We start from the raw sequence: 55,970 nt of genomic DNA, 5'->3' as shown, positions 1-55,970 counted from the left end.
AGGTAGGCGTTTCCGGCTTGGCAGGCTCCACCTGCGCCGGTGCAGCAGGCGCGGCCTGGGCGCTCTTGCCGGCACCGCCGTAAGCCGTGCCCCACCCGAATAGCTCCGCGCCCTTCCCGCGCTTCATTACCCGGTTACGCAGAATGTCGGAAATCACATCGCCGTCGCCGCCGAGCAGCGCCTTGGTCGAGCACATCTCCGCGCACAGCGGCAACTTGCCTTCGGCCAGGCGATTGCGGCCGTACTTCTCGAACTCTTCCTCGCTGCCGTTCTTCTCCGGGCCGCCCGAGCAGAACGTGCATTTGTCCATCTTGCCGCGCACGCCAAAGGTGCCCTGGCTCGGGAACTGCGGCGCGCCGAACGGGCAGGCATACGAGCAGTAGCCGCAGCCGATGCAGACGTCCTTGTCGTGCAGCACCACGCCGTCTTCGGTACGGTAGAAGCAATCGACCGGGCAAACCGCCATGCACGGCGCGTCGGAGCAATGCATGCACGCCACGGAGATGGATTTTTCCGCGCCGATCATGCCGTCGTTGATGGTGACCACGCGGCGCCGGTTCACGCCCCAAGGCACCTCGTTCTCGTTCTTGCAGGCCGTGGCGCAGGCGTTGCATTCGATGCAGCGCTCGCTGTCACAGATGAATTTCATGCGTGCCATGATCGCTCCCCGTTATGCGAAACGCTCGATCTGGCAGACCGTCGTTTTGGTTTCTTGCATCATCGTCACCGCGTCGTAGCCGTAGGTGGTGGCCGTGTTGACGGCCTCGCCGCGTACGATCGGGTGGGCACCTTCCGGGTAGTAGTCGAGCAGGTCCTTGCCCTGCCACCAGCCCGAGAAGTGGAACGGGATGAAGGCGTGATCCACACCCACGCGTTCCGTCACCAGCGCGCGCACCTTGATCTGGGCGCCGGTCGGCGTCTTGACCCAGACGAAGTCGTTATGACGAATGCCCCGGTCAGCCGCGGCCTTCGGGTTGATCTCGACAAAATTCTCCTGCTGCAGCTCGGCCAGCCACGGGTTCGAGCGCGTTTCCTCACCACCGCCCTCGTACTCCACCAGGCGGCCGGAGGTGAGGATGATCGGGAATTTCTCGTAGACCTTGTTCTCGATATTGCGCTGCTGCACCGTCTTGTACAGCGTGGGCAGGCGCCAGAAGGCCTTCTTGTCGTCGTGCGTCGGGTACTTGGCGACCATGTCGGGCCGCGTGGAATACAGCGGCTCGCGGTGCTGCGGAATGCCGTCGGGGAAGTTCCATACGATGGCGCGCGCCTTGGCGTTGCCGAACGGATGGCAGCCGTGCTTCATCGCCACGCGCTGGATGCCGCCGGACAGATCGGTCTTCCAGTTCTTGCCTTCGGCGGCCTTCTTCTCCGCGTCGGTCAGGTCGTCCCACCAGCCGAGTTTCTTGAGGAAGACGTGATCGAACTCAGGGTAGCCGGTGGTCAGGTCAGAGCCCAGCGAGAACGAGCCATCCTCAGCCAGCAGGTTGACGCCGTCGCGCTCCACGCCAAAGTTGGCGCGGAAGTTGCCACCGCCGTCCATCACGTGCTTGCTGGTGTCGTACAGGTTGGGTGAGCCGGGGTGCTTCAACTCCGGCGTGCCATAGCACGGCCACGGCAGGCCGAAGTAATCGCCGGTGAGGTCGTAGCCGGTTTCCGGATCCTTGCCGCCCTTGCAACGCAGCGTGCGCACATCAAACAGATGCATGTTGCGCATGTGGGCTTTCAGGCGTTCCGGCGATTGGCCGGTGTAGCCGATGGTCCAGTTGCCGCGGTTGATCTCACGCAGGATCGATTCGATCTCCGGCTCGCGCCAAGTCATGCCCGCGCGCTTGTATTCGGTGATCTTGCAACCCTTCGACAACTCCTTGCCGAAGCCGAGCCGATCGGCAAAGGCCTGCATGATGACGTGGTCTGGCTGCGATTCGAACAGCGGCTCGATCACCTTCTCGCGCCATTGCAGCGAGCGGTTGGACGCCGTGCACGAGCCTGACGTTTCGAACTGCGTGGCTGCCGGGAGCAGGTAGACGGCCCGGTTCGGATTCGGCGGTGAGCCATCGGCGGCGGGCATGTTGGCCATCGCGGCCGTGGCGGATGGATATGGGTCCACCACCACCAGCAAATCGATCTTGTCGAGCGCGCGCTTGATGTCCATCCCGCGCGTCTGCGAGTTGGGCGCGTGCCCCCAGTAGAAGACGGCGCGGACGTTGTTGTCCTGGTCGATCAGGTCATTCTTCTCCAGCACCGCATCGGCCCAGCGCGACACCGTGGTGCCGGATTTTTCCATCATCGCCTGCGAGGCGAAGCGGCCCTTGATCCAGTCGTAGTCGACATCCCACACCTTGGCGAAGTGCTTCCACGCACCGGCTGCCAAACCGTAGTAGCCCGGCAGTGAATCGGGGGTCGGGCCGACGTCGGTCGCGCCCTGCACGTTGTCGTGGCCGCGGAAGATGTTGGCACCACCACCCGACTTGCCGATGTTGCCCAGCGCCAGTTGCACGATGCACGACGCACGCACGATGGCGTTGCCGATGGTGTGCTGCGTCTGGCCCATACACCACACCAGCGTGCTCGGGCGGTTCATCGCCATCATCTCGGCCACCTTGTGCACCTGTGCCTCGGGCACGCCGCACACCTCTTCCACCTTGTCCGGTGTCCACTTGGCGAGCACTTCCTCGCGCACCTTGTCCATGCCGTAGACGCGGTCGTGGATGTACTGCTTGTCTTCCCAGCCGTTCTTGAAGATGTGATACAGCACGCCAAACAGGAACGCGATGTCGGTGCCCGAGCGGATCCGCACGTACTCATCGGACTTGGCCGCCGTGCGCGTGTAGCGCGGGTCCACCACGATGACCTTGCAGCCGGTTTCCTTGGCATGCAGCAGATGCAGCATCGATACCGGGTGCGCTTCGGCCGCGTTCGAGCCGATGTACAACGCGCACTTGGCGTTCTGCATGTCGTTGTACGAGTTGGTCATCGCGCCGTAGCCCCACGTGTTGGCCACGCCGGCCACGGTGGTGCTATGACAGATGCGCGCCTGGTGGTCGCAGTTGTTGGTGCCGAAGAACGACACCCACTTGCGCAGCAGGTACGCCTGCTCGTTGCTGTGCTTGGACGAACCCACGAAGAAGAACGAGTCCGGCCCAGTTTCCTGGCGGATCGTCTTCATCTTCTCGACGATCTCGTTGAGCGCCTGCTCCCAGCTGATGCGCTGGTAGCGGCCGTCGACGAGCTTCATTGGCGTCTTCAGGCGGTATTCACCGTGGCCGTGCTCGCGCAGGGCGGCACCCTTCGCGCAGTGCGCACCCAGATTGATCGGCGAGTCGAACACCGGTTCCTGGCGCACCCACACGCCGTTCTGTACCACGGCATCCACCGAGCAACCGACCGAGCAATGCGAGCACACCGTGCGGCGCACGACGATGTCGCCCTTGCCGTCGGCGGCCTGGGCCTCGCCCACCACCGATTTCTTCACCAGCGAGAGCTGCATGGCCGCCAGCCCCGCGCCCACGCCAATGCCGGAGCGCTTGAGGAAGGTGCGGCGGTCCATGGTCGGCAGTGCGCCGGCCAGGCTGCGCGCCAGGCTACCGGTGAGCGACGCGGCGCCCTGACGGCGTGCCGAGGCGGCTTTGGTGTCCTGTACCGCCGGTTTGCGGGTCAGAAGCATAGGGGTCACCTGAGGATGTTGGATGCGTGGAATGACTAAGAGGGCTGCGTGTGCGGCCGTCTCAGATCCACGTCGTCTTGTAGTACTTGCGGATGTGCTCGCTCAGGCGATAGCCCGTCGCGCCGTCGTCAGCGGGTTCGGCCTGCGGCGTGGCGGAGGCGATTGGCGTTTGCGCCAGATGGTTTGCCGTCGCGGCGGTGCCGGCGGCTGCAGCGGCCACGGCAGCACCCATCAGGAAGCGGCGGCGTGTCGGCGCGTTGTCAGTGGATTCTGTGGAATCCGCCTGCAGGCGGGCGTGAGGGGCAGTGTTCGGACCTGGCATATCGATGCTCCCCGGCTTTGTTAAACCGATGATCGAATCTAATAGGAATTATCCGACATATTTTAGAAGCAACTGCCGGGGAAAACCATGCCTGATACCCCTCACCGGCTGAGTTTTCTGACGATTTGTCGATGATTTTTCGCAATCAGCACAAATTGACCCACCCCGCCATGACGCGGGCGGGGCCTCGCTCTTGGCGGCGTGCTGATTTCTTAGGCAAGTATCTGGTGTGCAGTCACGCCAATTCGAGCGCGAGCCGTTCGACTTCAAAAAAGGCTTTGGCCAAACCCGCTGCGTCGGCATAAAAGCCGGCGCGCGGATGCTGCAACACAGCATCGCAAGCGGTGTCGACCCACGACGCCAGATGACGTTGGAAGAAGGCACGTTGCTCTTCCACGTGCGCGATGGCCGCGTCGTCGCCGGCAATCAGGTAGCGCATGACCTCGCACAGGGTGGCGAGGTGGTCTTCGGTTTCGGTGATGCCTTCCGCGCGTTCCAGACCGTAGCGGCGAAGGTCATCACGCAGCACCACCAGCGGCTTCTCGTTGAGGAAACCGGCCTGGTAGTACGAGCCATACAGGAACACCTCCGGCTTACCGACGCCAATGAACAGCTCGGTGTATTCGTCGTCGGCCTGCGTGGCGGTGGTCTGGCCCGCGCGTGCGACCAGGCGGCGCCAAGCCTGCGTGAGCGCGCTGCTGGCGGCGGCTTCCGCATCGGCCGGGGCCGTATCGCTCTCGCCAGGTGGCTCCAGCGGCGCCGCCGCAATGCGTTGCAGCAAGTCGGCGTCCGGCGCGTGGAAGAACAGCGTCGCGAGCAGGCCGTAGAGATCCGCGCGGGCGAGATCCTCGGCACTGTCGGCGGGCGTGGCGGCGCGTTGGAATTGCAGGGGCTGGGCGTCAGTCATGGGGAAACAGGGTCGTCCTTCAGTGGGTGGCGCCCGGGCGTTCGCCGCGCTCCATCATGTCGATCACACGACAGTCACTACACATCTTCAGGCGCTCGGCGGCGGCGCCCGAGAACGCCGGATGCGCGCCGAGCTTGGCCAGCATCGTGGTGACCATCTGCGCGGTGCCGAACGGCTTGCCGCAGCGGACACAGTGGAACGGCTGCGTCTCGTTGAGCGTGACGGGCTGGCGCGCCTCGGCGGACAGGTTCAGGCGCGGGACAAGCGCGATGGCCTCTTCGGGGCACGTGGTTTCGCACAGGCCGCACTGGACGCAGTTACGTTCGATCATGGACAACACAGGCCGCTCGGCCTGATCGCGCAACGCCTGCGAGGGGCACGCGCCCACACAGGCCATGCACAGCGTGCAGCGCTCGCGGTCCACGGTGATGGCGCCAAACGGTGCGCCAGCGGGCAGCGGAATGACCGCCTCAGTGGCCTTGGCGTGACGCGCGAGATGGTCGAGCGCGAAATCGAGCGTCTCGCGCTTGGCGGCAGCCACGGCGAAGGTCGCGGCAGGCATGTCGCGGCGGAAACCTCGCTGCGGACCCGATACGTCGACGGCGTTCAGGCGTGCGTCCAGCACGGCGACATCAGCCGCATCGACGAGCACGACGCCCGGTATATCCGCCGGTTCACCCAGTCCCTGCAGCACCGCTTGCGCCACGCTCACCTGCTCGGCAAGCATCGCGCGGTACTGCGGCGCATCGTCTTCGGTGAGCAGGAGGGCGACGCGCGCAGCACCATAGGCTAGCGCCGCGAGCCACAAATCCAACCCCGCCGATGCTGCGTGAAACACCTCCACCGGCAGTACGTTCACCGGCACGCCCTGCGCCTTGCTCGTGCGCGCAGCACGGCCCAGTTGTTCGATCAGCGTGCGGCCCCGCTCGCCGTTGTGCAGCAGGACCACCGCATCACGCCCACCCGCCGATGCATACGTGCTCAGCAACGTCTTGAGCTTGCGCCCTTGATACGGCGCACTCGGGTAGGCATAGGTGATGGCGCCGGTTGGGCACGCCGTCGTACACGCACCACAGCCCACACACAGGTTCGGTGTGACATGCACGCTGCCGCGCCCGTCCTTCCATTGCGACGAAATAGCAGATGCAGAGCACACCTGCACACACGCATCGCAACCCACCTGGCCGTTGCGCCCGTGCGCGCAGATCGATTCCTTGTATTGGAAAAACTTGGGCTTTTCGAACTCGCCCACCATTTGCAGCAGCGCGAGTGAGGCGGTTAGTTGACGCCCCGCATCGGCACCGGCGTGGAAGTAGCCTTGCGGCGGCTGGTGCTGGGTAAAGGCCGGCGTATCGTTCAGGTCGAAGATCAGATCGAATTGGCCAGACAGTGTTTGCGGCGCATCCACTCGGGCAAAGTCGATTGCCATTGCCTCACCGCAGGCCTTCACGCAATCACGATGGTCACGGCAGAGATCGAGGTCGATCTGGTAAAGCGAGTCGATGGCGTTTTCCGGACACACGTCGATGCAAGCGTTGCAATGCGTGCAGCGGTCTAAGTCGATCGGATTACGGTTGCGCCACTGCACCTCGAAGGCGCCGAGCCACCCCTTTACCTCCCCCAGTTCGCCGGCATGGACGGGCCAGCGGCGCTCCATCGGCGGCGAGAGCGGACCCGCGGATCGATCGCGCCCCGTGGCCAGTACCGTCACGCTCAGTTGATCGGCCAATCGCTCGGCCCACGGCATGACCCGCTCGGCAGGACCGACAATCAGCAAGTTGCCTTCGGACTGGTAGTCGACCACCGGCACCGGGTCTGGCGCAGGCAAGCCAGCCACCGCCAGCAGCGCGGCCGTCTTCGCGTGGAAGCCGCGCGCATCGCGCTTGGCGCCGGTCGACCATCCGCCTGTCTCGCGCACATTCACGAAATGGATCGGCGCGATCACGCCCTCGTGCTGCGCAGCCACCTCGGCAAACAGCGCCTTCTCCTGCGTGCAGGCGACGATCACGTCTTCGGTACCGTCCAGCGCCTGCGTGAAGGCGCCGATCTCGCGGCGGCACAGCAGATGGTGCGTCTTGCCAGGCGCATCGATGGCGGCATCGGATGCGCGCAGGGCGTCGCTCACCGCATCGGCGTCGAGCGGCATGGTGTGATTGCAACTGCAAACCAGCGTCGGCATGGAATTGTGCGTATGCGCCCGTGTCTGGCGCACGGGCTATGGGGACATGGCCGCCCGGCTCGTAGCCGCGCGGTCCTCTTTTTTTATTCTACGGATGGTGGCTTAGCGCCGCCATGCGGAGTTGCCTGGGCGGGGTCGTCTACGACCAGCGGCTCGGCATCGGCAGGCTCGGGTGGCGTCTCGCCTGTCACGGTGGGTGCAGCCTCGGCGTCGGGTGGTTCGAAACCCACCGTTTTCGCCACATCCTCGTCCAACGGCTCGAACAACCGCAGCTCCGCCGTGTGGCGCAGCTCGCGCAACATCTCTGGCGGAATCGGGTCGGGCTGCGAATAGTCGTCGATGTACGTGTCGAGCCCGTCCATCACATTGAAGTGCGGATCGGCGAACAGCTTTTTGAGCGCCGCACGCTTGACGGCCTCGTCCACGCCGCGCGCGACGAAGGGGGCGAAATCATCGGCAGGCGTGAGCTTGGCGGCGTCTTCGAGCGTCAGCGGTGGTGGTGCGTCAGGCGCGGGCTCAGCTAGCACCGGTTCTTGCACGGCCGCCGGCGCAGGCACCACCTCAGCAGGCGGCGCGGCTTCCAGCTCCGGCTCGGGCTCACCGCGCCGTTCGGCCGTCTTGCGGCGCGACCAGCGCGAGAGGAAGGATTCGTCGCTCACGGCAGCCTCGCTCAGAACTTCGCGCGGTCTTCCGGCGACAGGAACGACTCGGGCCGGCGCCGCTTCTTCGGCTCTGGCCGATAGTTCTCGGCCACGTATGCCTGCAGCCACTCCAGCGCGGCGGCGTCCAGCGGTACGTTCTCCACGGTCTCGCCGCCGTCGAGCCAGCGGCCGGCCTCGTTGTAGCTGAGCGAGACCGTATGCGGAATCGCCCTGCCCTCGTCGGCGGTGCCCGCCTCGCCCAGACGCCACAGCACAAACCAACATGGCGCAGCGGAGGTCACGTTCAGGTAGTAGCCCTCAGCCTCGTCGCGGAACAGCGTGACGTTGAAGCCGGGCGTGAGCCAGCGTTCTTCCGTGTCTGAGCGATCGAGACAGCGCGGCACGCTGCCGTATTCGCCCAGATCGGGCACCACCGCCTCCAGCCGCCACTGGAACGGCTGCCAGCGGTTGGCCGTCGGGCGGCGGCACAGCACCACCGCCATCCTGACGGATGGACGCTCGGCCTCTCTCTGATTGGGCTGCGGCTCGGCGGTGTCCATGGTGCTCAACTCACGTGTTCTGCACGACGATCGACGGGAACTTGCTCGTCATGTCCTTGGCCTTCTCGGCCACGGCAATGGCAACGCGGCGCGCAATCTGCTTGTAGACGCCGGCAATGGCGCCGTCCGGGTCAGCCACCACGGTCGGGCGGCCCGAATCGGCCTGCTCGCGGATGGACAGGTTCAGCGGCAGGCTGCCCAGGAACGGCACGCCGTACTGCGCACACATCTTCTCGCCGCCGCCCGCGCCGAAGATGTGCTCGGTATGGCCGCAGTTCGGGCAGCAGTACACCGCCATGTTCTCGACCACGCCGATGATGGGAATGCCTACCTTCTCGAACATCTTCAGGCCCTTCTTGGCGTCGAGCAACGCAATATCCTGCGGCGTGGTGACGATCACCGCGCCCGTCACCGGCACCTTCTGCGACAGCGTGAGCTGGATATCGCCCGTGCCCGGCGGCATGTCGACGATGAGGTAATCCAGGTCGCGCCAGTTGGTCTGCTTGAGCAGTTGCTCCAGCGCCGAGGTGACCATCGGGCCGCGCCAGACCATCGGGTTGTCCTGCTCGATCAGGAAGCCGATCGAGTTGGCCTGGATGCCGTGGCCTTCCATCGGCTCCATCGTCTTGCCGTCGGCCGATTCGGGCTGGCCCTGGATGCCCAGCATCATCGGCTGGCTGGGGCCGTAAATATCGGCATCCAGAATGCCGACGTTGGCGCCCTCGGCGGCCAGTGCCAGTGCCAGGTTCACGGCGGTGGTCGACTTACCCACCCCGCCCTTGCCTGAAGCCACCGCGATGATGTTCTTCACATTCGGCATCAGGTGCACGCCGCGTTGCACCGCGTGCGCGACGATCTTCATCGACACCTGCACGCTCACATTCTCGACACCATTGACTTGGCGCAACGCGCCGATCACCAGCTTGCGGATCGGCTCGAACTGGCTCTTGGCCGGGTAGCCGAGCTCGACGTCGAGCGATACCTCGCCGCCGTCAACCCGGATGTTGCGCACCGATTTGGACGACACGAGGTCGCGCTCGGTATTGGGATCCACCACGCCGCGCAGGGCTTCGGTGATCTGTTCGACGGTTACGCTCAACATTTACTCCACAAATCTAATGCAAATGGGGGACGGGCCAACGGTTGCGCGACATGAACTTTGTCGGGTCCTGGCCACTCTACCTACTGTTTTGCTATTGTATTTTGCTGGCGCCACATTCGTCCGATTCCCCCCACAGATCCCTCGGCCGCGCCAGCTATCGGCAAACCAAACAAGAACCGATCCCGTTATTCGTAGGAGAAACCACATGAAAGCCAAGCTTATTTCCGTCTCGCTTGTCGCCCTGCTGGCGGCCGGCTGTGCCACCCAGCAGCAGAACAATACCGCCGTTGGCACGGGCGTTGGTGCGGCTGTAGGTGCTGGCATCGGCGCTCTGGTGGGCAACGGCAAGGGCGCCGCCATCGGTGGCGCATTGGGCGCCGCCGCCGGTGCAGCCGCTGGTTACAACTGGACCGCCATCAAGTCCAAGCTGGCTGGCGACACGGCAGGCACGGGCACGCAAATTTCAGAGCAGCCTGACGGCTCGCTTAAGCTGAACATCCCGAGCCAGGTCTCGTTTGATACCGACAGCGCGGTGATCAAGCCGTCGTTCCGCGGCGCGCTGGATAGCGTTGCGCAGACGCTCACGGCAAACCCGGAGCTCGCTGCCAACGTGGTCGGCCACACGGATAGCACCGGCAACGCCAACTACAACATGACGCTGTCGCAGAAGCGCGCTCAAAGTGTGGCGAGCTATCTGACCGACCGCGGGGTCGCGCGCAACCGCCTGGCCGCTGAAGGCCGTGGCCAAACGCAGCCGGTTGCCGACAACGCCACCGAGGCCGGCCGGGCACAAAATCGCCGCGTCGAAATTTATTTGAAACCAATTCAGGGATGACCCAGTCATAGAGAACAGGTACCGCTTGCTGCGCATTGCTGGCTCGCGATGCGTGGCTGACCTCCCGGGCGGTACCTGATTTCTCCTCCTTTTCCGTTGTGGAAAGCTGCGCCGGCTCTGACCGGCGCTTTTTTTTTGGGATCACGCAACCTGCGACGTCCTGCCGCAGCTTCCGAGCATCAGATCCTCGCCATTCGTCGCGCAACGGCCCGAGCCCGCCGGGCGCGCTAAAATATGCGTTTCTCCGCGCGCCGCCCCTTTTTGCGGCCCGCCCGCACCTTTCTGGCCTGCCCATGTCCGAACGTCGCATCCTCGTCACTTCCGCCCTGCCCTATGCCAACGGGCCGATCCACATCGGCCACCTGGTTGAGTACATCCAGACCGACATCTGGGTGCGCTTCCAGCGCATGCGCGGGCACGAAACCTACTACGTGGGTGCCGACGACACGCACGGCACGCCCGTCATGCTGCGTGCCGAGAAGGAAGGCCTGACCCCGCGCCAGCTGATCGAACGCGTCTGGACAGAGCACAAGCGTGATTTCGACAACTTCCTGATCTCGTTCGACAACTACTACAGCACCGACTCCGACGAGAACAAGGAGCTCTGCCAGAGCGTCTACCTCAAGCTCAAGGATGCCGGCCTGATCGACGTACGCGAGGTCGAGCAGTTCTACGACCCGGTCAAGGAGATGTTCCTGCCGGACCGCTTCATCAAGGGTGAGTGCCCGAAGTGCGGCGCGAAAGACCAATACGGCGATTCGTGCGAAGTGTGCGGCGCGACCTACCAGCCGACCGACCTGAAGAACCCGTACTCCGTGGTGTCGGGCGCCACGCCGGTGCGCAAATCATCGGAACACTACTGCTTCAAGCTGTCCGACCCGCGCTGCGAAAGCTTCCTGCGCGATTGGGTAGCCGACCTCGCCCAGCCGGAAGCCACCAACAAGATGCGCGAATGGCTCGGCGACGAAGGCGAAGCCAAGCTATCGGACTGGGACATCTCGCGTGATGCGCCGTACTTCGGTTTCGAGATCCCTGGCGCGCCGGGCAAGTACTTCTACGTGTGGCTGGATGCGCCGGTTGGCTACTACGCCAGCTTCAAGAACCTGTGCGCCAAGCTCGGCCTCGACTTCGAATCGTGGATCAACGAGCACTCGACCACCGAGCAGTACCACTTCATCGGCAAGGACATCCTGTACTTCCACACGCTGTTCTGGCCGGCCATGCTCAAGTTCTCGGGCCACCGCACGCCGACCAACGTGTTCGCCCACGGGTTCCTGACCGTGGACGGCGCCAAGATGAGCAAGTCGCGCGGCACGTTCATCACCGCGCAGAGCTACATCGACACCGGCCTGAACCCGGAATGGCTGCGCTACTACTTCGCCGCCAAGCTGAACGCGACGATGGAAGACCTGGACCTGAACATGGACGATTTCATCGCCCGTGTGAACAGCGATCTGGTCGGCAAGTTCGTCAACATTGCGAGCCGCTCGGCGGGCTTCCTGGTCAAGCGCTTCGACGGCCGCGTGAGCGATGCTGCCCTGAGCCATCCGCTGATGGTGCAGCTGCGTGAAGCTGCACCGCAGGTCGCCGATCTGTATGAGAAGCGTGAGTACAGCAAGGCGCTGCGTGCGGTGATGGAACTGGCCGACGCCGTCAACGCGTTCGTCGACACTGAAAAGCCGTGGGACCTGGCCAAGGATGAAGCCAACCGCGAAAAGCTGCACGCTGCATGCTCGGTCGCGCTGGAAGCTTTCCGCCTGCTGGCCGTGTACCTCAAGCCGATCCTGCCGACCACGGTTGAGCGCATCGAAGCGTTCCTGAATGTCGAGCCGCTGACCTGGCGTGCGATTGATTCGCAACTGTCGTCGGCCAAGCCGATCCAGCCGTATTCGCACCTGATGACGCGCGTGGACAAGAAGCAGGTGGATGCGCTGGTCGAGGCGAATCGTCAGTCGCTGCAGGCCACGACGGATGCGCCGGTTGCGGCCGCCAATGGTGCTGCCACGATCGAGCCGATGGCCGAGACCATCACCATCGATGACTTCGCCAAGATTGATCTGCGTGTGGCCAAGATTGTGGCTTGCCAGCGTGTGGAAGGGTCGAACAAGCTGCTGCAGCTCACGCTGGATGTGGGTGAAGGTCAGACGCGCAACGTGTTCTCCGGCATCCAGTCGGCCTACGCGCCGGAAGACCTGGTGGGCAAGCTGACGGTGATGGTCGCTAACCTCGCGCCGCGGAAGATGAAGTTTGGGATGTCGGAGGGGATGGTGTTGGCGGCTTCGGCGGCTGATGAGAAGGCTCAGCCGGGCCTGTATATCCTTGAGCCGCATTCCGGAGCGGTGCCGGGGATGCGCGTGCGTTGATCGCCTAAGCAAACGCCGGAAACAACAAGGCCAACCTCACGGGGTTGGCCTTTGTCTTTTGACGTGCCACTAAGTCGGCACGCGGTTAGGCTCCATTCAACCGGTTATCGCTACGAGACGTCGTCGTAACCCGCCCATCCGGCCCAAAGTGCACATTGAAGAACGCCTTCTCCGTCGGGCTCTCCATCCACTTGTAGCCCCACACCTCTTCCTGCTTCAGCTTGAACGCCTCGACCTTCCCCGGCTTGCCCAGCATCCGGCGGATGTCATCCTTGCTCTGCCCAACCCGCACGCGACCAAAGTTCTCGGCTGTCAGCACTTGCTCGATCTTGCCGACATGGCCATCGGGAGAAATCGTCACCATCCAGGTCGAGGTTCCTTCCGGTCCACGCGGATACTCAAGCTGGCGCGTGCCGCTCTCGTTCTCCCAGATCATTTCGGGCTCGCCCGCGGTGGCCTTCACATCCGCCTCGGTCGACTGTCCGGCAACGATGTCCTTGAACAGCAGGTTGTCCGGCTTGGCGGATTGCCATACCCGCTTGGCCGCGTCCCCCGCGCGATCGACGGCTTGATCAACCTTCTGCTGATCGCAACCGAACAGCCCGAGCAATGACGCCAGAATGCCCATGGTGACTCCCACTTGTGCGAGTTGACGACGATGCGGCATGGAACCTCCTCGTTCAAAACGTAGATCCGTCGCCATTCTGGCAGCCGGATCCCCCGATTACCAACGCTTGTTGAACAACACCGATGCACCGTTGATGGTGCCGCCGCGTGCCACGACCGACCATCGCCGCGAGAACTGCCACGTCATCTTGACGATGGAATCTGCTGTCGACAGGCTCTGCTCGTAGCCCACGGTGATGCTCTCGGAGATGGCCTTGCCCAGGCTCACCACCTGCGGATCGGTCAGGCCCGATGTAGACGCGCCGATCGAGAACTCATCCAGCCCAAAGCGCCGCGCCACGTTCTTGCCCGCCACATTGCCGAGCAACCCCAGCGCCGCGCCAGACATCGCCTGCTGCTGGCCCAGGCCCGCGTTGGACGCGCTGTAGCCGAACATCAGCCACGAGAGCTTGTCTTCATCGGGCACGTTGGGCTCGGAGACGAGCTTCACGCGCGGCTGGCGCACCGTGCCGGTCACCTGCACACCCGCTTCGACTTCCTGGTTGCGGCGCATGGCGGTGATGTTGAACGACGGGTTGTTGATCGGCCCAACAAAATTCAGCACGCCCTGGTCGATGGCCAGCTTGCGGCCGAACGCTTCGTAGGTGCTCCCCTGGCGTACGTAGATCGTGCCGGTGCCGCGCAGAGGCACCAGCGGCTCGCTGTGCACGTGCATCTGGCCACCGAGCGAGAGGTCGGCCCCGGCGCCCTTGAAGCGGAAGTTGTCGCCAAAATCGACGTCGACATCAACGACCGGGCTGAAGCGGCCGGCGGGCTTCTCTTCGCGCTTGACGCCGCGCTCGGCCTGGTTGCGGGCAGCATCCGCGCGGCGCACGATGACCACGTCATCACCGAGGGCAGGCGCGCCGTCTTTGGGCAGATCGAACAGGCCGCGGTCGATCTTGAATTTGCCGGTAATGCCCACGCGGTCGTTATCGTTGGCGATGCGCGCCTGGCCTGACAGGACCAGCGTGCGATCCGGATCGGCAAACAGCTGCAGCTTGTCGGCAACGATGGAGCCGGTCAGGTTGGGGTTGGCCTCGCCGAGCTGCACGCGGCCCTTCGCACGCACGGTGCCGTCGCCGCCGTAGAACACCACGTCCTGCAGGTCGACCACGTTCTGGTCCAGCGCCACGCGCACCACGCCCTTCGTCAAGCGGATGCCCTGGTCGTATAGCGCAACCTCGATGTCCTGCCCTGTCAGGAAACCGCTGATCTTGGGCGCGCCAACGGTGCCGGCAAACTGCAGGCTGGCTGCCAGTTGGCCATCGGTTGCAACGTCTGGGCCAAGCAGATCGCCGATGCCCTTGAGATGCGGCAGGCTTACCGTCAGCCCGCCCGTCAGCGGTGACGCGGGCGACATCAGCGCCAGGGCACCGGGCGTTGCGTCACGCGTCAATCCGATACCGGCGTCGAGGTAAAGATTGCCGACACGCGTCGATTGCGCATCGCCGCGCAGTGCCAGCCGCATGCCCTCGCCACGTGCCTCGACCACCAGCTCGGTCAACCCCAGCGGCGTGAAACCGCGGCCCGCGTTGATCGACAGGTCACCACTGCGACGGGCAAAGCGTGCCGTGCCCGTGGCGCTGCCGCCGAGGTCCAGATCCCACTGACCATCGATGACAAGATCGGTACGCACCGGTGGGGCCTGGCCTGTCCACGTGCGCACCACGTCCAGCACACGGGCGATCTGCAATCCGTCGACACGGCCCGCGCTGCGCAGGTGACCCTGGTTGGATTCCACACGCTCGATGTGGATGGGGGTCTGCTCCAGCGTGAGATCTGCGCGGCCGATCGTCAGGCGGCTCGGCGCCACCGACACACGCACCGGCGTCATCAACTGCAGATTGGGCGCACCTTGTGCCGACAGCGTGGAGATCGTGCCGTCCCACGCATCGCCATCCTTGTCAGGCGTCAGTGCACCGTCCCCAGCCAACGCAAATTTGAAGGGTTGGGCGCGCACGTTGCCATCGGCATCAGCGCGGAAGCGGTGAGCACGACGCGTACCTTCCAACCTGGCGTGCACCTCACGCAATGACACGCTCGGGGCTGTCACGCGCTGCGCGGTCAACTCGAACTGCAGCGGACCATCGATCCCATCGCGCATCTGCGCGCGGCCATTCGCCAGTTCGATCTTGTTGCCTTGATACGCAAGCTGCTGCGCGCGGAACGTGGCATCCACCTGCGGGCGCTTGATCGTGCCGGACACATCGCCCGACAAGGTCAGTGCCCCACTCACGCCAAGTTGCAGGCGTGCGAGCTGCGGCGCGTCGACCTCCACGTGCAGGCGGTCGCCAGCAGCACCGAAGCTGCCGCGCAGGCTGGCTTTGTTGCCGGCCACGTCCAGCTTGGCGTCGCTCGGCAGCAGGCGCGGGCCTTCTGATGGCAGGCGCAGGTGGACGTTGCCATCGCCGGTCATCGGCAGGCCAGCGTAGTTGCTGTCGCGCACGGCAAACTTGATCGCCGCATCGATCGGCTCACCCAACGTGCCACGCCCGTCGAACGTTGCGTTGATGCGGCCCTTGGCCACCTTGGCCAGCCGCGACGGGTCGAACTCCGCCAGGTCGCCCTTGAACGCGAACGACTGCGCATCGTCGTGCTTGAGCGTGCCCGCCAGCGTCAACCGCGACCGGCCCAACGACACCTGCGCGCTCTCCACCGCTACCTGCGCCGCGTCGAGCACGGCCTTCGCTTGCGCACGCATGTCACCACCGGCCAGGTCGAGCGCCACGTGCTGCGTGCCGCCGGCAAAGTCCACGGTGATGGGGCCGGCGAGCTTCGTCTTCTCCAGCGATGCGTGCAGCGCCTGCAGATCCAGTTGGCGCACGTCGACACGCAAGGTGCCGTGCCCCTTCTTCACGTCGGCACCACCGGTCAGTTGCGCGCCACCCAACAGGCGCACGTCCAGGCCGCTGAGCTGCTGATCGTCTTCGTTCAGCCGTACCTGCGCGCGCAGGGATTGCAGCGGCAGCTTCTGCTTGTCGAGCGGTCCGGCCTGCGCGTTGTCGATCTGGATGGGACCGGCGACGGTCAACGTCTTGGCTTTTTCGTCAGGACGCAGATCTGCGTGGATGGTGAGCGATGCCTCCGGCGCACCCGGCGCAAACGCCCGCGGATTCACGTGATCAGCAGACACCACCGCGCGCGACAAGGGCAGCGCGCCGAACGGCGTGGCGTCAATCTGCGCCTGCGCGGTCAACTGGGCACCGGTGCCGGTCGCGTCGATATGCAGCGCCTCCAGCGAACCCGAGAGCTGCGCCGACACCGATGCATCCTGTTTCTGCCCATTCGCCTCGAACTGCGTAGCCAGCGTGGCCGCCCCCGTGAGCGGATACGGCCGCGTACCTGTCATGCGCAGCGTGGCGGCCAGCTTGCCGGCGGGCGTTTCCATCCCGTCGAGCAGCACGTTGTGGTGGGTGCCATCGGTGTGCAGGCTGCCGGCGATCGACTTCAATTCGGTAACCGACGTGCCCTCTCGGATAGCCAGGCGCTCCACGGCCAGCCGATCCACATCCAACGCCAGCGGCAACACCAGCGATGCAGGCGGGCCGCTCGGCGGTGTTGGCGTCGTCGGGTGCAGGATCACCTCGACGTTGCCGGCGGTGAGATAGGCGAAACGGGCATGCCACGGGCCGCTTGTGATGGCCCAGCGGCCTTCTACGTGGTCGATACGGACTTCGGTGCCGCCCGCGCGCACATGCAGGTCACGCAGCGACACACCCTCGCGCAACGTGCCGCCCGCCAGCTTGCCCGACACATGGTCGTGGCCGAAGCGCGTGGCAAGCGACCAAAGCTGCTCCGTGCCAGTCGGCGAATGAATAGCCCAGGTCAGCCAGCCGGCCAGGCCCAGCACGACCACCAGCACGAGCACGACAAGGCCGCCCAGCCACCGCAGCAAGCGGCGGCCCCAGCCACGCTTGGGCGACGGTGTCTCGGGCTGTGCGGATTCAGGCGTTTGCGTCTCGGTCATGGCGCCGCCTCCGAACGGCAATCGGTCAGTTTGCCCCAGCGGTGTCGGCGGCCGGCGGCATTCGCGGCCGTGCGCATCCCCGCCACGCGGGGCCCCTGCTTACTGCTCATGCCGCCGCTCAAAACGCGATGCCCAGCGAGACGCTCGGCCGGAATTGCTTCTGCTGGATGCCGTAGGCCAGATCCAGTTGGATCGGCCCGACGGGGCTCTTCCAGCGCACGCCCACACCCACGCCGTTGAACCAGCGGCGCTCCGACCAGTTGTCGGTGGCCGTGCCGGTATCCCAGAACACGGCGCCGCCCCACTGCGGCAGGAACCAGCGCTGGTACTCCACCCCGCCCGTCACAAGGAACTTGGTCGGCAGCGTGCTGCCGTTGACCTCATTGCCGATGCTCTGGAAGTCGTAGCCGCGAACCGACTGCGTGCCGCCCGTGCGGAAGCGCAGTGTGGCCGGCACACCATCGCCGGGGCCGGAGGTAATGACGCCGCCCAGTTCAGCCCGCGCGACAAAGATGTCGCGCTGCCCCACCGGCACGTACTGACGCACGCGGCTGTACGAACGCACGAACGTCTGATCAGTCAGGAACCCTTTGACGGCCGCGCCGATCTGCGTGGTGATGATGTTGCCCCGGCGCGGAAACAGCGGGTCGTCCACGTCGCGGCGCGTCCACGCGAAGCCGGGCACCAGCGCCTTGCTCAACTCGCGCTCAGCCCCCTCGGGGCGCAGGTCGTCATAGTAGAAATCGATGGTGAACGAGGTTTCGTAGATGCCGCGTACGCGCGTCTGCTTGAAACCCGAGCGATAGCTGCGCGTCTCGGTGCCCGAGGTGTCGGTCCGGTCCATGCTGCTGTAGAGGCTGTTCACGTACTGTTTTTCGTCAGGCGGCAAGGTCACGCCGGCAAACAAATACTGCCGGCGCTGTTCAATGCGCGCCTGCGTATCGAGCACCCAGGCCTTGTTGAACAGGTTCAGATACTGGTAGCGCCCTTCCACCGAGGCGCCCGTATCGGTGCCGAAGCCGACACCGCTGGTCAGGCGGTTTGGCGGGTACTCACGCACCCGCACGCGCACAGGCGCGTTGACCGGGTCTTTCGGATCGTCACCCAGGTCGACAATGGCGTTGGCGAAATACGGCTGGCCCTGGATGGCGGCCTGCAATGCCTGCAGGCGATCTGCGGAATAGTCCTCACCCACGCGCAGCGGATTGACGTTGGTGATGATGCCGCGCGGGTAACGTGTCAGGCCCTGCACATCCAAGGGGCCCAGCGTGTAGGCCGGGCCGCTGTCATACGCAACGGACAGGTCCGCCTTGTTCTCGTCCGGGTCGACGCGCGCCTGCGACGTGGTCTGCTTGGCCGCGTAATAACGTTTGCTCTGCAGCGCGGCCAGGCTGTCGTCCTTGGCCTTGTCCCAGCCGGACTGGCGGAACGCCATGTCCTTCTGCAGGCCCCAGGCCTTCTTCAATTCTTCGATGCGCTTGGGGTCCTGCGTGATCGCACCGTTGAAGTCCAGCGCCACGTTGTCGATGGTCGTGCGCGGGCCGGGCTCGACCTTCACGTGCACGACACGGTGATCCGGCGGGCCATCCATGTTGGCCGTGGCCTTGGGCACGAAGTAACCTTCGGTAGCCGTCAGCTTGGTGACCTGGTCGCCAATGGTCTCGACCATGTACTGAAGCTGGTCTTCCGTGATGTCCTTGCGATCCTTGTAGCGCGAGAGGTCAAGATGGCGCTCCAGCAAGTCGCGGATGGCCTTGGGCGCCTCGATCTTGACGTCGTACTCGGCGCGGGCCGGCGCACACGCGAGCGACAGGGCAACGCCGGCCGCGAGCACAGCGGCATAAGCAGCAGGAAAACGAAAGCGAGACGGTCGTGACGGTCGACGAGGGCCGGTCATCGTGGCAAGCGTGGCGCCGCCCCCACGGGCCGGCTCAGTCAAAGGAAAGGCGTATTTGACCATACCGACCCTGGCAGGTGCCCAGGCAATTGCAACGAATACTGCCTTTCGGATCGGTCCGAAGGGTCCCGCACACGGCGTGCCCAACGCCCAATACGGTAAAATGCGCCGGTTTTCCGCCCGGGACCGGTTTGCGAACCCCGCCGTGCGGACCAGATCACCCAACATCACTGATTGCCATGGCCCTGTACAAGTCCGAGATCACCCAGTTCCTGGAAGAACTCAAGACCCAGAAGCCCGACCTGGAAACGCAACAGCGCCAAGGCCGCTCCCTGCTGTGGGACAAGGACCCGGTCGACCTGGATGAGCGCGCACGCGCCCAGGCTGCACGCGTGGCGCAAAAGCCGTACGTGTACTCGCTGGACTGATCGGCAGGCCGATCCCCCAGGCCCTGAGGCTCGCCGCCGCATGACCACTTCTGCGCAGGACAAGCTGCCGCTGCCCGTCGAGTTGCCCAGCGTGGCGCCCGAAAAGGACTCCACGCCGGTACAGGTTGATGGCCTGGCCTTCGCGCGGCTGTACGGCGAGCCGCTGTTCAAGCTCCCGCAAGACCTCTACATCCCGCCCGATGCGCTCGAGGTGTTTCTCGAAGCGTTTGAAGGGCCGCTGGACTTGCTGCTGTACCTGATCCGCCGCCAGAACTTCAATGTGCTGGACATTCCGCTGGCGCAGGTCACGCGGCAGTATCTGGCGTACATCGAGCAGATCCGCGCGACCAACCTCGAGCTGGCCGCCGAATACCTGCTGATGGCGGCCATGCTGATCGAGATCAAGTCGCGCATGCTGCTGCCGGTCAAGAAGACCGACTCCGGCGAAGAACCCGAAGACCCGCGTGCCGAACTGGTGCGCCGCCTGCTCGAATACGAGCAGATGAAGCTCGCTGCACAGAAGCTCGACACCGTGCCGCAGCTTGGCCGCGACTTCCTGCGCGCGCAGGTCTACATCGAGCAGAGCCTCGCGCCGCGCTATCCCGACGTCAATTCCGACGACCTGCGCGTTGCGTGGGCCGACGTGCTGCGTCGGGCCAAGCTCACGCAGCATCACAAGATCTCGCGCGAAGAGCTGTCCGTGCGCGAGCACATGAGCCAGATCCTGCGCAAGCTGCAGCACGCGCGGTTCATGGAGTTCACCGAGCTGTTTGAAGAAGCGATCCAGTCCGGCAAGGGCGCACCCATCGTGGTGGTCAACTTTGTCGCCATGCTGGAGCTCTCGCGCGAATCGCTGCTCGAAATCACCCAGGCCGAACCGTACGCGCCGATTTACGTGCGCCTCGCCTACTCTCCGACCTGACCCAGAACCAGGTCAACCCACAACTATGAAAGTCATCTCGTCCATCCAGGAACTGCGCGACCAGTTGCGCGGCCAGAACCGCGTCGCCTTCGTGCCGACCATGGGCAACCTGCATGAAGGCCACTTGAGCCTGATGCGCCTGGCGCGCCAGCATGGCGATCCGGTGGTGGCGTCCATCTTCGTGAACCGCCTGCAGTTCGGCCCGAACGAAGACTTCGACAAGTACCCGCGCACGCTGCAGGACGACATCGAGAAGCTGCAGAAGGAAGGCGTGTACGTGCTGTTCGCGCCCACCGAGCGCGACATGTACCCCGAGCCGCAGGAATATCGCGTCGACCCGCCGCACGACCTGGGCGACACGCTGGAAGGCGAGTTCCGCCCGGGCTTCTTCAAGGGCGTGTGCACGGTGGTGATGAAGCTGTTCTGCGCCGTGCAGCCGCGCGTGGCGGTGTTCGGCAAGAAGGACTACCAGCAACTGATGATCGTGCGCCGCATGGCCCATCAGTTCGCGCTGCCGGTGGACATCATCCCCGCCGAGACGGTGCGTGCGGAGGACGGGCTGGCACTGTCTTCGCGCAACATGTATCTGTCCAGCGACGAACGCGCCGAGGCGCCCGAGCTGTACCGCACGCTGCACCAGGTGCGCCAGGATGTGCTGGAAACCGTGCTGCAGGGCCAGACTTCGCACGAAGAGGTGACCAACAAAGCGATGGACTACCTGCGTGGCCGCGGCTGGCAGCCCGACTACGTGGCCGTGCGCCGCCGCACCGACCTGCAGGCGCCGACGCCCGAGAACATCGCCGCTGGCGAGCCGCTGGTGGTGCTGACCGCCGCCAAGCTCGGCAAAACGCGCCTGATCGACAACCTCGAGATCTGAACGACGCGTCGCCCAATAAAAAGCCCGGCAGTTGCCGGGCTTTTTTCATGCCGCCGCTGACGTATCCGCGACGGCTGCTTGCGGAGGCGTTTCCCCCAACCAATCGAGGATGCCGCTCCACTGCTCCACGTCCTTCGCCACGCGCGAGGGTGCCACGTCCCACAGCGTCAGGCCGTGCGCGGCCAGTTGCACGTAGTTCTGGGTATCGCGCAGGTAGCCGAGGATGGGCATGCCCAACCCCTGCACGAAACGCTGGAGCTGTTCAGCGGCACGTGTGCGCATGTCGACGCGCATGCCAACCACGCCCAGCTTGACCTCGCCGTGGCGGACAGCCTTTTCGTCGGCCAGTTTGCGCAGGAAGGTCTGCGTAGCGAGGATGTCGAACATCGAAGGCTGTAGCGGCACGATCACGTGGTCCGACAGCTTGACCAGATCGGTCAGCCGCCAGCCGTGCAACCCGGCCGGCGTATCGAGCACCACGTGCGTCGTGCCCTTGGGCGGCTTGGCGATGTGGTCGGCGCTGATCTCCCACGTGTGGATGGACTTGGCCGTCTCGGGGCGCAGCGCAAGCCACTCGCGCGACGACTGCTGGCGGTCGGTGTCGCCCAGCATCACGGTGTGGTCCTGACTGGCAAAGTAGCCCGCCAGATTGGTTGCCAGCGTGGTCTTGCCCACCCCACCCTTCGGATTCGCTACAACGGCCACCGGCATGCCTGCCTCCTTGCGCTCGTCGAATCGTGTGCCGAGTCGATCACTCGGCGGATTTGCTTATCCGGTGATTATGGCTCAGCCCGCACGTGGCAGCGTCCCGAACAGCGCGGCGAGGTCGAGGTGCGCTTCGCACGTGTCGGCAAGGCGTTCGAGCGACGCTTCGCGCAACGCGGCGTAGTCCTGCGCCTGGGCATCGCGCACGCCGGCCCAGGCGAGCAGCGCCCGGCACGCATCAGGCGCATCGAACAACCCGTGGAGATACGTGGCGAGGATCTGTCCGTCAGCCGACATGGCCCCATCCGCGCGCCCATCGTCGAGCCGCACGGCGGGCCGCGCGAGGGCCGGCCCCTCTGTCACGCCCATGTGAATTTCGTAGCCGGCGATAGTTGCCGCAACCGCACCGCCGTCAGCCAGCGTGCCGCGCACTTGCCGCAATTGCTTGGCTGCCTCCAGCGTGGTCTCGAAATCGAGATAGCCGAGCCCATCAACGCTGCCGGGCGCACCTTCCAGCCCCTGCGGATCATGCAGGCGACGTCCCAGCATCTGCATGCCACCGCAGATGCCGATCAGCTTGCCGCCATAGCGCAGGTGCTGCGCAATGGCCGACTCCCAGCCGTTGGCGCGCAGCCAGGCGAGGTCAGCCTGCACACTCTTGCTGCCGGGCAGGATGATGAGATCGGCCGGGGGAATCGGGTGGCCCGGGCCGACCAGGCGCACGTCCACCTGCGGGTGCGCGCGCAGCGCATCGAAATCGGTGTGGTTGGACACGCGCGGGAGCACCGGAATCACTACGCGCAGCGCGTCGCTCGAGGTGGCACGCTGCGCCGTCTGTACGGCGTCTTCCGCATCCAGATGCAGGCCGTGCAGATACGGCAGCACACCAAACACCGGCTTGCCCGTCTGCGCGATCAGCCAATCCAGCCCCGGCGTGAGCAGCGAGATGTCACCGCGAAAACGGTTGATGACGAAGCCGGTCACGCGTGCACGTTCGCTCTCCGACAAGCAGGCGAGCGTGCCGACCAAGTGGGCAAACACGCCGCCACGGTCGATGTCGGCCACCAGCACGACCGGGCAATCGACAGCTTCAGCAAAGCCCATGTTGGCGATGTCGCGATCGCGCAGGTTGATCTCGGCGGGGCTGCCGGCGCCTTCCACCAGTACGAGGTCGTATTGCGCGCGCAGGCGCGTGTGCGATTCGAGCACCGCTGCCATCGCGGTGGGCTTGTAGTCGTGATAAGCGCGGGCATCCAGATCACAGCGCGGCTGGCCGTGGATGATGATTTGCGCGCCAGTGTCGCTGTTGGGCTTGAGCAGCACGGGGTTCATGTCCACCGTGGGTGCAACGCCGGCGGCCTGGGCCTGCAGTGCCTGGGCGCGCCCGATCTCACCACCGTCTGCAGTGACGGCGCTATTGAGCGCCATGTTCTGCGGCTTGAACGGTGCCACCCGCACACCAGCGCGGTGGGCAACGCGGCACAGCCCGGCCACCAGCGTGCTCTTGCCGGCATCGGACGTGGTGCCTTGAATCATCAGCGTGCCGCGCGGTGGCACAGGAAACGGTAGCTTTGGCATGCGCGAATTATCGCATTCGCCTGTCTGCGCCAATCATCACCGGCGGCTAAAATGCGCGGATGTCTCGCCGTCTCACACTCGTCCTCGGTGGTGCCCGCTCGGGCAAGAGCCACCACGCTGAACAACTCGCGCTGCAATGCGCGGGGCCCGTCACGTACATTGCAACCGCTGGCGAAGGCGACGAAGAGATGCAGCTGCGCGTGGCCCTGCACCGCGCACGTCGCCCCGAGCATTGGGGCCTGGTCGAAGAACCCGTGCGCCTGGCCGAAGCGCTCTACACGCATGCGCAGCACGGCGGTTGCGTGCTGGTCGATTGCCTCACCCTATGGCTCAACAACCTCCTCTTCGCCGAGCAGCGTGACTATCCCGACACTGGCCTCATCACGCCGCCCGAGGCCTGGACGGCGGAAATCGACGCCCTGCTGACCGCTCTGCCCCTGCTGCCCGGCGAGGTGATTCTCGTGAGCAACGAGATCGGCCTGGGCGTGGTGCCGATGGGCGCCATCACGCGTTTCTATGTGGATGAGCTGGGCCGCCTGAACCAGCGTCTAGCCGCGTTGGCAGACAACGTACATCTGCTGGTGGCGGGCATTCCGATGGTGGTCAAAGGGCCGGCACTCGGCACTGGGTCGTGAACCTGCCGACTGGCGGTGTGATCGACCTCGGGTGGTCGTTCGTGGCGGTGGCCGCGCTGGCTGGCGTGCTGCTCGACCGGCGGCTGGGTGAAGTGCCGCACTGGCATCCGCTGGTGGGCTTCGGGCACATTGCCAACATCATCGAACGCGTCCTGAACCGCAAGCCGGCAGCGCTGGCATGGGCGCGCATCGTTGGCCTGACTGCCTGGGCGATTGCCGTGCTGCCCTTCGTGCTGCTGGCTGCGTGGCTTGTCACAACGGTGCACGCGACTTCAGCGTGGGCGGTGGTGGCGATTGATGCCGTAGCGCTCTACTTTGCGATCGGTGCGCGCAGCCTGCACGACCACATCGCGCCGATTGCGTCTGCCTTGCGCGAAGCCGACCTGCCCCGAGCACGTGCACTCGCCTCGCGCATCGTCTCGCGAGACCTCTCTGAGGCGGCCGACGAACCCATCGCCCGCGCTGCCGTGGAATCCGCCCTGGAAAACGGCAGCGACGCCGTGTTCGCCCCCTTGTTCTGGCTAATTGTGGCTGGCGCGCCTGGCGTGGTGCTCTATCGGCTGGCCAACACGCTCGATGCCATGTGGGGCTATCGCAATGCACGCTTTACCGGCTTTGGCTGGGCCGCCGCGCGCATCGACGACGTGCTCAACTGGGTTCCCGCCCGGCTGACGGCGATGAGCTATGCGCTGCTCGGCCACACCGCCGATGCGCTGCGCTGCTGGCGCCTGCAAGCGCCGCAATGGTCGAGCCCCAACGCGGGGCCGGTCATGGCTGCCGGTGCGGGCAGCCTGCGTGTGCAGCTTGGCGGCACCGCACGCTACGAAGGTGTAGACGAAGCCCGCCCACCGCTCGGCACAGGTGCGCCCGCCAGCGCCGCCGACATCAACCGCGCGCTGACACTCGTCTCACGCACGTTGTGGCTGTGGCTCGGCGTGTTGAGCGTCGCCGCCGTCATTGCTCGGAGCCTGGCATGAGTGTCATCGTCCACGGCGGCAATCTGGCCGCGGCACGCGCGCGATATGGTGAACCGGCGGGCGGCTGGCTTGATCTCTCGACCGGCATCAACCCAAACGGCTATCCGATCCCGCCCATCCCATCCGATGCGTGGCTGCGCCTGCCTGAAGACGATGGCCTGGAGGCGCTGGCGGCCACGCACTACGGCGTGAGAAACGCCAATGCTGTGTTGGCGGTCGCAGGCTCGCAGGCTGCCATCCGTACACTGCCCGCCCTGCTACCGCGCGGCCGGGTCGGCGTCGCGCAGATCGGTTACAGCGAATACGCACCCGCCTTTGCACGCGCCGGACATGACGTCGTTGCGCTGCCCGAAGCGGCATTCCTGGGCGATCTGCCCGACGATGTTCGACACCTGGTCGTCGTCAACCCGAACAACCCCACGGCGCGCGTGCTGTCGGCCAGCACGTTGCGTGACTGGCACGCGCGTCTGCACGCGCGCGGCGGCACGTTGATCGTCGATGAGGCGTTTATCGAAGCGCTGGAAGATGGCCCGACGCTCGCGCCGTTGGCAGGCGCGCCGGGCTTGATGATCCTGCGCTCGATCGGCAAGTTCTACGGGCTAGCCGGGGCGCGCATCGGCTTCGTGCTGGGTCCGCCGGATCTGCTGGCTACGCTGCGTGATGCGTTGGGGCACTGGACCGTCAACGGCCCGGCTCGCGCCGTCGTGCGCGCTGCGCTGACAGATACCACCTGGCAGACCACCAACCGCGCCCGCCTGCAACGCGAGGGCATGCGCCTGCACACGTTGCTCGATCACCACGGTTTGCAGAACATTGCCACGCCACTCTTTGCCTGGGCGCCCACACCACACGCGCTGTCGCTGCACGCACAACTGGCGCGGCTTGGCATCTGGACGCGCCTTTTTGATGTGCCGGGCACAGCGCCCGCGCATGACGTGCTTGGCTTGCGCTTTGGTCTGCCTCCGGACGAAACCGGATGGCAGCGCTTGGGCGTTGCGCTAGCATCGCTGTCGCTTTCCGTTTGACCCGTTCCCCAATGCTCGCTCGCTTTCCCCACTTCGCCCGTCGTCTGCGTGTGCTCGGTCTTGCCGCGCTGGCAGTTGCTGCTGCGCCGGCACTCGCCGCCATCTCCGTCACCGATGACACAGGTGCCACCGTCACATTGCAGCGCCCTGCGCAGCGCATCGTCAGCTTGGCGCCGCACGCGACTGAATTGCTGTTTGCGGCGGGTGGCGGCGCACGCATCGTCGGTACGGTGGCCTATAGCGACTATCCGCCCGCTGCCCGCGACATCCCGCACGTGGGCGACAACCGTGCACTCGACCTGGAACGCATTGCCGCACTCAAGCCCGATCTGGTGGTGGTCTGGCGACACGGCAATGCGCAGAAGCAGATCGATCGCTTGCGCGCACTGGGCATTCCGCTGTTCTTCTCCGAGCCGCATCGCATGGGCGACATTCCGCGCTCCATCGAGACGCTCGGCACGCTGCTCGACACACGTGCCAGCGCTCACGACGCGGCCCTGCAGTTCCGCCAGCAAGTCGATGCGCTGCGCAACCGCTATGCGGGCAAGCCGCCGGTGCAGGTGTTCTATCAGGTGTGGGAGCAACCGCTGATGACGCTCAACGGTCAGCACATCTTTACCGACATGCTGGCGCTGTGCGGCGGCCGCAATGTGTTTGCGGGCGAGCCGCTTCTGGTGCCGACCGTATCGGCCGAGGCCGTCATCGCGGCCAACCCCGAAGTCCTGCTAACCGCCAGCATGGGCGCCACGCAAGGCAATCGCCCGATCGACACGCTCGACGGCTGGAAGCGCTGGCCGCAACTGCTGGCCGTGCAGCGCGGCAACCTGTTCAGCATCAATGGGGACCTGATCAACCGCTTCGGCCCGCGCCTGGTGGAAGGCGCGGCGCAGTTGTGCGAAGACCTGGAGCAGGCCCGCGCCAAACGCACGGGGGCACAGGCCGTCAACAGCCGCTGATCGTCAGCGGTTCCAGAACAGCAGCACCGGCAGCGCATCCGGCTGTTCGGGCTGCAGACGGAAGCCACAGGCGCCGCCCCACTGCAGTGGCCATTGCAGCGTTTCAGCAAGCGGGCGCTGCAGCCAGTGCGCAGCCAGCGCCCGCATGCAGCCTGCGTGCGTCACGGCCCATAGACAAGGCACCGGCGAAGCGGCCATCGATTCGGCCCACGTGGTCACGCGGGCCAGCAAGTCGGCAGCAGACTCCCCGCCATGCGGATTGCCGTGCACCAGATCGCGCGCCCAGCGGTCGACTTGCGCGCGCGGAATGTCATCCCACTGGCGACCTTCCCACGCGCCGAAGTCGAGTTCCATCAGTTGCGCGTCGATCTCTAGCGGGGGCAGCTCGGCCGTCTGCGCAATCACCGGCAGGATCGCCTCAGCGGTGAGCCGGCTGCGTTGCAGTGGGCTTGCCAGCAGGCGTTGCGGCGTATGCGCGGTGAGTTTTTCCACGATAGCCATGGGGGCCGGGGCCATCGGTGTGTCCAGCGGCAGATCGGTGCGCCCGTAGCACAGGCCGACCGTCATGGCGGGCCGCGCGTGGCGGATCAGGATGAAATCCATGCCAGCAGCCCCCACAGGATCAGCAACTCGAACATCTGCTGCGCCATCCCCAGGCAGTCGCCCGTAATGCCGCCAATACGACGTACGAAGTAGCGGCCCAGCAACCAGCGTGCGACGAACAGCGCCACGACCACGAGCACTGCACACGCTGGTCCGAACCACAGCAAGGGCGCGATGCCGAACACGCCCGCCCAGAGCGCATCGCTGATGCGCATGCGCTGTGCAACAGGCTTGGCCTTGCCTTCGGCGCGTACGTAGTCATGGGTGAGCAGGTAACTGACGGCAGCGGCACGACTGGCGGCATGCGCAGCCACCATCGCTGCGAGCACGGCAATCGGATGCGCTGCCAATGCAGTCAGCAGTTGCCACTTCAACAGCAGCGCCATGCACACCGCAATGGCCCCGAACGCGCCGATGCGCGAGTCATGCATGATGCGCAGCCGGTCTTCTGGCGTGTAACCGCCGCCAAAGCCATCGGCGCAATCCGCCAGACCGTCTTCATGGAAGGCGCCGGTCAACAGCAGCGTCGCCACCATCGACATGGCAACCGCCACGCCGGGCGCAGGCACGGTTCGCGAGACCAACCAGTACACCGCGGCTGCCACGGCCCCCACCAACCAACCGATCAGCGGAAAGTAGCGCGCCGCGCGATTCAACCCCGCTTGCGAGAACCCGACCGACGCCGGTACGGGGATGCGGGTGAAATACCCGACCGCCGTCCACAGCGCCTGCCAGTGCTCGCGCAGTGCGTTCATCGTTATGCGCGCTCGCTCACGCCTGCGCTGGCGAAGGTCGCCATCTCACGCAGGAAGGCCACGGCAGACACCACCAGCGGATACGCCAGCACCGCCCCGCTACCCTCCCCCAGGCGCAACGACAGCGACAGCAGCGGCCGCGCATCCAGCACCTCCAGCAGTGCGCGATGGCCGCGCTCATCCGACACATGCCCGAACACGCAGTAGTGCAGCACGTCCGGTGCCACACGGGCCGCCACAAGCACGGCTGCCGTGGCGATAAACCCGTCGACAAGGACGATCATGCGGCGCTTGGCCGCCTCGATCACCGCACCAGCAATCGCTGCGACCTCGAAGCCGCCAAAGCAGGCCAGCACGTCCAACGGATCGCGCACGCCTGCGTGTTTTGTGAGCGCCGCTTCCAGCGCGGCACGTTTGTGGGCAAGACCTTCGTCGTCAAGACCGGTGCCACGGCCAACGCATTGCGCCACCGGCATATCGCACAGCCGCGCCATCAGACATGAGGCAGACGCCGTGTTGGCGATGCCCATCTCGCCGAATGCGATCACGTTGGTGCCAAGCGATGCGTGGTGCGCCACGCGTTGCGCGCCAAGTGCCATGGCGCGGTCGCGCTCGTCGGCGGTCATGGCGGGTTGTTCCGCAAAGTTGCGCGTGCCGGAGCCAACGGGTGCATCGACCAGACCCGGCGTATCTGCCGTCCAGAGCGGCGCGGCCACGCCGGCATTGACCACTTCCAGCGCAAACCCATGCTGCCGGCTGAACACGTTGATGGCCGCGCCGCCCGCGATGAAGTTCAACACCATCTGTGCCGTCACGGCTTGCGGATAGGCGCTCACGCCGGCATGGGCGACACCGTGGTCTGCCGCAAACACCACCACAGCGGGACGCGTGAGCACCGGTGCCTCGGTGTTCTGGATCAGGCCGATCTGCACGGCCAGTGACTCCAGCCGGCCCAGCGCGCCAAGCGGCTTGGTCTTGCTGTCGACAGCGGCCTGCAGGCGGGTACGCAGTGCCCGATCAAAAGAAGGAATCTGCATGATGGGAGCCTACAGTTCGACACCGGGCTGAGCCTGGATGCCTTGAGAAAACGCGTGCTTGACCAGCGTCATGTCGGTCACGGTATCGGCGGCTTCGATCAACTCGGGCGGCGCACCGCGTCCGGTAATGACAACGTGCTGTGCGGCTGGCCGCGCACGCAGGTCGGCCAGCACCGTCTGCACATCAAGGTAATGGTATTTGAGCGCGATGTTCAGTTCATCCAACAGCACCAGACCGATGCTGGGGTCACGCAGCAGCGCGCGCGCACAATCCCAGGCGGCCTGGGCTTTTTCGATGTCGCGCGTGCGGTCCTGCGTCTCCCATGTGTAGCCCTCGCCCATCACGTGGAACTCGCATTGCTCGGGAAAACGGCGCAGGAAGCGCTCCTCACCCGTGGGGATCGCGCCCTTGATGAACTGCACCACGCCAACCTGCATGTCGTGGCCCATGGCGCGGATCACCATGCCAAAACCGGAGCTGGATTTGCCCTTGCCGTTGCCGGTGTTGACCAGCAGCACACCGCGCACGTCGGTGGCGGCGGCAATCTTGGCGTCCACCACGGCCTTCTTGCGTTGCATGCGCGAGCGGTGGCGCTCGTTCAAGCCATCGTTGTTATCTTCAGTTGTCATCGGGATCGTCAGGAATCAGGGCCGTGCGGCGGCCGTCCGCCACCTCGGCAATCGGGGTGCGCAACACGCGCGCGCAGTGTTCGGGGGTGAGGACGTCGGCCGCAGGGCCCGCGTTGGTGTGGCCTTCGCCATCCATCAGGAGTGCGTGCGTGGCGAAGCGGCGCGCGAGGTTCAGATCGTGCACGGTCAGCACGACCAGCCAGCCATGATTGCGACAACCCTCGCGCAGCAGGCGAAGCACGGCAATCTGCTGGTGCAGGTCCAGATGGGCGACGGGCTCGTCAAGCATGAGAACGTGCGAGTCCTGCGCGATCACCGCAGCCATGGCCACACGTTGGCGTTCACCGCCAGAGAGCGTACGCACATCGCGCTGTGCAAGTGGCTCCAGCGCAAGTGCTGCGATGGCGGCCTCCACAGCACGCGCATCGGCATCGCCCTCCCACTCCCAACGCGCGAGGTGCGGGTGGCGGCCGGTCATGACGGCCTCATGCACAGTCATCGGGAAGGTGTCATGCAACGTCTGCGGCAGGAACGCGCGGCGACGGGCCATTGCGGCGGCAGGCCAATCCGAGAGCGATTGGCCGTCAAGCGTGACACTGCCGCCGTCCGCATCACGCAAACCGGCCAACACCGACAGCCACGTCGACTTGCCAGCGCCGTTCGGGCCGACCACGCACCAGAGCTGTCCGCCGGTGGCCGTCATCGACAGGCGCTCGATCAGTACACGACCATCGATAGTCACGCGCAAATCGCGCAGCGCGAGTTCGGGCACGGCGTCGGTTTCCACAAACGCAGCGGCAGCGTGCGTGCGGCGCAGCCAGCTCATCGCGTGCTCCGCATCAGCAGGTAGAGAAACGTCGGCACGCCCAGCATCGTGGTGATCACGCCCACCGGCAACTGCGTCGGCGCGATCAGCGTGCGGGCGATCAGGTCGGCCAGCATCAGCAGGCCCCCGCCGGCCATCACCGTAGCGGGCAGGTGGATGCGCACGTCGCGCGTCCACGCCAGGCGCACCATGTGCGGCACCAGCAGGCCGACGAACGCGACCGAGCCGGCAATCGTCACCGCCACCGCCGTGCACAACGAGGCCACGACGTAGATCAGCGTCCGTACACGCGCCACTGGCACGCCCAGCGCACGGGCGCGCGTCTCGCCAGTCAGCAGTACGTTCAGGTCGCGCGCATGCGGCAGCACCACAACCACCGCCACGATCAGAGAGACCAGCGCACCGATGTAACGATCGGCACCACCCAGGTCGCCGACCATCCAGAAGATCATGCCGCGCAGCTTGTTCTCGGGCGCGACCGTCAGAATGAGGGTAATCAGGCCGACCCAACCGGAGGCCATCACTACGCCGCCAAGCAGCAGGCGCGCGTTGGCTTCACCCGGCTCGCCGCGCCACAAGTGCTGGCGCGCGAGCGCCGCCACCAACGCCATCGAGAGCAGCGCACCGGCGCCGGCACTTGCCTGCACGCCCCACCACGGCAGCGAGAACAACATCGCCGTCAATGCTGCCACCGCCCCGCCACCGGACACCCCCAGCACATACGGATCGGCTAGCGGATTGCGCAGCAGCATCTGCATGAGCGCCCCGGCAAAGGCGAGCAGCCCGCCGGCAGCAAATGCAGCACCCGCACGCGGCAGGCGCAACTCGGTGACGATGCCTGCAGCCAGACCATCGCCACCGCCAATCAAGGCCCGCCAGACTTCAGCGGGCGACAGCTTCACGCTGCCGAGCATCAACGACGCCATCAGCACCGCCACGCACGCGAGCGCCAGCAGCGACCACAGTCGCCAGGCAAAACCGCGTGCGGGCAGCGCAGGTGTCATTCGAGTTTCCTTACTTCTTCGGCTCGTGCTGTTGCCACGACAGCGTAAAGAACACCCCACGCGATGCCGTGTTGTACGGATAGATCAACTGGTAGTTCTTGTTCGTCACGTTCTCAAGGCGTGCCGACACTGCCCAATCCGGCGTGATCTGGTACCGGCCGACCAGGTTCAGCAGGCCATAGCCGCCGAGCGTCTTGGTCGAATCCTGACGGTCACCCGCCGCATTCCACTCCACGCCCGCCGAGAACGGCCCGAAGGTCTTGTACGCCGACACACTGCCGAAGTGCCGCGCACGGCGCGACAGCAACTGGTTGGCCGACAAGTCCTGCGGGTTCTGCATGGTAAAGCTGGCACGCAGATCCACGCCATAGATCGAACCGCGGTACGAGGTTTCCAGCCCGTTCACACGCGCGCGGTTGACGTTGGCGGCCGCGCAGTTGAACGACGCATCGCACACCGCGGTGATCAGGTTGCTGTAGTCGGTCTCGAACGCCGTTACACGCACCAGGCCGATTGCGCTGCTGTATTCCACGCCGCCTTCCACCGAGCGTGCCTTTTCAGGCTGCACATTCGGATTGCCGAAGAACGGGTAGTACAGCTCGTTGAAGCTCGGCGCGCGGAAGGCATTGCTCACGCTCGCCACCGCCTTCCACTGCGGGTTGAAGGCGAAACCGTAACCGGCGTAGTAGCTGTTGGCACCGCCGAAGTCCGAGTAGCGGTCACGACGCACGTTCAGCTGCAGCTGATGCGGGCCGAACTTGCCTTCATAGCCAACGTAGGCGGAATCGACGTTGCGCGTGGGTGCGTCATAGGCGTCGCTGTCGATGCTGGTTTGCGAGTGCTCCAGGCCCACCTTGAGCAACTGGTCAGGCATGAACACCCAGTCGTTCTGCCAGCTCGCCAGCTGATTGCGCGTGTTGAACCGGCCGTTCTTTGCGCTGTTGAGGAAGTTCAGGTTCCGGTCATCGCCTTGCGAGATCGTCAGGCGCGTCTTCCAGTCCTGCGTCACCTTGCCGTCGACATACGCCGACATCGAGCGCACCTGGTTGTGCGCGATATTGATGTCGGTCGGCTTGCCGAAACCGGAGTCGTAGCTAACGTCGCCCCAGGTCTGGAAGTACGTCAGGCCCGCCTGCCAGTCGGCAGAGAACCGATGCGACAGTTGCGCCGACACGCTCTTGTTCGTGTACGGGTTGTCGTTCGGGTTGGCCTTTGGTGCCTGCAGCGGGTTGATGGCCGAAAAGCCGTTGGTCTTGAACTCCGACACCGACACCGCGAACGACGTATCGCCGCCCTCGCCCAGCGAGCCGCTGATGCCGGCCTGCGCGCGCTTGGTGTTGCGCGCGCCGTATTCGATCTCCGCATTGGCCAGAGGCGCATGACCCTTGCCGTTGCGTGTGAAGATCTGCACCACGCCGCCGATGGCGCCCGAGCCGTACAGCGCCGACACGTTGCCGCGCACGATCTCGATGTGATCGATCTGGTCGGCCATGAGCTGATCGATTTGGGTGGTGCCCAGCGTACCGGAACTCACGCGTACACCATCGATCAGCACCAGCGTCTGGCTAGAGCTGGCGCCGCGCATGAAGAGGCTGGAACTGGTGCCGGGGCCGCCGTTCTGCGCGATTTCGATGCCAGCCTCACGACGCAGCAGGGTCACCGCATCCGGTGCCTGCGAGCGTTCGATGTCGGCACGCGTGATGACCGTGGTATGCGGCAGTGCATCCGACAAGGGCTGCTCGCTGCGCGAGGCGGTCACCACTGTCGGATTCAGTTCGCCGATAGGCGTACCAGACGCCTGTGTATTGCTTTGTGCCCAGGCCGGTGCAACTGCACCCGCCATGACCCCCGTCAGTGCGCTGGCAAGCGCGCGCATGGCCGTCCGGGGCATCCGGAGTGGCCGCTTTGTAGTCAAGCTCATGTTGAAAAGACAAGAAGCGTCAGCCGGACCCGTTCCCCCGCGGGTCGCTGGCAGCAGGATCTCGATGCGGTTCCCTCACATCGGCTCAGAACCGGTTCACGATCCGTAGCGAGCGGTTCGAGGTTGGCCTGAGAAGTGCAGCCGTACATGGGTACCTACCCACGAAACAGCGGCATCGCAAGGTCAAGATCGGACCGCGCAGTAGGATCGTGGACCGGTTCGCTGAGATCCACCGTCCTGGCCGGTATCCGGGCTGGCGAAGCGGCCTGTCCGCCTTCCCATTCCCGAGGGAACAGTGGCGTATGGACAGACCGCGCGGTGCCCTCCTCTTCTTGCGAGAGATGGCGGGCACACGCGACGTTCGCTTACCGTTGCGGGGGCAGCGCAGGTTGGCGCATCGCTTTGGGGGCGGCGCTCCCTGCTTCCCGTTTAACTGCAGTTGGTGCTGCGGGCACCAGGACGGCAGCGAGTTTACCGGAAAAGGCTCGCCAAGCCCGCATCGCGCATGCCACAGTGCACCGATCAACTCTTGTGCCCTCGCCGCCGCCTCGCCTTGCGCATCCGTATGGAGGACAGGCGCAATTGGCATGATGGGCTAAAATCCCCCCACTCGATTCTGATTGACAACCGATGCTGAACGAACTCGAACACCTTGCCGACAAGATTGCGCGCGTGCTGCGTCACGCCGATGCGCTTGCCGCCGAGAACCAGCGCCTGCGCGCTGAAGTCGAACGGCTTACCGCGGAAGCCGAGGTCTCCAAGACCGAGCGCGACGCCATGGTGGCCGATCGCAGCGTGCTCAATGCCAAGATCGAAGAAGCGCAACTGCGCATCCAGTCGATTCTCGACAAGCTGCCGACGGCCACCGACGCCCGCCAGCTTGACCTCCTCGGCCAGGCCGCCGGCGATGAAGCCGCCACCGCCCCGCACTCGGAGACCTAAGCATGAGCAGTAAGCAAATTGAAGTGAACATCGCGGGCCAAGCCTACAAGTTTGCCGTTTCGCCCGACAACGAAGCCGCGCTGCGTGAAGCCGCCGCCATGGTCGACAACCAGATGACGCGCATCAAAAACGGCTCGAGCACCAAGGGCATCGAGCGCGTCGCCGTGATGGCCGCCATCAGCATCGCGTCGGATCTGCTGTCGATGCAGCGCCAGGCCGCCTCCGATTCCGCCCTGCCGATCGACACGATTCGCGCCAAATTGGCCGACCTGAACGCCCGCACCGACGAGGCACTGCGCCAGTACGGCGAGGTCATTTAACGAAGGTCAAAACGTGTTTGTAACCGGATCGCATCCGGGCTTGGGTTCGGATGCGAACGGGTGTATAGTGTCACCCAATGGCTACCGGCAGTCTCCCGCAAACCCTTACAACATAAGGCTTTAGCGACTACAGACTCACAAGCCGGTTGCTCGCGATGAATCTCTCAGACGCATCACCATGTCGCCAAAGACATGCCTCCACAACGTGGTGATCCGTCTGACAGTTTCCCTGCCTGGTTCGCCATGGCCATTAATTCCTTGAACCGATAAGCATTGCTTGGTGCGGGATATGCCGTGTGGGCGAGCGCGTCTTCCAGTGCACAGCGTGCGACGCAAGTCGTGGGCTCCCTGCGCCGGTGATGTACCCAAAATGCGGCTTCCGCTGCCACTCTGAACCTCACTTGGGTTCAGGATGCGGGTCTAGCGGCCAAGGTGGGGACCCAACAAAGGCGGTAGTGCACATGTGCGCTACCGCCTTTTTCTTTGCGCATCATCGCTGCGCGACCCAAATGCACCGCCAATGGCAAGGCCCCGGCGCTGTTGCTATGCTGCGCACACCATCACTTCTGCACGTCGCGCATCATGGCCGCCCAATATTGGTTGATGAAATCCGAGCCCGACGAGGCCAGCATCGACACGCTGCACACCGAGGGCACCCTGCCCTGGACCGGCGTGCGCAACTACCAGGCGCGCAACTTCATGCGCGACCGCATGCGCATCGGCGACGGCGTGCTGTTCTATCACTCATCCTGCCCACAGCCTGGCATCGCTGGGCTAGCGGAAGTCTGCTCGACCAGCTACCCCGATCCCACGCAGTTCGACACCAAGAGCCATTACCACGATCCGGCCTCCAAGCTGGAAGCGCCACGCTGGATGCTGGTCGACGTGAAGTTCGTGCGCAAATGCGCGCTGATCGATCTGCCCACGCTGCGCGCACAGGAGCCACTGGCCGACATGACCGTGCTCCAACGCGGCAATCGCCTGTCGATCACGCCGGTCACGCCCGCGCAATGGCGCTACATCACCACCAAATTGATGCGCGATTCTGAGTAAATGGCACGCAACGGTTGGGAATTGTTACAAACGTGATGAACGATGCGCGTTGCAGCCGGTCAGACGCATCACATTGCTTTTTTGGGAGAACACAATGAAATCTGTCCTGGCCGCAACCATTTTGGGGACCGCAATGATGACGACTGCTTTCGCACAAGCTGCGCCTGAGACGAATCATTCGGGCGTGCTGTCGCTGGATGCACAGGCTGTGACCGAAGTGCCGACCGACACCGTCACCCTCACGCTGGGCGCCGAGCAGGAAGGTGCGGACCCGGGCGCGATCTCCACGGCACTATCGCGCAAGGCCGACGAGGTGATCGCCCAGGCCAAGCGCACGTCCGGTGTGCAGGCGGAAACCGGTGGCTTCAACATCTACCCGAACACCAATCGTGACGGCAAGATCAGCACCTGGCGCGGCCATGCCGAGGTGCGCATCACGTCGAAGGACTTTGCGGCAGCTTCCAAGCTGGCAGGCCAACTGGCCAACCAGATGCAGGTGCAGAACGTGAACTTCACGCTCTCGCGCGAGGCGCGCACGGCAGCTGAAGCCAAGCTGATCGACCAGGCGGTGAACACGTTCCGCGACAAGGCGCTGGCAACCACCAAGCTGTTCGGCTACTCGAGCTACACGATCCGCGACGTGCACGTGAGCGAAGGCAGCAACAACCCGGGCCCGCGTCCGATGATGCGCATGGCAGCCGCGCCGGCTTCGTTCGATTCAGCACCGGTGCCTATCGAAGGCGGCAAGGCACAAGTGACCGTGACTGTCTCCGGCGCCGTGCAGATGCTGAAGTAACACATCCGCCAGCCATGAAAAAAGCCACCGCTTGCGGTGGCTTTTTCTTTGCGCCGGCGCGGCCTCAGGCGTGTGCCTGGGTTTTCGCACCGTTGCCGTTGCGTCGATAGGCCCATGCCAGCATCGCAATACCCGCCAGGATCATCGGCAGCGACAGCCACTGCCCCATCGACAGATTCGCCGCCAGCAGGCCGAGGAAGTTGTCCGGCTCGCGCGCAAACTCGGCCAGGAAGCGGAACGTGCCGTAGCCGAGCAGGAAGGCGCCCGACACCGCGCCCATCGGCCGCGGCTTGCGCGAGTACAGCCACAGCAGGATGAAGAACAGCACGCCTTCGCCCGCGAACTGGTAGAGCTGCGACGGGTGGCGCGGCAGCATGTGGTACTGGTCGAACACGGCCTGCACGCCGCTGGTGACCGCCTGCTGTGCGTGCGAGAGCAACCACTCGCGGTCTTCGCCCTGCGCCTGCGGGAACATCATGGCCCACGGCAGATTGGGCGACGACACACGGCCCCACAGCTCACCGTTGATGAAGTTGCCCAAGCGCCCCGCAGCGAGGCCACACGGCACCATCGGCGCGATGAAGTCGGTCACCTGCATCCACGAGCGGCCGCGCATGCGGGCATACAGCATCATCGCCACGACCACGCCGAGGAAACCGCCGTGGAAGGCCATGCCGCCCTCCCACACCTTGAAGATGTCGAGCGGGTGGGCGAAGTACCAATCCGCCTTGTAGAACAGTACGTAGCCCAGGCGCCCGCCCAGGATCACGCCGAGCACGCCGTAGAACAGCATGTCGTCGAGATCACGGCCGGTCCAGCCCTCGGCGGCAATGTGCGGCTGGCGCGTGCGTAGCCGGCCGAACCACAGGAACATGATGAACGCCGCCAGATACATCAGGCCGTACCAGCGGATGGCGAGCGGCCCCAGATGCAGGGCGACGGGGTCAAATTGCGGATGGATGAGCATGAATCCTGTGGGTTTCAGGTTTGGTTGTCTTTGTGCAGCTTGGCGACCGCCTCGGCACTGGCCACAAACCACGGCAGCACCGGCGAGGCCGCATCGCGCCGCCACACCAGCCCGGTCTCGATGAACGGGCTTGGCGCGGCGAGTTCGAGATAGACCACGCCAGTCCGCTGCAGGTTGCATAGCGACGAGGGCACCAGCGCCACGCCCATCTCTGCGGAGACGAGGCTGACGATGGTCTGCATCTGGATGGCTTCCTGGCCGATGCGTGTGGCGCTTCCTACCTCGCCACGCCCGCCGCCGTGCGCGGCATGATAGCCGGTAATGATGTCATACAGCGCAGGCGCGGACCGGCGCGGGAAAATGATGAGCGGCTCGGCCGCCGCATCGGCCAGCGCAAAGGGCTGGCCGGGCGCGACACCCCACTTTTCTGCGCGCGACGTGGGCACCGCCAGCACCAGGTGCTCGCGCACCAGGGGCCGATACTCCAGTTCGCCGGGAACCGAGCCCGAGTGATGCGCGATCACCACGCCAACGTCCACCTCATCGGCCAGAAGCGCCTCGATCTGCACATCGCTGGTGGCTTCGCGCAACTGCAACTGCACATCGGGCTGCGCATCGCGAAAGTGCCGCAGTACGGCAGGCAAGATGCCGTAGTCGGCCGTGCTAACAAAGGCCAGCGACAGCGAACCCACCTCCCCGCGCGCCAGCCGCTGCGCCAGCGCCGGGAGCGCACCCGCTTCCGCCAGTACACGCCGCACCTCGACCAGCCAGCGCGCACCCACCGGCGTGAGCGCCACCGAGCGCTGTGTACGCTGAAACAGCGTGACACCCAACTCCTCCTCCAGCGCACGGATCTGCTGCGACAGCGGCGGCTGCGTCATCGACAGACGCTCGGCAGCCCGGCCGAAATGCAGCTCCTCGGCGACGGTCACGAAATAGCGGAGTTGGCGCAAATCCATATCGACGATTGATAGGTTTTTCGACTCAATAATCGTTCAATAATATATTTGACGCGCCATTTGTCCAAGCGCATGCTGGGCGCCACGCTGTTTCCTACAACGATAGTGCCGACCCCACGGAGACTCCCATGCCAGACAACAAGCGTTCCCAGCACATCACGCAAGGCGTGGCGCGCTCGCCCAATCGCTCGATGTATTACGCGCTGGGCTACACGAAAGACGACTTCAACAACCCGATGATCGGCGTGGCGAATGGCCACTCGACCATCACGCCTTGCAACTCGGGCTTGCAGAAGCTGGCCGACGCGGCCGTGGCCGCAGTGAAGGAATCCAAGGCCAACCCGCAGATCTTCGGCACGCCCACCATTTCCGACGGCATGTCGATGGGCACCGAAGGCATGAAGTTCTCGTTGATCTCGCGCGAGGTCATTGCCGACTGCATCGAGACCTGCGTCAACGGTCAGTGGATGGACGGCGTGGTCGTCATCGGCGGCTGCGACAAAAACATGCCCGGCGGCATGATCGCCCTGGCGCGCACCAATGTGCCGGGCATCTACGTGTACGGCGGCACCATCAAACCGGGCCACTGGAAGGGCAAGGACCTGACCATCGTGTCGTCGTTCGAGGCCGTGGGCGAATTCACCGCCGGCCGCATGAGCGATGAAGACTTCGAGGGCATCGAGAAGAACGCCTGCCCGAGTTCGGGTTCGTGCGGCGGCATGTACACCGCCAACACGATGAGCTCGTCGTTTGAAGCGCTGGGCATGTCGCTGCTGTATTCGTCGACGATGGCGAACCCCGATCAGGAGAAGGTCAACAGCGCCGCCGAATCCGCCCGCGTGCTGGTCGAAGCCGTGCGCCACGACCTGAAGCCGCGCGACATCATCACGCGCAAGTCGATTGAGAACGCCGTGGCCGTCATCATGGCCACCGGCGGCTCGACCAACGCGGTGCTGCACTACCTGGCCATCGCCCACGCGGCGGAAGTGGAATGGACCATCGACGATTTCGAGCGCGTGCGCCAGCGCGTGCCTGTGATCTGCAACCTCAAGCCATCGGGCCAGTACGTGGCGACCGACCTACACGAAGCCGGCGGCATCCCGCAGGTGATGAAGCTGCTGCTCAACGCAGGCCTGCTGCATGGGGATTGCATCACCATTACCGGCAAGACGCTCGCCGAAGAACTCGCCAACGTGCCCGATCAACCGCGTGCGGACCAGAACGTGATCCTGCCGATCGAGAAGGCGCTCTACAAGGAAGGCCACCTCGCCATCCTGAAGGGCAACCTGGCCGAGGAAGGCGCCGTGGCGAAGATCACCGGCCTGAAGAATCCGGTCATCACCGGCCCGGCCCGCGTGTTCGACGACGAACAGAGTGCGATGAGCGCCATCCTGGGCGACCAGATCCAGGCCGGAGACATCCTGGTATTGCGTTACCTGGGGCCCAAGGGTGGCCCAGGCATGCCGGAGATGCTGGCCCCAACGTCTGCCATCATCGGCAAGGGGCTGGGCGAATCGGTCGGCTTCATCACGGATGGCCGCTTCTCGGGCGGTACGTGGGGCATGGTGGTTGGCCATGTCGCGCCGGAAGCGTACGTGGGCGGCACGATCGGTCTGGTGCATGAGGGCGATTCGATCACCATCGACGCACACCAGCGCCTGCTGCAGTTGAACGTGCCCGATGACGAACTCGCCCGCCGCCGCGCCGCCTGGAAGCAGCCGGCACCACGCTATACGCGTGGCGTGCTAGCGAAGTTTGCAAAGCTGGCGGCACCGGCCAGCAAGGGTGCAGTGACGGACTGATCCGGCAGCAGCCGTCCTCCGCGTGTGCGCGAGGACGGCACCGCCATCTCAACATCATGTGGAACACGACGAGCACCGCCGTGCTGATCGGCATTGGGGCGACCGCCCTGATGGATGGTTGGATCTATACGCTGCACTGTGTACTCGGGCAGCCGATGACGAACTGGGCGCTCGTCGGCCGCTGGTTCTGGCACCTGCGCACAGGCAAGGTCTTCCATAGCGACATTGCCCAGGCCAAGCCTTACGCGCATGAACTGGCCTTCGGCTGGTTCTGCCACTACGCCATCGGCATCACCTACGCGGTCATCCTGGTGCTGATCGCTCCAGGTTGGCTTGTCACGCCAGCGTTGTTGCCAACCTGGATATTCGGCATGGTAACGATCCTGCCGGGCTGGTTTCTGCTGCACCCCGGTATGGGGGCGGGTTGGGCGGTATCCAAACGCGCCAACGCCACGCAGATCCGCTGCCTGAGCGTCCTGAGCCACAGCGTCTTCGCCGTCGGCCTGTATGGCGCGGCGCGGCTTGCTCAGTAAGTGCGCTTGCCGTTAGACGTTGCTTAGCGCGACGGCGGCTTGCGCTGATCGGCCAACGCATCGTCCAACGCGGCGCCCAGCCACTCCATCAGGCGGGCTTCCAGCGTGCGCGTGAGATCGGCCGCCAGTTGCTCGGTCAGCAGCGAGAGGCGCGATTCCAGCGCCGCGCGGCATTGCGCCTCGATCAGCGTCGGCCATTCGGATTGGAAACGCCACATCACCTCGCCCATCACGCGCGCGGCATCGGTGCCAGCCGGCGGCATGGCAGAGGTGGGTGCCAGGCCCTGCTCGCGCAAAGCAGGCGGCACGGCTGGCGTAGGAACTTGAGACGGCGTAGCGGCCGGCGCGGCCACCGGCGCAGCATCCTCCAGCTCGACGATCTCCGTCAGCACGGGGATGTTGTTGTCCGCCGGAGACCCGGAATTGCGGCCGTCGGTCATGCGCGCCCCACGTCGTGATGTTGGATTGGATAACCGCGGTCGCGGTAGAAGCGGAAGCGGTCGCGCGCGGCAGCGCGGTCGGCGTCATCGTCACCAACGATCTCGATCAGCCGGGCAAAGCGCGCAAACAGCGGCGGCGGCTCATGCGACAGGTTGACCAGGATGTCGTGATGCGGCGCGTCGTCCAGCGGCTCGGACGCGTCGGCCAGCAGGATGGGGGTCTGTGCGGCCAGTGGGTGTCGCAGGCCGCAGTGCGGCAGAAAATCGAGCTGACTGAACGTCCACAACTGCGAGTCGAACGCTTGCAGCGCCGCTTGATCGCCCACCACGATCACCTTCTGGCCCGCGCCGTAAGCCTTGCGCACGAGCCGGCAGGCATAGGCCAGCTTGCCGGGCACGTTGCTGTGGAAATCGACGCGGGTCATACGGTGCCTCGGTTCACTCGGCTCAAGCGCGGTCCATCAGGAAGCGCGTCAGCAGCGGCACCGGGCGACCCGTGGCCCCCTTGGCTGCGCCGCTCTTCCAGGCGGTGCCGGCGATATCGAGGTGAGCCCAGTCATACTTCTCGGTGTAGCGCGCCAGGAAGCAGGCTGCCGTCACGCTGCCGGCCGGGCGGCCGCCGATGTTGCCCATGTCGGCAAAGTTGGACTTGAGCTGCTCCTGGTACTCCTCGTCCAGCGGCATGCGCCAGGCGGTGTCAAGCGACTGCTTGCCCGCCGCGATCAGCGAATCCGCCAGCGCATCGCTGCGGGCGTACATGCCGGTGTTGATGTGGCCGAGCGCGATGATGCAGGCGCCGGTCAGCGTTGCCACATCAATCACCACGGCGGGCTTGAAGCGCTCCACATAGGTGAGCGCGTCGCACAGGATCAGGCGGCCTTCGGCGTCCGTGTTCAGGATCTCGATGGTCTGGCCCGACATGCTGGTGACCACGTCGCCCGGCTTGGTGGCGACGCCGCTGGGCATGTTCTCGCAGGTCGGCACCACGGCGATGACGTTCTGCTTGAGGCCCATCTCGGCCACCGCGCGCAGCGTGCCCAGCACCGAAGCGGCGCCGCACATGTCGTACTTCATCTCGTCCATGCCCTCGCCCGGCTTGAGCGAGATGCCACCCGTATCAAACGTGATGCCCTTGCCCACCAGCACCACCGGCGCCTGCTTGGCCGGGCCGCCCTCGTAGCGCAGCACGATGAACTGCGGCGGCTCTTCGCTGCCCTTGGTCACGGCCAGGAAGGCGCCCATCTTCAAGGCTTCGATTTGCTTACGGCCGAGCACTTCGACCTTGATCTTGAATTCCTTGGCGATCTGGCGTGCGGTGTTGGCCAAGTACGTCGGCGTGCAAATGTTCGACGGCAGGTTGCCCAGGTCGCGCGTCAGGTCCATGCCGTTGGCGATGGCGGTGCCGCGCGCGGCCGCCACCGTGGCGGCCTTGGCGTCAGCCGCCGGCACGGACAGCACAAGCTTGCGCAAACCGACGCCGCTCTTGTCGCCCTTGCTCTTGAGCGACGGATGGCGCTCGATGAAGCGGTAGCTGGTCTCACGGATGAGCGTGACGGCGGTCAGCACGGCCCAGGCGGTGTCCTTGTCGCGCGCGGCGTGCTCGGTGAGCGTCCACGTCACGTTGGCGGCCTTGGTGCCTGCCAGCGCGCGCAGTGCAGTGCGCACGGCTTCAGCGTAAGCGCGGTCGGTGAAGTCGGCTTCCTTGCCCAGGCCGACCAGCAGCACGCGGGCGGCGCCCACGCCAGCCACTTCGTGCAGCAGCAGCGAGGTGCCGCGCTTGCCTTCAAAGTCGCCCAGCTTGATCAAGCGGCCAACCAGGCCCTTGGTCGCCACGTCCAGCGCCTTGGCGGCGCCGGCCAGGGTCTGCGACTCGAACAGACCGATCACGAGGCAGTCACTCTTGGCAGCCAGGGCGCCCGCTTTGGCCCAGTCCAGGGCTTTTGTGCTAAATTCCATCGCGCTTCTCTCTATGAGGCGAGTCAACGAAAGCCCACATTATCCGCGATTTTGCGCAGGGGCTCCGATGGAACCCACATCGCAACGCGTTGATCCTGACCTCGCCCTCCTTCCCGCATCCGCATGATTTTCGAACAAGCCCTGCGACGCGAGCTGTCCTTTACCGCCGGCGCCGTCTTCCTCGTGCTGCTGACGTTCATGCTGACCACCCTGGTGATCCGCATTCTCGGCATGGCTGCCAATGGTGAAGCCAACCCGAACGACGTCCTGCTCCTCATCGGCCTGGCTACGCTGGGCTACCTTGCAATTCTCTTATGCGCCACCCTCTTCATCTCGGTGTTGCTGGTGCTCACGCGCTGGTACAAGGATTCCGAGATGGTGGTGTGGTTCACCTCGGGTATCAGCCTGACGGATTTCATCCGCCCGGTGCTGCGCTTCTCGCTGCCGTTCATCGTGCTGGTGGCGCTGCTGGCCCTGTTCGGCTGGCCGTGGGCCAACCAGCAGAGCGCACTGTTCCGTGACCGGTTCGAGCAACGCGACGTGCTGTCGATGATCTCCGCCGGCCGCTTCATCGAGCCCTCACACGGCAACTACGTGCTCTTCATCGAAGGCGTGGACTCAGGTATGAAACACGCCCGTAACCTGTTCGTGGCCAACGCTGCGCAGGACAAGATCGGCGTGGCGCTGGCCAAGACCGGCGAGTTCAAGACCATGCCCAACGGCGACCGCTACGTCGTGCTCGACAAGGGCCGCCGCTATGAAGGCACGCCCGGCAAGCTCGACTACCGCATCGTTGAATTCGACAAATACGGCGTGAAGGTCGCCAACAAGCCACCGCAGGCAGATGCCAACCTGCCGACCAAGAGCCGCTCCACCCAGGACCTGCTCGCCAACCCGACACCCGAGAACCTGGGCGAACTGGTCTGGCGGATCGGCCTGCCGCTGCTGGCGCTGAACTTCGTACTGATCGCCATTCCGCTGGCCTACGTCAACCCGCGCCTGGGCCGCTACACGCCGATGATCTTCGCAGTGCTGATCTACCTGACGTACTCCAACCTGCTGAACCTGTCACAGGCGTGGGTATCGCAGGGCAAGATGAACGCGATGCTGGCCTGGTGGCCGATCCACCTTGTCGCCTTCATTTGCGCGGTGCTGCTGTTCCGCTTCCGCCACTACAGCGCGGCCGGCTTCAAGGGTATCAACGCCCTGCTCGGCTTTGCACCGAAGAAGGCGGGCGCATGATGAAGATGCCGGTCTACGAGAAGTACTTCGCGCGCCAGATCTACGGCGTGTTCGTCTTCATCCTGTTTGCGGTGCTGGCGCTGTTCATCTTCTTCGACATGCTGGGTGAGCTGGGCTCGGTGATGGGCCGCTACACCACGCTCATCGCGTTCTTCCACGTGATGCTGCAGGCGCCGACGCGCGTGTATGAAGTGATTCCGGTGGCGGCACTCATCAGCGCCATCTACGTGTTCTCGCAGATGGCGAGCCAGTCGGAATTCACGATCTTCCGTGTGGCCGGGCTGGATACGCGGCGCGCGCTGATGTCGCTGTTCAAGATTGCGCTGCCGCTGGCGCTGGTGACGTACATCTTTGGCGAGTTCATCGGCCCGAAGGCAGAACAGTATGCGCAGAAGGTGCGGCTTGAAGCGCTGGGCGCCACGGTGTCGGCGGGCTTCCGCTCGGGCGTGTGGGTCAAGGACCGCGGCCCGGCCAAACCGGACGGCAGCGGCGGCGAGGTGACGCGCTTCATCAACGTGGGCGCGCTGCAGGCAGACCAGTCCATCCAGGGCCTGCGCATCTATGAATTCGATTCGGACTATCGACTGAGCACGATCCGTGTGGCGCAGCAGGCGCGATACGAGGGGCATCAGAACTGGCAGTTGAGCAACGTGACCGAGACGCGCTTCATTGAATTCCCGCGCAAGCCTGCCACCGGTGCGCCGCAAGACAACGTGCAGGCCGCACCCGGCGCACCCGATGCGCTGGCGCCGGATTTCCGTGGCGAGCAAATCTCGGTGCCGCAACAGGAGATGCGCTCGGAACTCACGCCGCAGCTGCTGTCGGTGCTGATGGTCACACCCGATCGCATGGCCACGCTGGACTTGTTCCAGTACATCCGCCATCTGCGTGACAACAAACAGGATTCACAGCGCTACGAAATCGCGCTCTGGAAGAAGGTCGTGTACCCGTTCACCGTGCTGGTGATGATGGCGCTGGCCCTGCCCTTCGCCTACCTGCACGCCCGTGCCGGCGCCGTCGGCCTGAAGGTGTTCGGCGGGATCATGCTGGGGCTGTCGTTCCAGCTGGTGAACAACCTGTTCTCACACGTTGGACTGCTCAATACGTGGCCAGCCATCTTCACGGCCATCGTGCCGGGCGCCCTGTACCTGGCATTCGCGCTGGTGGCGCTACGCTGGGTGGAGCGTCACTGATGGCCGCGCGCGCGCTCGTGCTGTTTGCGCATGGCGCGCGCGACGCCCGCTGGCGCGAGCCGTTCGACCGGCTGCGCGAGCGCCTCGCCGCCCAGCAACCCAACGTCGACGTCCGCCTCGCCTTTCTTGAGCTGATGACGCCCGAGCTGCCGGGCACGATCAACGAACTCGCTGCCGCCGGTGTGCAGCACATCACCATCGTGCCGGTGTTCTTTGGCCAGGGCGGTCACTTGCGGCGAGACTTGCCGGCGCTGGTCGAGCGCTGCGTGCAGGCTCACCCTACCCTCTCCATCCGTTGCGCGGAAGCTGTCGGCGAAGACGACGCCGTGCTCGACGCCATCGCCGGCTACTGCGTGCGCCAGCTCGGTTGAGCTTGCACTTCCCTTATTGCGGCTCCATCGCGCCCACGAAGCGCGTGTGCACGTTGTTCTCTACGTGGAAGCCGTGCGTGTCGAACTCAACCAACTCCAGCGTCAACCCGAGATTGCGGCGCGCAAACACGTCGACCAGATGCGCGCGCAGGGCGGCAAACAATTCCGCGCAGATCGGCCCGGTCACAGCCTTGGGCCGACCGGCCTTGATGCGGAAGACCACGTGGATGAAGGCATCGTCCTCGGTGCCGTCTGCCATGCGGTACTGGTCCAGGCGCAGCGCGCGCGTACGGATGCCACCCGTAGGAAACACATCGGCATGGCCGATCAGCACGCCGTTGAGCAGGCGCATCAGATCGGGAATGCGCGCATCAACTTCAACGTTGGCGGTGTACTCGATGATGACGTGCGGCATCGCAGGCGTCCGGAGAAAGGGTTAAGTGAAGTGATTAACGCGTCGCTGCGGCCTCGGTGGACATCGCCGATTCGAGCGCATCCACCACGCGCGCCAAACGCCCGAGTGACGGCGCTCGCTGCACGCAGACATCCCATTCCGATGGGGCCGAAGTGAGCTTGTGCACCGACAGCGCACCCTCGGCAATCTGCGCCCCGATCAGCCGCACGGGCGCGAACCCGAGCCCAAAGCCCTCCGCCACCAGTGCATGCTGCAGCGGCACGGATTGCACTTCGGCGGCCACGTTCGGCGTCAGGCGATCGGCCTCGTAGCGGCCCAGCAGCCAGGCCCGCATCTCGCAGCCGGCCGGATTCAATACCCAGGCCTCCTCCGTGACTTGCCCCATCGACAACGTCGGCGGCAACTTGCGCGAGGGCGCGGCAATCAGGCTGACAGGCTCGGTGCCGATCACGCGGATGTCCGCATCGGCATGGTTGCCGCGCGCGTTGGCCGGCGCCAGCCACAGCGCGACGTCCAGCTCGGCGCGCTTCAGGCGATCACGCAGCACGCCACCCCACTCGCAGCTCAGACGAAACGACACACCCGGATAGCGCGCCCGCAACCCCGACAGCAGGCGCGCAAACCGCGCATCGCTCACCGCATGGCTGACACCCACGCGCAGCGCACCCTCGGGCTCGCCGGTGGCACGCACGGCACCGCGCAGCGCCTCAAATTCACCCACGATGGTGCGGCAGCGCGCCAGCACCGCCTCGCCCTCGGCGGTCAGCCGAAACGGCTTGACGCGCCGGTCGAACAGCACGGTATCGAGCGCGCGCTCCAGCCGCTGAATCTGCTTGGTGACGGCCGGTTGCGTGAGCGGCAGGTGCTCGGCCACGCGGGCGATCGACCCGGTCTGTGCCAGCAGCACGAAGGTACGCATCTCTTCAAGCATGATGACATTCCCAATCGTTATATTTTCTCTGAACAAATTGAATTGGATTCATCTTATGCGACGCGCCACAGTATCGCCAGACGCGCTTTTGCGTTGCTTTCCTCCCCACCACCCCACCACGAGGACACCATGAAAGCCCTGGCACTGACCGACGGTTATGGCATCGACGCCCTGCGCCCCATCGAGCGCGACGACCCCACGCTCGCCCACGACGAAATCATCGTGCGCACGCGCGCCGCCTCGCTCAATTTCCGCGACCTGGAGATCGTCTCTGGCAAGTTCTTCACGCGCTTTCCGCTGCCGCTGATTCCGCTGTCGGACGGCGTGGGCGAGGTGGTGGCCGTTGGTGACAGCGTGACGCGCGTGCGCCCCGGCGACCGGGTCGCCGGTACGTTCTGGCAGCGCTGGGACGGCGGCGATTTCCGCAACGCCGACACGCGCCGTATGCTCGGCGGCCCCATCGACGGCTGGCTGGCAGACACCATCCGCCTGGATGCGGGTGGCACGGTGGTCGTTCCGCCGCACCTCAGCGACACCGAAGCCGCCACCCTGCCCTGCGCTGGCCTCACCGCATGGCATTGCCTGATCGAAGCGGGCAACCTGCAGCCGGGTGAAACAGTGCTCGTACAGGGCACGGGCGGCGTGTCGATGTTCGCGGTGCAATTCGCCCTGATGGCTGGGGCGCGGCCCATTGTGCTGTCTAGCAGCGACGCAAAGCTCGAACGCGTGCAGACCCTGGGCGTGCCCGAATCCGACACGATCAACTACCGCACGACGCCTGACTGGCACGAAGCGGTGCTCGCGTGCACGGATGGCCGCGGCGTCGATCACGTCATCGAAGTGGGTGGTGGGGGCACGTTCCAGCGCTCACTGAAGGCGCTGCGGGTGGGTGGGCAGATCCACCTCGTCGGCTATCTGGCAGGGCGCGAGGGTGTCGTGAGCCCACTGGAAATCTTCGCGCGCAAGGCGATCATTCGGCCGGCTTCGGTTGGCTCGCGTACCTCGTTTGAGGCGATGAACCGGGCGCTGGCGCTGCACGGCCTGCACCCGATCGTCGATCAGGTGCTGCCGTGGCAAAACGCGCCGGAGGCGTTCCGGGCGATGGAAGCCGGGAAAGTCTTTGGGAAGCTTGCGCTGGCGTTCTGAAACCCGGATAGGCTCAGGCCGCCAGAACGTGAGGCTCGCTGGAGAAGGCCTGCGGTACAGCGCTCGTCGCGCGAGCGGCAAACGCATCGCCAATCATCAGCAGGCTCGGGTGTTCGGGGTTGATCCACGCGGCGGCAGCGCCATCGGCCATCTGCTGCAGCGTGAAGCACGCCGAGCGCTGCTCGGGCGTGGTGGCAGCCTCGACTACCCAGGCGGGCGTCGACGGTGCGCGGCCGCGGGCGATCAGGTCTGTTGCGATGGATGCAGCTTGATCGCGGCCCATGTAGTAGACGAGCGAATCGGCCTGTGCAACCGGTTCGGGCGTTACGCCTTCGGGTTGCGGCGTATCAGGGTCGGTGGCCTTGGCTTGCGTGACGAAGGCCACGCTGCGCGCCACGCCGCGCTTGGTCAACGGCTGACGAATGGCGGACGCGGCTGCCAGCGCTGCGGTAATGCCGGGTACGACTTCGTAGTCGATGCCGGCCTGCTCCAGCGCCTGCAGCTCCTCATCGGCGCGACCGAACAGCATCGGGTCACCGCCCTTGAGGCGCACCACGCGCTGGTACTTGGTCGCCAGATCGACGAGCTGACGGTTGATGAAGCGCTGCGCGGTCGAGCGCTTGCCGCAGCGCTTGCCAACAGCAATCAGCACCGCCTGTGGGCAGTACTGGAAGACCTCGGGCGAGACCAGTGCGTCGTGCAGCACGACCTCGGCTTCGCCCAACAACCGTGCACCACGCACCGTGATGAGGTCCGCGGCGCCGGGGCCCGCACCAATCAGGCTCACGTGGCCCAGAGTCTTGTTGGTCTTCGCTTCCATTTGCAGCTTCCTTTGCGTTTTCCTTGCGGGGCGCAGACGAGTTTACGACGTGCGGCGCCCCGTTCCTAATCAGGAAAATGCACGGATCATGCCAGCCGCCACCGTGTGGTGCGTGGCCTCGTCCACCAGGATGAATGCGCCGGTGGCCGGGTTATCGCCATACGCATCGCACACGATCGGCTTCTGCAGGCTGATGTTGACCGTGCCGATGTCGTTCAGCGCGATCTGCTTGCGGCCGGTTTCGTGCGACAGCGTGTGCACGTCCAGCACACGCTCCACTTCCGACACGCGTGCGAACACGGTGGCGGTGGTGTGCTTGAGCACGTACTTGCGGGCCGGGTTCAACGCGTGTTCATCGAACCAGCAGAGGTCGGCGTGCAGCTTCTTGGCAGCGTTGGCAGCAGTCGTCGGGGCGGCAACAATGGTGTCGCCGCGCGAGATGTCCACGTCGTCCGCTAGGCGCACGGTGATGGTCTCGCCGGGGCCGGCGGACTCGGCCGCGCCGTTGGGCGTCAGCACCTCGGCCACGGTGGTCTCGCGGTTGGCGGGCAGCACGCGCACAGCCTGGCCGACGCGCACGGTACCGGCTTCCACACGGCCCATGTAGCCGCGGAAGTCGTCAGCCTGCGAGCCATCCTGGCGCGCCACGAACTGCACCGGGAAGCGCAGTGCATCGTCACCCGCCGGGGCGGTCTCTTCCACCTTCAGGTCTTCGAGCAATGCCAGCAGCGGCTCGCCCTGGTACCACGGCATGGCTTCGGAGGCGTGCACGATGTTGTCGCCGCGCAGGGCCGACACCGGCACATAGCGTACGTCGCGCAGGCCCAGTTGAGCAGCCAGTGCGTCGTAAGCGGCACGGATCTCGTTGAAGCGTGCTTCGCTGTAGTCGATCAGGTCCATCTTGTTGACGGCCACGATCACGTGCTGCAGCTCAAGCAGCTTGACGATGGCCGAATGGCGCTTGGTCTGGGCCAGCAGCTCAGCCTTGCCGTCGACGGTCGTCACGCGCGTGACGTCGATCAGGATGATGGCGGCGTGCGCGGTCGAGGCGCCCGTCACCATGTTGCGCGTGTACTGCTCGTGACCCGGCGTGTCGGCAATGATGAACTTGCGGCGCGCGGTCGAGAAATAGCGGTACGCCACGTCGATCGTGATGCCCTGCTCGCGCTCGGCTTCCAGGCCGTCGGTCAGCAGCGAGAAGTCGATCTGCTCGCCGGCGGTGCGCTTGTTCTTGGCGTTGGCCAGCGCTTGCAACTGGTCGGTCAGCACGGCCTTGCTGTCGTACAGCAGACGGCCGATCAGCGTGCTCTTGCCGTCGTCGACGGAACCGGCGGTGATGAAGCGCAGCAGCCCTTGGTGCGATGTTTGGTTGCTCATGATCAGAAATACCCTTCCTTCTTGCGCTTTTCCATCGAGGCTTCGCTCGTCTGGTCGTCCATGCGCGTGGCGCCGCGTTCAGTGATTTCGGTGACAGCCGTTTCGGCGATGATCTCGGCCGGCGTGGCAGCGGTGCTGGCTACCGGGCACGTGCAGCTGATGTCGCCCACGGTGCGGAAGCGCACCGACAGGACTTCGCTCTCGTCGCCATCCGCCTTGGGCGTGATCGGCGTGACCGGCACCAGCAGGCCGTTCTTGCGCACGACTTCACGTTGATGCGCGTAGTAGATCGGCGGCAGGGCGAGGTTTTCGCGGGCGATGTACTGCCACACGTCGAGTTCCGTCCAGTTGGAGATCGGAAACACGCGCATCTGTTCCCCTTGCGCCATGCGGGCGTTGTACAGGCTCCAGAGTTCCGGGCGCTGAGCCTTCGGATCCCACTGGCCGAACTCGTCGCGGAACGAGAAGATGCGCTCCTTGGCGCGGGCCTTCTCTTCGTCGCGGCGGGCACCGCCCATCAGCGCGTCGAAGCCGTGCGATTCGATCGTTTCCAGCAGCGTGACGGCCTGTGCGGCGTTGCGCGAATCGGTTTCCTTGCGCAGGCGCACGGTGCCGCGCTTGATGGAGTCTTCCACATGGCCGACCACTAGGCGCGCGCCCAACTCAGCAACACGCTGGTCGCGGAACTGGATCACTTCCGGGTAGTTGTGGCCCGTGTCGATGTGCACCAGCGGGAACGGCAGTTCGATCTTGCGGTCGCCCAGGCGGAAAGCCTTGAGTGCCAGGTGCAGCATGACGATCGAATCCTTGCCGCCGGAGAACAGCAGCGCCGGGTTACGGCATTCGGCCACCACCTCACGGATGATGTAGATCGACTCGGCTTCCAGCCAGTCGAGGTGCTCGTTCTGCACGGGCGTCAGTGCCGTGCCGGGGATCTCGCTCATCACTCCCATGATTCTTCCTTAGCTTTTTTGCGACACGTTCGTCGCCGAATTTGTCACATGCAGACCGCATTCCTTGCTGTCGCGCGATTCCCACCACCAGCGGCCGGCGCGCACATCCTCGCCAGCGCGCACTGCACGCGTGCAAGGCTCGCAGCCGATGCTCGGGTAGCCCTTGTCGTGCAGGGCATTGGTGGGCACGTTGTGCTGTTCCAGATAAGCCCAGACTTCGGCCTCCGTCCAGTCGAACAGCGGGTTGTACTTGGCGATGCCTCGGGTGTCGTCGTCTTCGGCAAACGGCAGGTCGGCGCGGGTGACGGCCTGCTCGCGGCGCTGGCCCGTAAGCCATGCGTCGGCATCTTTCAGCGCGCGGTTCAGCGGCACCACCTTGCGGATGTTGCAGCAGGCCTTGCGCAGTTCAATGCTGTCGTAGAACGCGTTCAGGCCGTGGTCGCGCACGTAGGCTTCCACTGCGCGGGCGTCCGGTGCGTACTGCTCGACTGCATAACCATAGTGCTCGCGAATGCGGTCGAGCATTGCCAGCGTCTCAGCGTGCAGGCGGCCGGTCTGCAGCGTGAAGATCGGCAGGTGCGCGCGCACGGCCTCGGGGCTGCGCAGGATCGCGTCGGTCACGACCATGTCTTCGGCGGCCAGGCTGGTGGCGAACTTCGCCACGCCGTGCTTGGCGGCAATCTCAGCCAGACGCTCAAACAGCGCGACTTCCTTGGCAGCCAGGGCTTCAGCGGTGCCGGTGTAGACGGGGCGCGTCCACAGCACCGGGCGCCCAATGACGGACACCGGCGCTTCAGACACAGCGATGTCTTGGGTGTCGCTCATGCTGCGCTCGCTTCAGTCGCGCGCTCGCGGCGGAACAGCGGACGCGGCTCGTCGATGGCGCCTTGGTAGCGCACGCTGATCTCGCCGAAGCCGTTCAGGGCATCGTCGATGTTCTTGTCAGCACGCACGGCAAAGGCGTCGAAACCGCAACGGCGCATGTAGTCGAGCTGGTCACGCAGCACGTCGCCAATGGCGCGCAATTCACGCGTGAAGCCCAGGCGTTGGCGCAGCAGGAACGCGGTGCTATAGCCGCGGCCATCGCGGAAGACCGGAAAATCCACTGCCACCAGCGGCAGGCTCGGCAGATCGGCCTGCAGGGTGAACGGCTCGTCGTCCGGGGCCAGCCACACAGCCAGCGTGCCGGCGCGAGCGCGGGCCAGCAGCGCGTCACGGTTGGCTTCCCAGTAGGGCAGCGGCACGATGGCGTGCGCGGCGGCATCCACGTCGGCCTGGGTCAGTTCGCCGCCCTCAGGGGCACGCAGCACGGTCCAGTCATCGGCCACGACGGCCGGGGCACCGCTTTCCAGCTTGATGATCTTGCTCATGTTCATTCCCTCGGCATTCCCTGGTAATTACGCTTCTTCACGGGCGTAGACGCGTTCCTTGAACGGAGCCATGCCGATGCGGTTGTAGGTATCGATGAACAGCTCGTCTTCGTTGCGGTTGGCGACGAAGGTGTCGATGATGCGTTCGATCACGTCAGGCATTTCTTCCGCCTTGAACGACGGGCCGATGATCTTGCCGATCGCCGAATCGTTGCCCTGCGCACCACCCAGCGACACCTGGTACCACTCCTCGTCGTGCTTATCGACACCCAGGATGCCGATGTTGCCCACGTGGTGGTGACCGCACGAGTTGATGCAGCCAGAGATGTTGAGCGACAGCTCGCCCAGGTCGTACACGTAATCGAGGTTATCGAAGCGCGCTTGAATGGCCTGTGCGATGGGGATCGACTTGGCGTTGGCCAGCGAGCAGAAATCCCCACCCGGGCAGGCGATCATGTCGGTCAGCAGGCCGATGTTGGCGGTGGCCAGGCCGTGCTGCTTGGCCAGTTCCCACAGCTCGAACAGGTCGTGCTTCTTCACGTCCGGCAGGATCAGGTTCTGCTCGTGCGCCACGCGCAGCTCGCCAAAGCCGAAGCGCTCGGACCAGTCGGCCACCAGCGACATCTGCTCGGAGGTTGCATCGCCCGGGGGCAGTGCCACGCCCGGCTTGAGCGACAGCGTGACCGACGCATAGCCCGGCACGCGGTGCGCATGCACGTTGCGGCTGACCCAGCGGGCAAACGCCTTGTTCTCAAGCAGTGCCTTTTCGTAGGTCGCGTCGGTATCGGCCAGCTTTTCGTAGGCGGGCGGCGCAAAGAATGCGCTCACGCGATCAAACTCTTCTTGCGTGATGGTCGACGGGCCGTCCTTGACGCTCTGCCATTCCTCTTCCACCTGGCGGGCAAACTCTTCCGCGCCGATGGCCTTCACGAGGATCTTGATCCGTGCCTTGTACTTGTTGTCGCGACGGCCGTAGCGGTTGTACACGCGCAGCGCCGCTTCGATGTACGACAGCATGTGCTGCCACGGCAGGTCTTCCTTGATGATCGCGCCCAGGATCGGGGTGCGGCCCATGCCGCCGCCAGCCAGAATACGCAGCAGCAGTTGGCCGTCTGCACCGGTGTAGGCATAGACGCCGATATCGTGCAGTTGCACCACGGCGCGGTCTTCACGCGTGGCCGAAATGGCGATCTTGAACTTGCGCGGCAGGAAGGCGAACTCAGGGTTGAACGTCGACCACTGGCGCAGGATCTCGGCCAGCGGGCGCGGATCGGTGTACTCGTCTGCCGCCACACCGGCAAACTGGTCGGTCGTGGTGTTGCGCACGCAGTTGCCCGACGTCTGGATGGCATGCATTTCCACCGACGCCAGCTTGGCCAGGATGTCCGGTGCCTGCTCCAGCTTGATCCAGTTGTACTGGATGTTCTGGCGCGTCGTGAAGTGGCCGTAGTCGCGGTCATGCTCGGCCGCGATATGGCCGAGCATGCGCAGTTGCTTGGCCGACAGCGCGCCGTACGGAATCGCCACGCGCAGCATGTAGGCATGGCGCTGGTAGTACAGACCATTCTGCAGACGCAGCGGCAGGAATTCTTCTTCCGTCAGTTCATCTGCTATGCGGCGGCGCACTTGGTCACGGAACTGCTCGACACGGTCGGCGACAAGGCGTTGATCGTAAGCGTCGTATTGGTACATGGCGTTGACTGTTCAGTCCGGGCCGACCTGAGCCGGCGTGCAATTCAATTGGGGGAAAGCGGTTCTTATATGGCAGCTGTCGACTTAACGACAGCGGCAACAACCAAGCAGGGTCGGCATAACGTCGTGCATCACGACACCAGCTTGATGGCCGTGACCGTCAGCGTGGCGGCAAGCGCGCCGCGCACCAGACGTTCCGGCAGATTCTTCGACAGGCGCGCGCCCAGCCAGATACCCGGGATGGAGCCCACCAGCAGCGACACCAACAGGTTCCAGTCGATCGTGCCCAGGTACATGTGGCCGAGGCCCGCCACAGCGGTCAGCGGCACGGCATAAGCGATGTCGGTGCCGGCCACTTCGGCGCTCTTCAATTCGGGGTACAGGATCAGGATGAGCGTGGCGCCCACAGCACCGGCGCCGATGGACGACACCGTCACCAGCACGCCCAGCACCGCGCCGACGATGATGGTTGCCACGGCCAGCGCGGAACCCTGCAGGCGGTAGCGCGGGTTGGCGGCCAGCCAGCCCAGCACGCGCTGGCGGAACAGCAGCGAGATCACCGTCAGAATGACCGACACGCCGATCGTCAGGCGGATGAGGTGCATCCACTCTGCATCCAGGTTGCCAGCGTTCTTCAGCACAATCACCGTCACCAGCGCGGCGGGCAGGCTGCCCAGGCAGAGGCGCTTGACGATGTCCCAGCG

Annotated in this window: 53 protein-coding genes, 1 other RNA gene and 1 riboswitch (2 of these 55 cut by a window edge); of the genes, 20 read left to right on the top strand and 34 right to left on the bottom strand. The window is 65.0% G+C overall.

Annotation, left to right across the window (positions count from 1 at the left end; genetic code table 11):
- The 8 genes from fdh3B to apbC all read right to left on the bottom strand — a co-directional run.
- Positions 1-658, bottom strand: partial view of a formate dehydrogenase FDH3 subunit beta gene (fdh3B, locus tag PI87_RS07335; protein WP_039597052.1) — the 5' portion only. The gene continues 14 nt to the left of window position 1, outside the view; 658 of the gene's 672 nt are visible here — the first part of the coding sequence; it begins with the start codon at positions 656-658; the stop codon falls past the left edge of the window.
- A 12-nt stretch (positions 659-670) separates the two neighbouring features.
- Complete coding sequence (locus PI87_RS07330) at positions 671-3,667, bottom strand: molybdopterin-dependent oxidoreductase (protein ID WP_039597051.1); 2,997 nt, start codon at positions 3,665-3,667, stop codon at positions 671-673.
- Positions 3,668-3,728: 61 nt separating this feature from the next.
- Entirely contained in the window at positions 3,729-3,989 is a 261-nt protein-coding gene (locus PI87_RS07325; protein ID WP_039597050.1) for a ubiquinol-cytochrome c reductase iron-sulfur subunit N-terminal domain-containing protein, read from the bottom strand.
- Positions 3,990-4,224: 235 nt separating this feature from the next.
- Complete coding sequence (locus tag PI87_RS07320; protein WP_039597049.1) at positions 4,225-4,896, bottom strand: TorD/DmsD family molecular chaperone; 672 nt, start codon at positions 4,894-4,896, stop codon at positions 4,225-4,227.
- Between the two features lie 19 nt (positions 4,897-4,915).
- Positions 4,916-7,075 carry a 4Fe-4S binding protein gene (locus tag PI87_RS07315; protein WP_039597048.1) on the bottom strand — a complete coding sequence of 720 codons (2,160 nt, stop codon included), beginning with the start codon at positions 7,073-7,075 and terminating at the stop codon, positions 4,916-4,918.
- 83 nt (positions 7,076-7,158) lie between these two features.
- Positions 7,159-7,734, bottom strand: coding sequence for a DUF3306 domain-containing protein (locus PI87_RS07310; protein ID WP_039597047.1), 576 nt, complete (start codon positions 7,732-7,734; stop codon positions 7,159-7,161).
- 11 nt (positions 7,735-7,745) lie between these two features.
- The gene (locus PI87_RS07305) at positions 7,746-8,276 is read right to left on the bottom strand and encodes a DUF3305 domain-containing protein (protein WP_039597125.1); all 531 of its coding nucleotides are present in this window, start codon (positions 8,274-8,276) and stop codon (positions 7,746-7,748) included.
- Between the two features lie 10 nt (positions 8,277-8,286).
- Positions 8,287-9,375, bottom strand: coding sequence for an iron-sulfur cluster carrier protein ApbC (gene apbC / locus PI87_RS07300; RefSeq protein WP_039597124.1), 1,089 nt, complete (start codon positions 9,373-9,375; stop codon positions 8,287-8,289).
- 208 nt (positions 9,376-9,583) lie between these two features.
- On the opposite strand from apbC, the gene PI87_RS07295 reads away from it, so the two are divergent.
- Together PI87_RS07295 and metG are read left to right on the top strand one after the other, a co-directional pair.
- Complete coding sequence (locus tag PI87_RS07295; RefSeq protein ID WP_039597046.1) at positions 9,584-10,213, top strand: OmpA family protein; 630 nt, start codon at positions 9,584-9,586, stop codon at positions 10,211-10,213.
- A 293-nt stretch (positions 10,214-10,506) separates the two neighbouring features.
- On the top strand, positions 10,507-12,576 hold the full coding sequence (gene metG / locus PI87_RS07290) for a methionine--tRNA ligase (RefSeq protein WP_039597045.1): 2,070 nt from the start codon (positions 10,507-10,509) through the stop codon (positions 12,574-12,576).
- Between the two features lie 85 nt (positions 12,577-12,661).
- On the opposite strand, the gene PI87_RS07285 is transcribed toward metG, so the two are convergent.
- The 3 genes from PI87_RS07285 to PI87_RS07275 all read right to left on the bottom strand — a co-directional run bounded on the left by PI87_RS07285 (position 12,662) and on the right by PI87_RS07275 (position 19,109).
- Entirely contained in the window at positions 12,662-13,204 is a 543-nt protein-coding gene (locus PI87_RS07285; RefSeq protein ID WP_039597044.1) for a hypothetical protein, read from the bottom strand.
- A 96-nt stretch (positions 13,205-13,300) separates the two neighbouring features.
- Positions 13,301-17,212, bottom strand: a complete 3,912-nt coding sequence (locus PI87_RS07280; RefSeq protein ID WP_039597043.1) for a translocation/assembly module TamB domain-containing protein — start codon at positions 17,210-17,212, stop codon at positions 13,301-13,303.
- A gap of 118 nt (positions 17,213-17,330) precedes the next feature.
- Positions 17,331-19,109 carry an autotransporter assembly complex protein TamA gene (locus PI87_RS07275; RefSeq protein ID WP_039597123.1) on the bottom strand — a complete coding sequence of 593 codons (1,779 nt, stop codon included), beginning with the start codon at positions 19,107-19,109 and terminating at the stop codon, positions 17,331-17,333.
- A 239-nt stretch (positions 19,110-19,348) separates the two neighbouring features.
- On the opposite strand from PI87_RS07275, the gene PI87_RS07270 reads away from it, so the two are divergent.
- From PI87_RS07270 to panC, 3 genes are read left to right on the top strand one after another with little or no spacing between them, the layout of a single operon-like run.
- Positions 19,349-19,537, top strand: coding sequence for a DUF3460 family protein (locus PI87_RS07270; protein WP_039597042.1), 189 nt, complete (start codon positions 19,349-19,351; stop codon positions 19,535-19,537).
- A gap of 40 nt (positions 19,538-19,577) precedes the next feature.
- Entirely contained in the window at positions 19,578-20,459 is an 882-nt protein-coding gene (locus PI87_RS07265; RefSeq protein ID WP_039597041.1) for a segregation and condensation protein A, read from the top strand.
- Positions 20,460-20,484: 25 nt separating this feature from the next.
- The gene (gene panC / locus PI87_RS07260) at positions 20,485-21,336 is read left to right on the top strand and encodes a pantoate--beta-alanine ligase (RefSeq protein ID WP_039597040.1); all 852 of its coding nucleotides are present in this window, start codon (positions 20,485-20,487) and stop codon (positions 21,334-21,336) included.
- A 45-nt stretch (positions 21,337-21,381) separates the two neighbouring features.
- On the opposite strand, the gene PI87_RS07255 is transcribed toward panC, so the two are convergent.
- The gene (locus tag PI87_RS07255; protein WP_039597039.1) at positions 21,382-22,047 is read right to left on the bottom strand and encodes a ParA family protein; all 666 of its coding nucleotides are present in this window, start codon (positions 22,045-22,047) and stop codon (positions 21,382-21,384) included.
- Between the two features lie 75 nt (positions 22,048-22,122).
- On the bottom strand, positions 22,123-23,619 hold the full coding sequence (locus tag PI87_RS07250; RefSeq protein ID WP_039597038.1) for a cobyric acid synthase: 1,497 nt from the start codon (positions 23,617-23,619) through the stop codon (positions 22,123-22,125).
- A 59-nt stretch (positions 23,620-23,678) separates the two neighbouring features.
- On the opposite strand from PI87_RS07250, the gene cobU reads away from it, so the two are divergent.
- The 4 genes from cobU to PI87_RS07230 are packed head-to-tail and all read left to right on the top strand — an operon-like array spanning position 23,679 to position 27,212.
- Positions 23,679-24,254 (top strand): bifunctional adenosylcobinamide kinase/adenosylcobinamide-phosphate guanylyltransferase, encoded by a 576-nt coding sequence (gene cobU / locus PI87_RS07245; RefSeq protein WP_039597037.1) that lies wholly within the window; start codon positions 23,679-23,681, stop codon positions 24,252-24,254.
- Complete coding sequence (gene cbiB, locus PI87_RS07240) at positions 24,251-25,231, top strand: adenosylcobinamide-phosphate synthase CbiB (protein ID WP_039597036.1); 981 nt, start codon at positions 24,251-24,253, stop codon at positions 25,229-25,231. The genes cobU and cbiB overlap by 4 nt, the downstream gene beginning before the upstream one ends.
- A complete protein-coding gene (gene cobD, locus PI87_RS07235) occupies positions 25,228-26,256 on the top strand; it encodes a threonine-phosphate decarboxylase CobD (protein ID WP_039597035.1) in 1,029 nt (342 codons plus the stop codon). Before cbiB ends, cobD begins: the two co-directional genes overlap by 4 nt.
- An 11-nt stretch (positions 26,257-26,267) precedes the next feature.
- A complete protein-coding gene (locus tag PI87_RS07230) occupies positions 26,268-27,212 on the top strand; it encodes a cobalamin-binding protein (protein WP_039597034.1) in 945 nt (314 codons plus the stop codon).
- A gap of 3 nt (positions 27,213-27,215) precedes the next feature.
- Here PI87_RS07230 and cobC read toward each other — a convergent pair whose 3' ends face one another.
- From cobC to PI87_RS07195, 7 genes are read right to left on the bottom strand one after another with little or no spacing between them, the layout of a single operon-like run.
- Positions 27,216-27,815: an alpha-ribazole phosphatase family protein gene (cobC, locus tag PI87_RS07225; RefSeq protein ID WP_039597033.1), complete on the bottom strand. Its 600-nt coding sequence runs from the start codon at positions 27,813-27,815 to the stop codon at positions 27,216-27,218.
- Positions 27,800-28,570, bottom strand: a complete 771-nt coding sequence (locus PI87_RS07220) for an adenosylcobinamide-GDP ribazoletransferase (RefSeq protein WP_039597032.1) — start codon at positions 28,568-28,570, stop codon at positions 27,800-27,802. Before PI87_RS07220 ends, cobC begins: the two co-directional genes overlap by 16 nt.
- Before the next feature lie 2 nt (positions 28,571-28,572).
- Entirely contained in the window at positions 28,573-29,607 is a 1,035-nt protein-coding gene (gene cobT, locus PI87_RS07215) for a nicotinate-nucleotide--dimethylbenzimidazole phosphoribosyltransferase (protein WP_039597031.1), read from the bottom strand.
- A gap of 9 nt (positions 29,608-29,616) precedes the next feature.
- A complete protein-coding gene (gene cobO, locus PI87_RS07210; RefSeq protein WP_039597030.1) occupies positions 29,617-30,237 on the bottom strand; it encodes a cob(I)yrinic acid a,c-diamide adenosyltransferase in 621 nt (206 codons plus the stop codon).
- The gene (locus PI87_RS07205; protein WP_039597029.1) at positions 30,227-31,063 is read right to left on the bottom strand and encodes an ABC transporter ATP-binding protein; all 837 of its coding nucleotides are present in this window, start codon (positions 31,061-31,063) and stop codon (positions 30,227-30,229) included. The genes cobO and PI87_RS07205 overlap by 11 nt, the downstream gene beginning before the upstream one ends.
- On the bottom strand, positions 31,060-32,067 hold the full coding sequence (locus tag PI87_RS07200; protein ID WP_039597028.1) for a FecCD family ABC transporter permease: 1,008 nt from the start codon (positions 32,065-32,067) through the stop codon (positions 31,060-31,062). The genes PI87_RS07205 and PI87_RS07200 overlap by 4 nt, the downstream gene beginning before the upstream one ends.
- Before the next feature lie 10 nt (positions 32,068-32,077).
- On the bottom strand, positions 32,078-33,958 hold the full coding sequence (locus PI87_RS07195; RefSeq protein WP_039597027.1) for a TonB-dependent receptor domain-containing protein: 1,881 nt from the start codon (positions 33,956-33,958) through the stop codon (positions 32,078-32,080).
- Positions 33,959-34,210: 252 nt separating this feature from the next.
- A riboswitch (cobalamin riboswitch) is annotated at positions 34,211-34,462 on the bottom strand.
- A gap of 156 nt (positions 34,463-34,618) precedes the next feature.
- On the opposite strand from PI87_RS07195, the gene PI87_RS07190 reads away from it, so the two are divergent.
- From PI87_RS07190 to PI87_RS07175, 5 genes are all read left to right on the top strand, one after another.
- Positions 34,619-34,930 (top strand): hypothetical protein, encoded by a 312-nt coding sequence (locus PI87_RS07190; protein ID WP_039597026.1) that lies wholly within the window; start codon positions 34,619-34,621, stop codon positions 34,928-34,930.
- 2 nt (positions 34,931-34,932) lie between these two features.
- Positions 34,933-35,250, top strand: a complete 318-nt coding sequence (locus PI87_RS07185) for a cell division protein ZapA (protein ID WP_039597025.1) — start codon at positions 34,933-34,935, stop codon at positions 35,248-35,250.
- A gap of 223 nt (positions 35,251-35,473) precedes the next feature.
- Positions 35,474-35,693: non-coding RNA, 6S RNA (ssrS, locus tag PI87_RS28445), on the top strand.
- A gap of 139 nt (positions 35,694-35,832) precedes the next feature.
- A complete protein-coding gene (locus tag PI87_RS07180) occupies positions 35,833-36,303 on the top strand; it encodes an EVE domain-containing protein (RefSeq protein WP_039597122.1) in 471 nt (156 codons plus the stop codon).
- Between the two features lie 94 nt (positions 36,304-36,397).
- Positions 36,398-37,099, top strand: coding sequence for an SIMPL domain-containing protein (locus PI87_RS07175; protein ID WP_039597024.1), 702 nt, complete (start codon positions 36,398-36,400; stop codon positions 37,097-37,099).
- A 64-nt stretch (positions 37,100-37,163) separates the two neighbouring features.
- On the opposite strand, the gene lgt is transcribed toward PI87_RS07175, so the two are convergent.
- Both lgt and PI87_RS07165 read right to left on the bottom strand, forming a co-directional pair.
- Positions 37,164-38,066 carry a prolipoprotein diacylglyceryl transferase gene (gene lgt, locus PI87_RS07170; RefSeq protein WP_039597023.1) on the bottom strand — a complete coding sequence of 301 codons (903 nt, stop codon included), beginning with the start codon at positions 38,064-38,066 and terminating at the stop codon, positions 37,164-37,166.
- 14 nt (positions 38,067-38,080) lie between these two features.
- Positions 38,081-39,025: a LysR substrate-binding domain-containing protein gene (locus PI87_RS07165; protein WP_039597022.1), complete on the bottom strand. Its 945-nt coding sequence runs from the start codon at positions 39,023-39,025 to the stop codon at positions 38,081-38,083.
- 128 nt (positions 39,026-39,153) lie between these two features.
- On the opposite strand from PI87_RS07165, the gene ilvD reads away from it, so the two are divergent.
- Positions 39,154-40,827, top strand: a complete 1,674-nt coding sequence (gene ilvD / locus PI87_RS07160; RefSeq protein ID WP_039597021.1) for a dihydroxy-acid dehydratase — start codon at positions 39,154-39,156, stop codon at positions 40,825-40,827.
- A gap of 56 nt (positions 40,828-40,883) precedes the next feature.
- The gene (locus PI87_RS07155; RefSeq protein WP_039597020.1) at positions 40,884-41,360 is read left to right on the top strand and encodes a DUF2938 domain-containing protein; all 477 of its coding nucleotides are present in this window, start codon (positions 40,884-40,886) and stop codon (positions 41,358-41,360) included.
- A gap of 23 nt (positions 41,361-41,383) precedes the next feature.
- Here PI87_RS07155 and PI87_RS07150 read toward each other — a convergent pair whose 3' ends face one another.
- From PI87_RS07150 to PI87_RS07140, 3 genes are read right to left on the bottom strand one after another with little or no spacing between them, the layout of a single operon-like run.
- Positions 41,384-41,800 (bottom strand): DUF2486 family protein, encoded by a 417-nt coding sequence (locus PI87_RS07150; protein WP_039597019.1) that lies wholly within the window; start codon positions 41,798-41,800, stop codon positions 41,384-41,386.
- Positions 41,797-42,225 (bottom strand): DNA polymerase III subunit chi, encoded by a 429-nt coding sequence (locus PI87_RS07145; protein ID WP_039597018.1) that lies wholly within the window; start codon positions 42,223-42,225, stop codon positions 41,797-41,799. The genes PI87_RS07150 and PI87_RS07145 overlap by 4 nt, the downstream gene beginning before the upstream one ends.
- Positions 42,226-42,247: 22 nt before the next feature.
- On the bottom strand, positions 42,248-43,756 hold the full coding sequence (locus PI87_RS07140; protein ID WP_039597017.1) for a leucyl aminopeptidase: 1,509 nt from the start codon (positions 43,754-43,756) through the stop codon (positions 42,248-42,250).
- Between the two features lie 123 nt (positions 43,757-43,879).
- Between PI87_RS07140 and lptF the strand changes: the two genes are divergently transcribed.
- From lptF to PI87_RS07125, 3 genes are read left to right on the top strand one after another with little or no spacing between them, the layout of a single operon-like run.
- Entirely contained in the window at positions 43,880-44,998 is a 1,119-nt protein-coding gene (gene lptF, locus PI87_RS07135; RefSeq protein WP_039597016.1) for an LPS export ABC transporter permease LptF, read from the top strand.
- Positions 44,998-46,191, top strand: a complete 1,194-nt coding sequence (lptG, locus tag PI87_RS07130; protein WP_084209908.1) for an LPS export ABC transporter permease LptG — start codon at positions 44,998-45,000, stop codon at positions 46,189-46,191. The genes lptF and lptG overlap by 1 nt, the downstream gene beginning before the upstream one ends.
- Positions 46,191-46,562 carry a sirohydrochlorin chelatase gene (locus PI87_RS07125; RefSeq protein WP_039597014.1) on the top strand — a complete coding sequence of 124 codons (372 nt, stop codon included), beginning with the start codon at positions 46,191-46,193 and terminating at the stop codon, positions 46,560-46,562. The genes lptG and PI87_RS07125 overlap by 1 nt, the downstream gene beginning before the upstream one ends.
- 13 nt (positions 46,563-46,575) lie before the next feature.
- Here PI87_RS07125 and PI87_RS07120 read toward each other — a convergent pair whose 3' ends face one another.
- A complete protein-coding gene (locus PI87_RS07120) occupies positions 46,576-46,977 on the bottom strand; it encodes a 5-carboxymethyl-2-hydroxymuconate Delta-isomerase (protein ID WP_039597013.1) in 402 nt (133 codons plus the stop codon).
- Positions 46,978-47,011: 34 nt separating this feature from the next.
- The gene (locus tag PI87_RS07115) at positions 47,012-47,908 is read right to left on the bottom strand and encodes a LysR family transcriptional regulator (protein ID WP_039597012.1); all 897 of its coding nucleotides are present in this window, start codon (positions 47,906-47,908) and stop codon (positions 47,012-47,014) included.
- Between the two features lie 129 nt (positions 47,909-48,037).
- Between PI87_RS07115 and PI87_RS07110 the strand changes: the two genes are divergently transcribed.
- The gene (locus tag PI87_RS07110) at positions 48,038-49,054 is read left to right on the top strand and encodes a zinc-dependent alcohol dehydrogenase family protein (protein ID WP_039597011.1); all 1,017 of its coding nucleotides are present in this window, start codon (positions 48,038-48,040) and stop codon (positions 49,052-49,054) included.
- A 13-nt stretch (positions 49,055-49,067) separates the two neighbouring features.
- Here PI87_RS07110 and cobA read toward each other — a convergent pair whose 3' ends face one another.
- From cobA to PI87_RS07075, 7 genes are all read right to left on the bottom strand, one after another.
- Entirely contained in the window at positions 49,068-49,874 is an 807-nt protein-coding gene (cobA, locus tag PI87_RS07105; RefSeq protein WP_039597010.1) for a uroporphyrinogen-III C-methyltransferase, read from the bottom strand.
- A gap of 69 nt (positions 49,875-49,943) precedes the next feature.
- Positions 49,944-51,251, bottom strand: coding sequence for a sulfate adenylyltransferase subunit 1 (locus PI87_RS07100; RefSeq protein WP_039597009.1), 1,308 nt, complete (start codon positions 51,249-51,251; stop codon positions 49,944-49,946).
- Positions 51,252-51,253: 2 nt separating this feature from the next.
- Positions 51,254-52,204: a sulfate adenylyltransferase subunit CysD gene (gene cysD / locus PI87_RS07095; protein ID WP_039597008.1), complete on the bottom strand. Its 951-nt coding sequence runs from the start codon at positions 52,202-52,204 to the stop codon at positions 51,254-51,256.
- 9 nt (positions 52,205-52,213) lie between these two features.
- Positions 52,214-53,029 (bottom strand): phosphoadenylyl-sulfate reductase, encoded by an 816-nt coding sequence (locus PI87_RS07090; protein WP_039597007.1) that lies wholly within the window; start codon positions 53,027-53,029, stop codon positions 52,214-52,216.
- Positions 53,026-53,574, bottom strand: a complete 549-nt coding sequence (locus tag PI87_RS07085; RefSeq protein WP_039597121.1) for a DUF934 domain-containing protein — start codon at positions 53,572-53,574, stop codon at positions 53,026-53,028. The genes PI87_RS07090 and PI87_RS07085 overlap by 4 nt, the downstream gene beginning before the upstream one ends.
- A 27-nt stretch (positions 53,575-53,601) precedes the next feature.
- Entirely contained in the window at positions 53,602-55,266 is a 1,665-nt protein-coding gene (locus PI87_RS07080; protein ID WP_039597006.1) for a nitrite/sulfite reductase, read from the bottom strand.
- 131 nt (positions 55,267-55,397) lie between these two features.
- Positions 55,398-55,970, bottom strand: partial view of a sulfite exporter TauE/SafE family protein gene (locus PI87_RS07075; protein WP_039597005.1) — the 3' portion only. It continues 201 nt past the right edge of the window; 573 of the gene's 774 nt are visible here — the last part of the coding sequence; its start codon lies off the right edge, out of view — the gene reads right to left on this strand; the stop codon is at positions 55,398-55,400.

The organism is Ralstonia sp. A12, from assembly GCF_000801955.1.
GTDB lineage: Bacteria > Pseudomonadota > Gammaproteobacteria > Burkholderiales > Burkholderiaceae > Ralstonia.
Note: the sequence above shows the minus strand (reverse complement) of the source record. Positions and strands in the feature narration are given on the sequence as shown.

Excerpts from the sequence above, each read along its gene's own strand:
- lptF (WP_039597016.1), top strand. The coding sequence starts at position 43,880 with ATGATTTTCGAACAAGCCCTGCGACGCGAGCTGTCCTTTACCGCCGGC.
- cobA (WP_039597010.1), bottom strand. The coding sequence starts at position 49,874 with ATGGAAGCGAAGACCAACAAGACTCTGGGCCACGTGAGCCTGATTGGT.
- ilvD (WP_039597021.1), top strand. The coding sequence starts at position 39,154 with ATGCCAGACAACAAGCGTTCCCAGCACATCACGCAAGGCGTGGCGCGC.
- PI87_RS07145 (WP_039597018.1), bottom strand. The coding sequence starts at position 42,225 with ATGACCCGCGTCGATTTCCACAGCAACGTGCCCGGCAAGCTGGCCTAT.
- PI87_RS07280 (WP_039597043.1), bottom strand. The coding sequence starts at position 17,212 with ATGACCGAGACGCAAACGCCTGAATCCGCACAGCCCGAGACACCGTCG.
- PI87_RS07185 (WP_039597025.1), top strand. The coding sequence starts at position 34,933 with ATGAGCAGTAAGCAAATTGAAGTGAACATCGCGGGCCAAGCCTACAAG.
- PI87_RS07195 (WP_039597027.1), bottom strand. The coding sequence starts at position 33,958 with ATGCCCCGGACGGCCATGCGCGCGCTTGCCAGCGCACTGACGGGGGTC.
- PI87_RS07140 (WP_039597017.1), bottom strand. The coding sequence starts at position 43,756 with ATGGAATTTAGCACAAAAGCCCTGGACTGGGCCAAAGCGGGCGCCCTG.
- PI87_RS07305 (WP_039597125.1), bottom strand. The coding sequence starts at position 8,276 with ATGGACACCGCCGAGCCGCAGCCCAATCAGAGAGAGGCCGAGCGTCCA.
- cobD (WP_039597035.1), top strand. The coding sequence starts at position 25,228 with ATGAGTGTCATCGTCCACGGCGGCAATCTGGCCGCGGCACGCGCGCGA.
- PI87_RS07320 (WP_039597049.1), bottom strand. The coding sequence starts at position 4,896 with ATGACTGACGCCCAGCCCCTGCAATTCCAACGCGCCGCCACGCCCGCC.
- PI87_RS07325 (WP_039597050.1), bottom strand. The coding sequence starts at position 3,989 with ATGCCAGGTCCGAACACTGCCCCTCACGCCCGCCTGCAGGCGGATTCC.
- PI87_RS07180 (WP_039597122.1), top strand. The coding sequence starts at position 35,833 with ATGGCCGCCCAATATTGGTTGATGAAATCCGAGCCCGACGAGGCCAGC.
- cysD (WP_039597008.1), bottom strand. The coding sequence starts at position 52,204 with ATGGGAGTGATGAGCGAGATCCCCGGCACGGCACTGACGCCCGTGCAG.
- PI87_RS07315 (WP_039597048.1), bottom strand. The coding sequence starts at position 7,075 with ATGCCGACGCTGGTTTGCAGTTGCAATCACACCATGCCGCTCGACGCC.
- PI87_RS07125 (WP_039597014.1), top strand. The coding sequence starts at position 46,191 with ATGGCCGCGCGCGCGCTCGTGCTGTTTGCGCATGGCGCGCGCGACGCC.
- PI87_RS07110 (WP_039597011.1), top strand. The coding sequence starts at position 48,038 with ATGAAAGCCCTGGCACTGACCGACGGTTATGGCATCGACGCCCTGCGC.
- PI87_RS07285 (WP_039597044.1), bottom strand. The coding sequence starts at position 13,204 with ATGGGCATTCTGGCGTCATTGCTCGGGCTGTTCGGTTGCGATCAGCAG.
- PI87_RS07200 (WP_039597028.1), bottom strand. The coding sequence starts at position 32,067 with ATGACACCTGCGCTGCCCGCACGCGGTTTTGCCTGGCGACTGTGGTCG.
- PI87_RS07275 (WP_039597123.1), bottom strand. The coding sequence starts at position 19,109 with ATGACCGGCCCTCGTCGACCGTCACGACCGTCTCGCTTTCGTTTTCCT.
- cobC (WP_039597033.1), bottom strand. The coding sequence starts at position 27,815 with ATGGATTTCATCCTGATCCGCCACGCGCGGCCCGCCATGACGGTCGGC.
- PI87_RS07265 (WP_039597041.1), top strand. The coding sequence starts at position 19,578 with ATGACCACTTCTGCGCAGGACAAGCTGCCGCTGCCCGTCGAGTTGCCC.
- PI87_RS07255 (WP_039597039.1), bottom strand. The coding sequence starts at position 22,047 with ATGCCGGTGGCCGTTGTAGCGAATCCGAAGGGTGGGGTGGGCAAGACC.
- PI87_RS07100 (WP_039597009.1), bottom strand. The coding sequence starts at position 51,251 with ATGAGCAACCAAACATCGCACCAAGGGCTGCTGCGCTTCATCACCGCC.
- metG (WP_039597045.1), top strand. The coding sequence starts at position 10,507 with ATGTCCGAACGTCGCATCCTCGTCACTTCCGCCCTGCCCTATGCCAAC.
- PI87_RS07120 (WP_039597013.1), bottom strand. The coding sequence starts at position 46,977 with ATGCCGCACGTCATCATCGAGTACACCGCCAACGTTGAAGTTGATGCG.
- PI87_RS07090 (WP_039597007.1), bottom strand. The coding sequence starts at position 53,029 with ATGAGCGACACCCAAGACATCGCTGTGTCTGAAGCGCCGGTGTCCGTC.
- PI87_RS07150 (WP_039597019.1), bottom strand. The coding sequence starts at position 41,800 with ATGACCGACGGCCGCAATTCCGGGTCTCCGGCGGACAACAACATCCCC.
- cobU (WP_039597037.1), top strand. The coding sequence starts at position 23,679 with ATGTCTCGCCGTCTCACACTCGTCCTCGGTGGTGCCCGCTCGGGCAAG.
- PI87_RS07270 (WP_039597042.1), top strand. The coding sequence starts at position 19,349 with ATGGCCCTGTACAAGTCCGAGATCACCCAGTTCCTGGAAGAACTCAAG.
- PI87_RS07295 (WP_039597046.1), top strand. The coding sequence starts at position 9,584 with ATGAAAGCCAAGCTTATTTCCGTCTCGCTTGTCGCCCTGCTGGCGGCC.
- PI87_RS07155 (WP_039597020.1), top strand. The coding sequence starts at position 40,884 with ATGTGGAACACGACGAGCACCGCCGTGCTGATCGGCATTGGGGCGACC.
- PI87_RS07250 (WP_039597038.1), bottom strand. The coding sequence starts at position 23,619 with ATGCCAAAGCTACCGTTTCCTGTGCCACCGCGCGGCACGCTGATGATT.
- PI87_RS07115 (WP_039597012.1), bottom strand. The coding sequence starts at position 47,908 with ATGCTTGAAGAGATGCGTACCTTCGTGCTGCTGGCACAGACCGGGTCG.
- PI87_RS07220 (WP_039597032.1), bottom strand. The coding sequence starts at position 28,570 with ATGAACGCACTGCGCGAGCACTGGCAGGCGCTGTGGACGGCGGTCGGG.
- PI87_RS07230 (WP_039597034.1), top strand. The coding sequence starts at position 26,268 with ATGCTCGCTCGCTTTCCCCACTTCGCCCGTCGTCTGCGTGTGCTCGGT.
- cobO (WP_039597030.1), bottom strand. The coding sequence starts at position 30,237 with ATGACAACTGAAGATAACAACGATGGCTTGAACGAGCGCCACCGCTCG.
- PI87_RS07330 (WP_039597051.1), bottom strand. The coding sequence starts at position 3,667 with ATGCTTCTGACCCGCAAACCGGCGGTACAGGACACCAAAGCCGCCTCG.
- PI87_RS07165 (WP_039597022.1), bottom strand. The coding sequence starts at position 39,025 with ATGGATTTGCGCCAACTCCGCTATTTCGTGACCGTCGCCGAGGAGCTG.
- lgt (WP_039597023.1), bottom strand. The coding sequence starts at position 38,066 with ATGCTCATCCATCCGCAATTTGACCCCGTCGCCCTGCATCTGGGGCCG.
- PI87_RS07190 (WP_039597026.1), top strand. The coding sequence starts at position 34,619 with ATGCTGAACGAACTCGAACACCTTGCCGACAAGATTGCGCGCGTGCTG.
- PI87_RS07085 (WP_039597121.1), bottom strand. The coding sequence starts at position 53,574 with ATGAGCAAGATCATCAAGCTGGAAAGCGGTGCCCCGGCCGTCGTGGCC.
- lptG (WP_084209908.1), top strand. The coding sequence starts at position 44,998 with ATGAAGATGCCGGTCTACGAGAAGTACTTCGCGCGCCAGATCTACGGC.
- panC (WP_039597040.1), top strand. The coding sequence starts at position 20,485 with ATGAAAGTCATCTCGTCCATCCAGGAACTGCGCGACCAGTTGCGCGGC.
- PI87_RS07175 (WP_039597024.1), top strand. The coding sequence starts at position 36,398 with ATGAAATCTGTCCTGGCCGCAACCATTTTGGGGACCGCAATGATGACG.
- cobT (WP_039597031.1), bottom strand. The coding sequence starts at position 29,607 with ATGCAGATTCCTTCTTTTGATCGGGCACTGCGTACCCGCCTGCAGGCC.
- PI87_RS07080 (WP_039597006.1), bottom strand. The coding sequence starts at position 55,266 with ATGTACCAATACGACGCTTACGATCAACGCCTTGTCGCCGACCGTGTC.
- PI87_RS07205 (WP_039597029.1), bottom strand. The coding sequence starts at position 31,063 with ATGAGCTGGCTGCGCCGCACGCACGCTGCCGCTGCGTTTGTGGAAACC.